The organism is Acrocarpospora corrugata, from assembly GCF_009687845.1.
Taxonomy (GTDB): domain Bacteria; phylum Actinomycetota; class Actinomycetes; order Streptosporangiales; family Streptosporangiaceae; genus Acrocarpospora; species Acrocarpospora corrugata.
In genome coordinates, this window is record NZ_BLAD01000039.1 from 1 (window position 1) to 55706 (window position 55706).

The following is a 55706-nucleotide window of genomic DNA, read 5'->3' on the forward strand; positions in this document are numbered from 1 at the left end:
GAGGGAGAGCGCGAGCACCGGAGCGGGAATAGGGCCAGGTGTTCTGCTCGCCGGGTTCCTGCACAACGTGATGTCGTAATTCGTACCTCCGGCGGGGCACTCCGACCCCGGGGTGATCATCAAGGGCCTCCACACCGTGGACGGCCATAGCGGGCGGAGGCAGGGGTTTGATCACCCCTCCCTGCATCGACCCGGGACAAGCCGAGCAGACCAAAGGCCGCCGGGTCTGCTTCCCTATCGGGCGGGTCGACGGCAGCCGGGGTGATCAAGCAGGCGAGGCATGCGTGCTGCGCGGAAAGAACCAGGTCACAGGCTGGTCGTCGTGCCATTAGCCAGGGGGACGAGAGGGCGACACGGTCACTCATGCCCGGCCCCACGCCCGGGTCAGCGCCCCTATGAGCCGTGTCCGTGCGATTGAGCTGTGCTAGCCCCGTTTTCCGCACGTGGCTGATCTTCAGCGGAGGTCTCGGGGATCTACGTCGAGTAGATCGAGAAGGCGGAGCTGAAGATCGGTCGGTTGAGGAATGATCGGTGGTGACTGGCCGGTACCAGAGATGATCCGGATACCGGCCAGTGCGTCGAAGATGAGCCGTCCGGTGGGGACGGCGGCCCGCCCCGCGTACAGGCCCTCGACCTTGGTGGCCTCGCGTACGGCCAGTCCTGCCGTACCTGGCGTTCGACCAGGCAGAAGATGAGCAAGGCCAGGCAGATGACGGTGATCAGCTCGGCGACGCGGCGGTTGTTCTTCAGGTACAGGGTGGTCACGGCCAGCGGGCCCTTGAACGCGGAGTAGCGGCGTTCGACGGCCTCTTGGCCTTTGTAGAGCCGAAGGATCTGCTCGGCGTCGGCATGGCCGGGATCGAGGTTGGACAGCAGGGCGTACCAGCCGTCGGCGGCTGCCTCGGCGTCGATCGCGTTCTGGTCGAAGTGCCAGGCCAGGGTGGGTTTCCCGGTATCGGGGGCGATGCCGGCCTCGGCGTGGAGATAGCCGGCCACCCGCCGATCACGGGCGATGACGGCGATCCGGTCGGCGACCTTGCCGGGGGTGGGATAGTGGCGGCTGCCCAGCCCGCGTTCCAATCGCTGCAGGTCATCGCGGGCGCGGTCGAGTTTCTTGGCCCGGGCGGTGGCGGCGGCCCGAGCCCGGGCCGAGGAGTGCACGAACACCCGCCGCAGCTTCACGACCGGGTCCTTCTTACGGGGGCCGGGCAGCGTCATGCCGTCTTCGAGCACGTGCCAGAGGCCCCGCCGCTCGGCGGGTTTGCCCGCGCCCCGCCGGGCGAGGTAGTCGACCGGAGTCGCCGCGGCCAGATCCAGGCCGCGCAGCACCTGGACGCCGACATAGGTCTTGGACGCCGGGGCGATGAAGCCGACCTGCTCGGCTGCCATCGCCGCCAGGTTCGCATACGAGATCAGTTTGGAGTCGCCGACCATCAGCAGTTGCTGCCGGGAGGCCAGGGCCTGCAGTGCCTTCATCACGCCGACGACCTGCCCGACCTCCCCGGCGCCGCCGTCGAAGGCGCGGTGGAAGAGCGGGAGTGCGCCATCACCCGACACCGCGATCCCGGCCTGGATCTGCTTCAGATCCGGGCGGCGGTCCTTGGGATGACCGAACTTCGGCGCGGCGAAGTTCTCTTCGGCCTGCTCGTAGACACCGTGCAGGGAGATCGATGTCATGTCCCAGTGCATCCGGGAGGCGTCGACGCCGAAACGCTCGATCGCGCTCAGTCCTGCGGACCCGGCGAGGTGATCGAGGTGGGGGGCGATCGCGTCCAGTGCCCGGCCGATCCTGTCATCGTTGAGCAGGTCCGGATCGACGCCGAATGTCTCGGCCACCGCCCATGTCCTGGCCCACTCTTGCACGTGGACCAGCGGGGCGGGCGAGGTCAGCCGGTTGGCGACCAGCACCTCGATGACCTGTCCGTGGGTGAGCTCAGCCAGGTCACGTACCGGGCACGCCTCATCGACCAGCTCCCGGATCCGCAGCCGGGAACAGAACTCGGCCACCACCGGCAGCGCCCCGAGCATCTTCTCGATGCTTGGGGGTGCCCCACTGTGCTTGTTGTCTCACGGGCCCAGGGCATACTCCCAGCGACAGGGCTGATCAACACGCCACGCCGGAGATATCCCAATCACCCCGACGTGCGGAAAACGGGGCTAGCGCACTACGCTCTGCGTTTTGCTGACGATCTCAGGCAGAGGTTCGGCCGCGCCGGCCGACGTCGGCGCACGGATCGGCAGCGGCGAGGAGGGCATCGTGATCGAGCAACCGCCGAGGACGAGAAGGACCGGCAACCACAGCCAGCGCATCATGCCCTCCCTTTCTTTCTGGGACACCCCCTGAAAGACCCCGCTGTCCTGGCAAGGCCACATGCTCTCCGGGACATCGCATCCGATCAAGCTACCGACGTCTGATGACGGTCATGTCACTCCTCGGCCGATCGCCCGTGGGCGGCAGATCGTGAAAGTGGAACCCGCTGAGCTTGGCTCGCGTGAGAGCTTGGCTCCATGCGCAGCAGACGCCTCCACTCTCGACCAGAGTGGTACTATATCTGGTACCAGATTGGGTGGAGGTTTCTGATGTCGATCACTGCGAGCGAAGCCCGGCGCCGGCTGTTCCCTCTCATCGACGAGGTGAACGAGGACAGCCTGGCCGTGGAGATCGTCTCCAAACACAACCGCGCCTATCTCGTACCCGCCGCCGAGTACGAGGCGCTGAAGGAGACGGCGCACCTCCTGCGCTCACCGGCCAACATGCGCAGGCTGATCGCCTCCTACCAGCACGCCCTGGAAGGCCGTCACGAAATCCGCGAACTCATCGACGGCGACGACCAGGCGTGAAGCTCTCCTTCACCCCTGAAGCCTGGGAGGACTACACCTCCTGGCTCACCACCGACCGCCAAGTCCTGAAACGCATAAACAAGCTCATCGAAGACACCCTGCGCGACCCGTACGCAGGCATCGGCAAACCAGAACCGCTCAAACACGCCCTCCAGGGAGCCTGGTCCCGAAGAATCACCGAAGAACACCGGCTCGTCTACCTCCCACGCGACGACGAACTGATCATCCTTCAGGCCCGCTACCACTACTGAGCATGCCGTCGGCGGGCGATGCCTCCGGGTCGCCATGTATTAGCCCCGGCCCGGCAGAACGAATTCCCGGCGAGGACCCGGGCTTTCTCACGCTCTGGATCAGTTGTCGGCGTCCGGCTATGTCTGGCTTTCAGGTGTTCTTCACGGTGCGGTGCAGACGCAGGGCGGAGATGAGGAAGAAGACGCCGCCGACGGTCGCGTATCCGGCGAGGCTTGTCAGCGATGCCGTCGGCGTACCGGCCTGGAGGATGAACACCGTCCCGGCGATCGTGGAGATCGCCCCGCTGAGAATCATCGCCCATTGGCCGCCGAGCCTGCGGCGGCTGACGGCCACGATGAGCTGCACGATTCCAGCTGTGATCGCCCAAGCGCCCCAGACGCGCAGCACTGCGGGCACGCCCGAGTTGGCTGTGGCGGCCAGGCCGATGGCGGCGAGCAGGCTGAGGGCCAGGTTGACGTACAGGGCGGCGGGGCGCGCGGGTTTCGAGGAGCGCAGATCGGTGATGGCCGCGGCGACGTCGAACAGCGGGTAGATCACTAGCAGTGCCACGCTCATTGGACCAGAAGCCGACCCGATCAGGAACAGCAGGACCGCCCAGATGAGGGCGAATCCGAATCGCACCACGTAGAGGTTCCGCAACGCCACGGCAGTGCGACGGGCGTTCATATCAGTGACGGTGGTCATTCGCTATCTCTTTCGGCAGGAGGTTGGGTAGAATGACTAGTAACTCTACCTCGCTGAGGCTAGCCCGGCGGTGAGGTTCGGCGCAAGGGGCGAAGAGGAGAGACGCGTATGATCACGGGCATGGACAGCCCCATGCGTGAGCGCCTCCTTGAGGCGGCGATCGAGCTGTTCTACGCGTACGGACTCCGCGCGGTGAGCGTCGACAAGGTCATCGACCGCGCCAGTACGACGAAGGTGACCTTCTACCGACATTTCAAGAGCAAAGACGACCTCGTCGTCGCTTACCTCGAACGCCGCGCCGCATTCGAGCGGGACGGCATCGGTGAGGCGATCAAGCAGGGCAACGGCAACGTCGATGCCACCCTGCGGGTGATCTCCGAGGCGATCGGGATCATTGCCTGCGCGCCCGGCTTCCGTGGCTGTCCCTTCATCAACGCCGCCGCCGAATACCCTGACCCGGACAGCCCTATCCGCAAGGCCGTTGACGCGCATCGCCGCTGGAACAAGTCGACGTTCGAACAGCTCATCGTCCCGCTCGGTATCACGAATTCCGGAGAGGTCGCCACCGACCTGATGCTGATCCGCGATGGCGCCATGGTCGCCGGATACCTCGACCAGCCGGCGAACGTCGCCGCCTCGTTCCTCCGCGGTAGCCAGGCCGTCATCGGCACCGGCAACTCGACCCGGAGATGAGCCCGCCGCCCACTCGACCAGCTCTGACCTGCACCCCGTTTCCCAGCTCAGGGCAGCAAGGCCAGCAGATGGTTCCCAAGCTGACAGCGCGGGTTCGATTCCCGTCACCCGCTCCACGTACTGAGGCCCAGGTCAGGGATGGATTCCCGACCCGGGCCTAGATTGTTTTCTAGGGCTGTTGATCTTTCTGTGCCATCAGCTCACCGGGGCCATCGCAGCGGCCAGGCCGTCGTCTCCCTCGTCGTCTCGCTTCTTGATCTGGCGGTTAATGGCGTCGGTGATCATCTGGTTCTGCGCCGCGCACGGCGTGCTGATAGATCAGGATGCTCGATCCGAACCACGCCGGTCTCCATATCCCAACGGAGTCGACGCGGTCGTCAACTTGCGGGGCGACGGGTGAGGACGTCCCCGGGTCGAGTTGACCCGGGTCCGGCTGGGCGGTGCGTCGCACTGATGGGTTCGCGGCCAGTTGCTGCGTCGGTGCCCATGGCCTCCAGCCAGGCCCGGGCGGCGAGCAGTCGGCGGTTGCGGCCGTCGTCGGTCTCGAGCCCGAGTTTGGTGAAGATACGCCGCAGATGTGTCTCGACGGTGCGGTGTGAAAGGTGCAGGTGCTCGGCGATGGCCGCGTCGCGGGCGCCCGTGGCGACGAGGGCGAGAACCTCGCGCTCACGAGGGCTGAGCACTTCGAGCCCTGGGGGTGACTCCGTGCCCGGCCGCGGTGGCGCCGGTGGTACGTCTGAAGGCGCCGGTGGCTCGGCGGGCTGAGGACCGAGGGGTACGGCGAACCCCGTCAGCGCGGCGGACGCCCGCCACCAGGCGACCCCGATGACGGCCGTGACAGCGGCCACGGCGAGACCGGAGATCAACGGGCCTTCGGGGCGGAGCACAGCCCCGGTCCAGGTCACCGCGAGCGTCACGCCGATCGCGGCGTACCCACCGAGCACCCCAGACAGCAGCCAGCGCACCACCGGGGGACGGGCTCCGGTGGTGGACACGATGAGCGCCCACGCGCCGGCGAAGCAACCCGCGGCCAGTGAGACGAGGTATGCGACGCTGCCGTCCGGCGGCGCGATGTCGCCGGGACCGCTGGCTACGGCCGTGCCCATGCATACGACGATCAACAGGGGTCCCACAGCCGCGGCGGCCGCGCCCAGCGTGGCGCTCGCGCGTTCGTCCGCCGGGACGCGGCGCACGCGATTTGCCAGGAACAGCACGGCGGCGAGCATCACGACGCTGATGAGGATGGTGGAGGCAGCTGCGACAGCGGGTGTCCGCCAACCCTCCGCAGCTGCCGGCGGGTGGCCGGCGAACGGTTTCACCGGCTCCAGTGCCAGCGCCATGCGGACGGCGGCGCCGGCAACGACGACGCCGAACCCGATCGACCACCAGCGGGCGCGAGGCACGGCGCGCAGCGCCGCGAGCTGCAGCACGGCGAGCGGTACGGGCCACCATCCACCCCAGGCGCCGACGAGGAGAGGCGCCATGCCGGAATCAGCGGTGACCGCGACGACGGCGAGTGCACCGAGCACGAGGTAGATGAGGACGGCGGCTGCCAGCGCGAGGAGCCAACCGCCGCCGGTACGGTCGCCCCGGTCGGTCAGCCGTCGGGACAGCAATGCGATCCCGGTCGCGCCGCCCGTGAGGGCGAGCGTCGAGATCGGGTGGGTCGCGTAACCGCCGGTACCGCCGGCACGCGCGAAGGCGAGTATGACCACCGAGCCCAGCCCGAGTCCCGCGATGAACAGGACGGGCACGAGACTCCGCCACCGCCCCAGAACGCCGGGCCACATGCTTGCGTCGTGCAATCGGCCCTCCCCTATCCGGAAGCGAGTTTATCCGGACAAGGCATGCCAGGCCCAGATTCAGGGCTACCCCGTACACCGCAGGGGCCATGTCAGGGCTGCTCCGGATACCGGCTCTGACCTCAGCACGCCAGATTGCTCGGTAGTACCCCACACATACTCGATCAGAGAGGTATCCCGTGGTCGCTGCTTCTCCCGCACGTCCTGGTCCGATCCTGCCCGTCCTCGTCGCGGCCGCGCTGCTGCTGGTCGCGACGGTCACCTTCGTGGTCATCGATCCGCTGCTCGCCTGGGACGATGCCAACCCGTTCCTCGGTCGCGGCCGACTGTTCCTGTACTTCACGACCCAATCGAACCTGCTGGCCGTGACTGCCTGCGTGGTGTTCGGGGTCGCGCTGGTGCGTGGCCGGCATCCGGGCCAGGCGGCCGAGTACTTGCGCGGGCTCGCCGTGGTGGACATGGCCATCACCGGGATCGTCGCCAACGTCCTGCTCGCCGAACCGGGGGCGCCATGGAGCTTCTCCGACTTCGTGCTCCACCAGGCGGTGCCGGTCCTCATGGTCGCGTGGTGGATCGTCGTGCCGCCCGCCCGGCCGCTGCCCGTCACCGCGGCGGCGCTGTGGCTTGTCCACCCGGCCATCTGGACGGCCACGGCCCTCACCTACGCGGCCGAGTCGAGCGACCATTGGTACCCGTACTTCTTTCTCGATCCCGTTGAGGCAGGCGGATGGGGCGGTGTCGCCGTGTTCGTAGCCTTGATCCACCTCGTGATTGCCGTACTCGGTCTTGGTGCCGTGCTTGCCAGCAGGGCACGGTGGTCAGGCGGCGTGTGGCGAACGTTGTGGCGCGAAGAGCACCCGGAAGGGGTCGACCACGGTCACTCACGACGGTGAGAACAGGTGGATGGCTCGGCGAAGCCTAGACTTGCGCCATGCCGATCCACCTGAGCCTGCTCGACGGTGTGCAGTGGCGGGGGCGGCCGGTGGTCGGCGAAAGGGCTCAGGCGCTGCTCGCAGCCCTCGCGCTCGCCTGCCGAACCGTGAACGCTGACCGGCTCATCGCGGAGGTGTGGGGGGACAGCGAACCGGCCAATCCGGCGAAGGCGCTGCAGGTCCTGGTGTCCAGGACCAGGTCGGTCGTGGGGTCGGAGTCGCTGATCACGGAAGGGGGCGGCTACCGGCTCGCGGTTCCGCCCGACCGGGTCGACGCCGGTCGGCTGCACGGTCTGGCGGGCCGGGCGTGGGCGCTGCTCGTCGAGAATCCGGCCTCGGCGGCCGCGGCGGCGAAGGAGGCGCTCGCGCTGGGCCTCGGGGCGCTGTCGCCCGCGGGCGGTGGCCCGCTGGCCGAGGTGCGCCGACGCGCGGAACGCGACCTGGCATCCGCGCGGGTCGTGCTCGCCCGGGCCCGGAGCCGCAGCGGCGACCATGGCCCCGCCCTGCCCGAGCTCGAGGAGGCAGTGCGCGTCCACCCCGAGGACGAGGGGCTGCTCGCCGACCTCCTGCACAGCGAGGCGGCGGTGCGCGGAACGGGCGCCGCGCTGGACCGCTTCGAGCGCTACCGGTCGGACCTGCGCGACCGGATCGGCGCCGACGTCGGCCCGGAGCTGCGGCGGGTCCATCGTGAGCTTCTGGCGCTCGACAGTCCCGTGCGCGCCGGCGTGCGCTTCGACACGACCACGCTGCTCGGCCGCGACGACGATCTCCGACGGGTGCGGGCACTGCTCTCCGCCTCCCGGGTGGTCTCGATCCTCGGTCCGGGCGGCCTCGGCAAGACCCGGCTCGCCCACGCCGTCGCCCGCGAGGCCCCGCAGCCGGTGGTGCACTTCGTCGAACTGGTCGGCGTGACCGCGCCCGAGGACCTGGTCGGCGAAGTCGGGTCTGCGCTCGGCGTCCGCGACTCGGTGACCGGACGCCGCACCCTTACCCCGCAGCAGCGCGCCGACGTCCGGGCCCGGATCGCCCAGCAGCTCGGTCTGGCCCCGACGCTGCTGGTGCTCGACAACTGCGAGCATCTGGTGTACGCGGTCGCCGACTTGGTCGCGTATCTGACCGCGACCACACGGGAGCTGCGCGTTCTCACCACAACCCGCTCGCCCCTGGCGATCGCCGCCGAACGCGTCTATCCGCTGCCCCAGCTGGGAACCGGTGACGCCGTCGAACTGTTCCGCGACCGCGCGACCGCGGCCAGGCCCGGTGTGCACCTCGACGAGGATGACGTGCGCGCCGTCGTGGCCCGCTTGGACGGCCTGCCGCTCGCGATCGAACTGGCCGCCGCGAAGGTGCGGGTGATGTCACCGGTCGAGATCGCCCGCCGGCTGGAGGACAGGTTCTCGCTGCTACGCGGCGGCGACCGGAGCGCCCCCTCCCGTCACCAGACGCTGCTATCGGTGATCGACTGGTCCTGGAACCTCCTCGGCGAGCGGGAGCGCCGCGCCCTCCGCCGCCTCTCGGCTTTCCCGGACGGCTTCGCCCTCGACGCGGCGGAGGAGGTGCTCGGCGACGACGCTCTCGGCGACGTCGAAGAGCTCGTGGAGCAGTCCCTGCTCACCGTCGTGGAGACAGCCGAGGGCGTTCGGTACCGCATGCTCGAGACGGTGCGCGAGTTCGGCCGGATGCGGCTGGACCGGGCCGGCGAGACCACCGACGCGCGGGCCGCCATACGCGAGTGGGCCGTCGGTTACGGCCGCCGGCACGGTGCCCGGCTGTACTCGCCGGAGCAGGTCGACGCGATGGACCGGCTGCGTTCTGAGGAGACGAACCTCGCCGACATCCTGCGCGAGGCCCTCGCCGACCCCGACCCGGAAGCGGTCGTGGTGCTGTTCTCCGCTCTGGGTGGCTACTGGACGGTCTGCGGGGATCACCCGCGCAGCATCGTCATGGCCCCGGCCGTCGCCGCCGCCCTGAGCGGCTGGGCGCCTCCACCCCGGCTCCTCGACCGGACCCGGCTGGCCCTGAGCATCGCGCTGTTCAACACCATGATCGTCCCTCTCGAAGAGTCAGGGACGCTGGCGCGACTGCTGTCTGGGCTGGGCGCCGACTCGGCGAACCCGGCCGTCCGGGCGCTGGTGACCGCCCTGCTCACCACGGTGTCGGATCCCGAGGGCGGCTTGGACGTACTGGCCGCCGATACCGACCCTCTGATCCGCCGGATCGCGCTGCACTGGCTGAGCCACGGCCGGGAGAGCGCCGGCGACCCGGTCGGCGCGATCGAAGCGGCCCGAGCCGCCCTCGAACTCGTCGGCGATGACGACGGTCCCTGGCACCGGGCGGTGCTGCACACCCAGCTGGCCGGCCTGTACGCGCACCTCGGTGACTCCGCGTCGGCCGCCAGGCATGCCACCGAGGCGCTCCCGGTGCTCGAACGCCTCGGGGCGATGGACGACGCCATCCAGATCCGCACCACCCTCGCCATGGCGGCGCTGGCTGAGGGGCGCCGCGACGAGGCCGCACGGATGATCGACGACCTGGAGGCGCTCGCTTCCCAGGGCACCTACAGCGAGGTCCTGTCCGTCGCCACCGGCCGAGCCCAACTGGCCCTCGCCGACGGCGACATCGCCGAGGGACTGCGGCGGCACCGCGAGACCGCCGAGGTGCTCAGGAACCTGCGCGTCCCGGACGCCTTCACACCGTGGGCCGACCTGAGCGAGGTCATCGCGCTCTCGGCGTTCGCGCAGTACAGCGAGGGCGACGACGGCGCGGACCTCTTCGAGTCTGTGCGGGCCAAAGTCCTGATGGTGTTCGACCCTGACCGCGCCTCGAGGGATTACCCGGTGACGGGGATGGTGCTCGCCGGGCTGGGCATCTGGGGCCTGCGAAAGGGGGCGCTGCCCGCCGAGGAGGCGGTCCGGCTGCTCGTGCTCGCCGACCGGTTCGCCTACAACCAGTTCACCCCGACGATGCAGTGGTCGGTGCTGTCCGCGCACGCCGAACGGATCGCCCCCGGCGTCATATCCCGGATCGAGGCCGAATACGGCGACCGACGCGGCCCCGACCTGCTGGCCGAGGCCCGTACCGTCCTGGAGCGGGTGGTCTGACACCGTCTACATCTTGCGGGAGTAAGAGCGGACCGCCAGTGGAGCGAAGATCAAGACGACGATCACGCAGCCGATGACCGCCCAGCCGACCTCGGCCGTCACGGCCCCGTCGTTGAACAGGTCCCGCACCGCGGAGACGACGTGCGACACCGGGTTGACCTTCACGAACGCCTCCAGCCAGCCGGGCAGCGTCTCGGCGGGGACGAAGGCGTTGGACAGGAAGGTGAGCGGGAACATGATCATCATCGAGATGCCCTGGACACTCTGCGCCGAACGCGCCATCGTGCCCAGCCAGGCGAAGATCCACGCCAGCGACCAGCCTGCGATCACGGTCAGTGCGACGCCGCCGACGCAGCCGAGCACCCCGCCGCCGGGGCGGTAACCGATGAGCAGGCCGGTGACGAGCGTCAGCACCGACGCGATGCCGTAACGGATCAGGTCGGCGATCATCGGGCCGGCCAGCGGAGCGATTCTTGCGATCGGCAGGGACTTGAAGCGGTCGAAGACCCCCTTGTCCATGTCCTCACGCAGCTGCACGCCTGTTGCCATGCAGACGGTCAGGGCCGTCTGGGCGAGGATGCCGGGGATCAGTACCGGGAGGTAGTTCGACACGCTGCCGGAGATCGCGCCGCCGAAGATGAACGCGAACATCGCCGTGAACAGCAAGGGCTGGATGAGGACGTCGAAGAACTGCTCGGGCTTGCGGCGCATCTTCTTCAGGGCTCGCCATGCCATCGCCAGGATCTGAACCCAGGTTTCCTGAAGCGAACTGCGGGGCGTGGTACGGGCGACCACGGTGGACGAGTCGACGCGCTGGGGGTTGAGGGTGGCCGGGGTCATGGTTCTCGTGGTCATCGGGCCGCCTCCATCTGAGACTTGGCGGCGCCGTGGCCGGTCAGCGCCAGGAAGACTTCGTCCAGCGTCGGCTTGGCGACGCTTACCGAGGAGATGCCGAGGCCTGCTTCTCGCAGGCCGATCAGGACGTCCGCGGCTCGGTCGGCGTCGGGGAGGGGGATCTTCATGCGTCCTGATTCCGGGGTCAGGACCGGGTCCTCACCCAGCAGCAGGCGGACGACGTTCGCGGCCATGGCGACGTCGACGCCGTCCGCGAGGCTGAGCTGCAGGGTTGAGTCGCCGACCTGGGTCTTCAGTGCGTCGGGGGTGTCTTCTGCGACCTTCCGGCCTCGGTCGATCACGGCTACGCGGTCGGCCAGCTGGTCGGCCTCGTCCAGGTATTGGGTGGTGAGGAGGATCGTGGAACCATCGGTGGCCAGCTCGCGGATGGTGTCCCACATCTGGCCTCGGGTTCTTGGGTCCAGGCCGGTTGTGGGCTCGTCCAGGAAGATCAATGGTGGGCGGGTGATCAGGCTTGACGCCAGATCCAGGCGGCGGCGCATGCCGCCGCTGAACTGGGACAGGGGACGGTCGGCCGCCTCCTGGAGGTCGAAACGTTGGAGCAGGTCATCGGCGATTGTCTTGGCTCGGGCGCTGGTCAGGCCCTGTAGGCGGGCGAACAGCCAGAGGTTCTCCCGGGCGGTCAGGTCCTCGTCCACCGAGGCGTACTGGCCGGTGACGCCTACCAGCTGGCGGATGCGGTGGGGTTCCCGCCGGACGTCGACGCCGAAGATCTCCGCATGGCCGCCGTCGATCGGGAGCAGGGTGGCGAGCATCCGGAGCATGGTGGTCTTACCTGCTCCGTTGGGGCCCAGGACTCCGAAGATCTCGCCTTGCCGTACGTGAAGGTCGATTCCGTCCACGGCGCGGAAGTCTCCGAAGTTCTTGACCAGACTGTCGGCCCGGACGGCACTGAGGTCCGCCATGACGCGTCTCCTCTCTCCGCCGGGTACCTCCCGGCGTCAGAAGAGAGCTTCTGCGTTGTCGGCTTCATCGTGGCTTCAGGCAGGTTTCACCTCTGACCAGGCGGTTTCACCGGCTCCGGTGTCCTGGCCTTGACGAGAGGGGTACAGAGCCAAGGCGCGCTGGCCATGTGACGCGGCCCTGCGCGCGCACGCGTGCAGGGCCGCATTTGCCCGGGTTACCTCAGCCGAACGTACCTATGCCGTTCTCGATCTGGACCACGTTCGCCGGGAGTACCGACTTCGTCGGCGTGGTGTAATTCGTACCGATCTTGCCCTTGCCGATCTGACCGTGCGTGTGGTTGCCCCAGCCGAAGAGCTCGCCGGTCAGCCCGCCCGGCGGCGCGTCCGGCGAGCCGCTGTCGCAGTCGTCGACGCCGTTGCCGAGGAACTCGATCTGGCCGGGGTGGATCGCCGCGTCGGTGTCGTCGCAGTCCGTGGTGGCCGTCCAGTTGTCACCGTCCGCATCGGGCCGGTGGACCAGCACGTCCCAGGCCTTGGTGGCCTGGTGCCCGTCGGCGTCGGTCGCGGTCGCGACGACCTGGTGCGCGCCCGGGGTGTTCGGAGCAGTCCAGGACAGCGACCCACCTTGCCGGCCGAGTCCCCGTCGACGCTCCAGCTCACGGCGGGGGCGCCGCCCTCATCGGTCGCGGTGACCGCGAAGACCGCGGTCGCGCCGGTCCGCACCACCGGTTGCACGTTGTCCGGCGACGCACCCGACAGTTGCGGTTCCGCGCCCTTGCGGGTCACGGTCGCGCCGCTCCACGCGTACGCGATGCGGCCGACGCTGTCGGTCACCCGCAGCCCGACCACCGGCGTGCCCGGTTCGCCGAAGGTGACCGTCGGCGTCGCCCCGTCGGCGTCGTCGAAGTCGCGGTCACCGTCCAGGTCCCAGGCATACGACGCGAGCGTCGCCCCGCCGCGTGCGGCCGAGGCGGTCCCGTCCAGCTTGACCGGCTCACCCTCGGTCGCGGTGTACGGGCCGCCGGCGTGCGCCGTCGGGTGCGGGTCGGGCACGAGCGGGTCCCCCGCCAACGCGTCCACGATGGCGCCCCAGGCGGTGAGCCCTTGTATGCCTCCACACTACGCAGCAGCGCCTCGGCCAGCGCGCCCTCACCCGCGATGGCGTCCGTCGGCGCGTCCACGGACTTGGGCACCACCGGCTGGTCGAAGTCCGGGTTCGGCGGGTCCTCGTAAATGCCCAGGTAGTGCTGGCCCTGGTTGAGCAGCAACCCGTCGAACTGCTACTGGATCGGGCTGAAGTAGTTGCCGTACTTCAGGTTGCCGGCCTTGCACCCGTTCTTCAGCGCCTTCTGGACGAACTTCCACACCCGGTTCATGACCTGCCGGGTGGTCTTCCACGACTCGTATTCCTCGTACGCCGACTGTTTGAGCGAGGTCAGCGCGGCGTCGGGCGGTGGCAGCTCGCCCGGGGTCTCGGCCTTGATCACGCGGGCGAACACCGCGTCGTCCTCAGCCTGGAAGACCCCGTCCTGGCAGGTGTCGAACACCACGTCCTACTCGCCCGCACCGAGGGCGCCGGCCGGCGTGGTGATGCCGATGACCTCGTCGTCGAACGGTGGGAAACCACGGTCGTTCACGGGGACGCACCGGCACTCGACCGCCTGACCTGCTGACGCCCGCACGCTGGGATCCCCCAGTCGGTGCACGTCGCAAGCGCGGCAATGGGGGGTCGGCGGACTTCTTCTTGGCGGCTGAAGTAGCCCGCTTACCACATCGGGGTCGGGGTCGATGACAGCACGTCGGTCCGCCCCAGATCGGCCACGATCACAGCCAGCGCGCCGACTGTTCGCGCAGTGTAGGTCCGCTCGACGCGCTCGGTCAGTTCGTCCATAGTGATACGGCCGTCACTGGCTGCGACACGCAGCATTTCGGCCACCTTGTCCCGGTCCTGGTCGCTGGCTCGTACGTCATGAGGGTCGATCACGGCCTTCTCCATCGCCGCTTCAAGGAGATCGTCGCTCCAGCCTTGACCGGCTTGCAGGTCAAGGACCGAGAGGCCGGACTGAGCGACGATGGCCTGGAGGGCGACCACGTGGTCCTGGTATGCCATGCGGCCGGCGGGCGTCAGACTGAACCATGTTCTCGGACGTTTGCCCACATGCCCCTTGCGGATCTTCACGTACCTGGCCGCCTCCAGAGCGCTGGCGTGCTTGGACAGCACCGAGTCGCTGACGTCCAGGCTGTCGCGCACGAAGGCGAACTCGGCCTCCTCGGCGGCGGCGAGCAGGGAGACGATCTGCAGCCGGGTCGGGGCGTGGATGACCGGATCGAGCTGCGGGGTCATCAGTTCGTCCTCTCCGCCCGGCGAACGGTCCGCATGGACATCCATCGGGTCAGGATAGGCGTGGTGATGACCGCGATCACGGTCATTGTGATGCCCATCACGGTCCCTGGGTAAGCGAAGCCGAGCGCCTTCAACCCCACCGCCAGCCCCACGCTTCCGAGTGTCGTGAGGATGATCCAGACCGCGAAGCCACCCCATGCCCATGGATCCACCACGGAGGGATGGGGGCGCACGGACTGGTTCCGAATCTCTTTGACGAACTTAAGCACGGCGACCACGAGCCCGATCGAGAGGACAGGGAGGGCGATCCAGAGCACCCACAGGGGAGTGACCTCGGTGAAGAACTGTATGCCCGTGATGAAGACCCAGACCGCCACGACGTACCAGGACGGGAACATCGGGGGTGCGGATCGAAGCGCCCTGTGCTGCGTCTCGCGGATCTGGGCCAGCGACCGCGCTGCCTCTTCGGGGGTGATGTACATGATGCCTCCTCTTGACTTTCCTAGTTGGAAAGTACTTTTCACTTTCCATTTCGTCAAGTACTTGTCGGAGGCGAAATTTGGCGGATGGCGTACCTGATCCGGGAAACTTCGCCGGGTTCACTCGCCCGAGCGATGGCGGCTCGGCGACACCCCGCGGACGCGTCTGAAGGCCACGCTCAACGCGAAGGGGTTGGCGTAGCCGACGTGCCGGGCGACCGCGTCGATCGTGGCGTCGGAGGAACGCAGCAGATCGGCGGCGAGCGCCATGCGCCAGCCGGTGAGGTAGGTCATGGGCGGCTCCCCCACGAGCGTGGCGAACCGGCGGGCGAACGCCGCGCGCGAGGCGCCCACCTTGCCGGCCAGCAGGGCCACCGTCCAGGGATGGGCAGGGTCGCCGTGGATCAGCTGCAGCGCCGGGCCGATCAGCGGATCGCTCTGCGCCTGGTACCAGCCGGGCGCGTGGGCCTCGGGGCGGGCGAACCAGGCGCGCAAGGTCGCGATCAGCGCCAGGTCCAGGAGCCGGTTGAGGACGACTTGCTGGCCGGGCCCTTCACCGTTGACCTCCTGTGCCAGCAGTTCCATGATCGGGGACTGCACGCTCGACCGGGGCACGAGTACGATCTCCGGCAGGGCGTTCAGGAGCCGCTCGCTCACCTCCCCGATGACCTGGTAGGTGCCGCTGGCCACGATCGCCGACCCGTCGGGACTGTATCCGCTCGTGCGCGGCCCGAGCCGCAGCTGGTCGGTGACGTCGACGTCGTCCATGGTGGTCAGGCGGTTACCCGGGCTTGACGATCACCTCTGGCGGAGTGGCCGGGTCGTCGCCGATCGTGTACGGCTTCGGCCCTTTGATGATGGTCACGTCCCCGGTGCGCATCAGCACCGGCTCACCCACGTCGGGCACGATCCAGGCGTGCCCGCGTAGGGCGGTGGCCAGAGCGAGCGTGGCCTCGTCGGCGATCCGCAGTGACCACGGTGGTTCGAGGATGGCCTGGCAGAACGCCGCGCTGCGGGCACGGACACCGTCGAGGAGGTCGGCGAGCGGGTCCACGCCGCCAGTGTAGACGGACAGAAATGCAAACGAGCGTACGGAATATGGATCGTCTTTCTGCGGGCGCGTTCACTGGATGGTGACGCACCTCGACGACTCACCGGAGGTATCCGATGTACGCGATCACTGGAGTGACAGGCCACGTCGGCGGCGCGGCGGCCCGGGAACTCCTGGCCAAGGGAGAAGCGGTGCGGGCCGTGGTCCGCGACAAGGCCAAGGCCGGAGCCTGGTCGCAGGCGGGCGCGGAGATCACCGTCGCCGACTTCGGCGACAGGGCGGCGCTGGCGAATGCCTTCCGTGGTTGCCGCGCGGCGTTCGTCATGCTGCCGACGGACCCGGCCCTGACCGATGCCGACGCCGATCATCGACGGCTGGCCGGCTCGATCGCCGGAGCGGTCCTCGACAGCGGGGTCACGCACGTGGTGATGCTCTCGTCGATCGGGGCGGAGCTGGCCGAGGGCACTGGCCCGATCCGCTGGCTCCACCACATGGAGGACCGGCTGCGGAAGACGGGCGTGACCCTGACCGCGATCCGCCCGCCGCACTTCCAGGAGAAGGTCGAGACCGTGCTCGGCGCCGCTCGCGAGCTCGGCGTCTATCCGGTCTTCGCCGACTCGGCCGACGTGCCCACTCCGATGGTCGCGACGCGTGACGTCGGCGTGGTGGTCGCCGAGGCGCTCTCGGCGCCTTCCCCGGCTGAGGAGGTCATCGGCCTGGACTGCCATCACTACACCGAGCGGCAGGTGGCCGAGGAACTGGGGGCCGTTCTCGGCCGGCCGCTGGAGGTGGTCACCGTCCCGCAGCCGGGATGGGCCGGCCTGATGGTGCAGGCGGGTGTCCCGCCCCAGCTCGCCGAGGAGCTCGCCGGCCTGTACGACGCCGAGCAGCGCGGCATCCTCCAGCCCAGCGGCGACAGGCACATCAGCTGCACGACGGAGCTGGGCGAGACGCTCCACCATCTGGTGAAGACCGAGGTCGCGTCGTGAGAGGCCATTGCGCAAGGCCAGGCCTGACGCCTCGGCAGGTCGGAGCAGTGCCGATCGCTTGTCCGTCTTACGAACATCGCTGTCCGCTGTGAGCCTGTCGCGGCGAGAACCGGCTTCCTAGTGTCGGGGTCGACCACTACTAGGAGGACACGATGACCGTGACCACGATCGATCTGCGAACCCTCGCCGGCCACTACGCCGAGCATGGGTACGTTCTGGTGAAGGGCCTGCTGACCAGGGATGAGGCGGCGGCGTACCGCCGGGTCGCCCATGACCTGCTCGGGCAGCCGGACCGAGACGAGGACCCGACCTGGGGTTCGGCCGCTGGGCTCGCGGCCGGTGCGCCGACGCGACTGCGGCACCTGCATGACGCGCAGTTCTACGCGGCGGCGTTCTCCCGGTTACTGGTGGATGAGCGGTTCACCTCCGTCGCAGCGGCCGTGCTGGGGGTGCCGAACGTACAGCTGCACCACACCAAACTGTTCGTGAAACCGCCGGAGAACGGCTCACCGTTCCCGCTGCACCAGGACCACTCGTTCTTCCCCCACACCCATCATCGGGTCGGCGCCGCGATATTCCACCTGGACGACGCGCCGGAGCACAAGGGCTGCGTCCGCGTTGTGCCGGGCAGCCACCTCCAGGGTCCGCGGGAGCACGACCCCGAGGGTGGCCATCACCTCACCGACGTACCGTTCGAGGCTGCGGTGCCGCTGCCCGCGGAGGCGGGGGACGTGCTGTTCTTCACCTACCTGACCGTTCACGGCTCGGGTGTGAACGTCAGCGACGAGGCCAGGACCACCTGGCTGGTACAGTTCCGCGACCCGGCCGACCCGCCGTCGATCCAGACGCACGACTCCTCACTGGGGCAGGGCATGATGCTGTCGGGAGTGGACCCGACAGGCAGGAGACCGGCTTGAGCTTGGCGGACGTGGCCGGTGCCGGTCGGCTGCCCGACCTGACCGGCCTGCTGGACACCTGCCACGTCGGAGGGTTCAGGGCTGACTTCGTCAGCTGGGGGTTCTACACCAAGCCCGCCTGGCGCAACTACTGGCACCGGCACTCCTTCCACGAGGTTTGCCTGGTCTACACCGGTGCGGGCCGGTTCAGCGTCGGCGGGGAACACCATGACGTCGGCACCGGTGAGGTGTTCCTGGCCAGGCCGGGTGATGTGCACGAGATCGAGTCGAGCCGGGAGGACCCGCTCGGCATCGCCTTCTGGGGCTTCACCCTGCGGGGCGGCCGGGAGGCTCCGGGTCCGGACGAGCGTGGCTGGTGGTCCGGCCTCACCGACCCCGCCGGTCCCGTGGTGTCGCGCCGTACCGGCTCGCTGGCCGAGGTCGTCACCGCACTCGCCGGGTACGCCGACCCGGTGCGGTCCGGGTACGACGCCGGCCTGGCCGGTCTCGGCGCCGCGCTGGTGGTGGACACCGCCAGGGCGTTCGCGAACGAGGACGACCTGGCGGTCGAGCCGCCTCCCAGGGACCGGCCGTCCCAGGTGGTGGCGGCGATGCGGCGGCACCTCGCCGACAACCTGTGCCGGCCGGTCAGGGTCAGGGATGTGGCCGCCACCGCTCACCTGTCCGAACGGCACGCCGAGCGGCTGTTTCGCGAGCAGACAGGCGCGTCCCTGATGGCGACCCTGCGCAGGATGCGGCTCGAACTGGCCGCCGCCCTGCTGCTGGACACGGGTCCCACGGTGACGGAAATGGCCAGGGCCTGCGGCTACCCCGACGTCCGCGCCTTCAGCACGGCTTTCCGCCGTTTGCACGGACACTCACCGCTTGAACACCGCGCCCGCAGCGGAACCCTGCACCTGTAGCGACAACCTTATGGGCCGGGTGGGGGCGTGAATATCGAATGAGTTCCGATCCGCCGCCACACCACGTGGGGCTCACCAGGGATCTGTTCCTCTCCGTAGCTGAAGGTGGCCCGCCCGTCACCGTCCCAAGTCATCTCAAAAACGCCGGGATGAGCGGTGACGCCCTTCACCCGCAGCCCTGGGCGGAAGGGCCGCTCGGGTGCGGCCAGATCAGGTACGAACGACTCCATCACGACCTTGCGGAACAGCGCCTGTCGCGACTCAGGGAGCTTCTTCCAGTCACGCTCGAATCGCGGCGTGGTCTCGAAGGTCGGCATCAGTCGTCCGCCGACCCCAGCTTGTCCAGGTGAGCGAACATGTCCTCCGCGGACTCGTGCTTGGTCCCTCGCTCAAGCCTGATGTCCTCGTCCGCCTCCCGCTCTCCCGCCAGCCACTCCGGAGCGAAGAACCAGGCCTGATCGGTGGGAATGGAGATGTAACCCCGCACAGTGATCGTGCCATCGTCCGCGACCGCGAACTCCACCTCGTCTCCCTCACCGATATGGAGTGCCTGACGAACCTCCTCTGGCAGGGTGAGCTGCGACTTCGCGCGAACCTTTGCGCGCGCTCTCAACCGCGGCTCCGGCTGTACCTTGCCTGAGAGCGTTGCCACGATCCACCTCCATCACACATTCGGATTCTCCGATAATCCGACTCTACCCGCTCATGCAGTCATCTACGCATCCGCTCATAGCCTCCGTGACCTTCAGGTACGGTGCCGTCCCCAGCCTGCTGGATACGGCCTGTTTGTTGGACGCACCGCCTGATTGGGCACAGCTAGCCGAGGACGACCACCCGTGCCCATTCGGGCGGCGCGTCCGGCACGTAGTCGGGATCGTCCTCGCCCCCCGATCCGGGTGCCCTGCTCCGAGGGAACAGTCCCACCACCGTCCGGCACGGTGGCCGCGCATCCGGCCAGGGGGTTTGACCGTCGGTCAGGATCACGATGACGTCAGGCCGCGGCCTTGCACGCAGCGCCTTGGCGAAGCCCGTACGTAGATCCGTCCCGCCACCGCCCACCAGCGGGATTCCCTCGGCGCGGCACAGCGGGTGCACGACCTGGGCCGCCGCATCGCACGACAGTACGCTGACCAGGTCGCGCCGACCGCCCACGACGCGGACGATCGCGGCGACCTCAAGAAGTGCGCTACCCAGTTCGGCGTCGCTGACTGACCCGGACGTGTCGATGATCACGGAGACCCGAGGCGGCCTGCGGCGCAGGCTCGGCAGGACGACACCGGGCAGGCCGGCGGACCGCCGCGACGGCCGGCCGTAGGTGTAGTCCTCACCCGCGCCGGGGCCGGAGGCCGCCGAGCGAACCGCCGCGCCGAGCAGTTCCCGCCACGGCTGCGGCGGGTGAAACGCCTCCTCCGCCCACCGCCGCCACCCCTTCGGGAGGTTCCCGGGGCGGCCGATGATGCCTTCCGCCACCCGGAACCGAACCGCGTCTCGTTCCTGTGGGCTGAGCCCGTTCGCGCCGTCCGGTCCGAGGTCCCACTCCCGTTCCATTCCGTCGGCGCCACTGCCACAGTCCAGCCAGACCAGATTCTGCGTGTACGGCCCGAGCCGGAACTGCCGCAGATAGTCCTCCATGAGTTCCCCCTCAGGCAGGCCGAGGACCCCCGGGTCGACGGCGCCCTCGGGCCGGACCAACCCGTCCCCGAAGACATCGTCGTTGATCTCGCAGTCCGCGGCGATGTTCATCCGCAGCCGGTCCCCCGGTCCGGTCAGTCCCCGCTCCAACGCGACCCGGTCGCTCCGCCCGTGATGGTCGCGCAGCAGGTGGGAGACCTCGTGTACCCACACCCCTGCCAGCTCCTCCACGGGGGTCCGATCAACGAACGCCGGCGAAACGTAGCATCGCCAGTTTCGGTCCACGGCCATCGTCGGCACGAGTCGCGACTCCACCGTGCGCAGCGCGAACAGCGCCGTCGCCAGGTAGGGCCGAGCCCGGACGGCGAGCAGCCGCGCGGCGAAGAGCTTCTCGAGGTCCAGAGTCCCCACTACGCCGGGCGTCATCGGCTCGGCCCCGCGACGGCGGCGACCCGCGCCGCGGCCTTGTCCGCCTGCCTGCTCAAGGACACCACCCCGGCGAGCTTCTCCATGGACGCCGGGACGTCCCAATCCGCGCGGCGCAGCGTGGCGAGTGTGGTCGCGGGGATGACCACCAGGTCCGGGGCTCCGGTCTCCAGCGCTCGGACCAGCAGTGCCCACGCCGCGTCCCAGCGAGACTTGTCCGGCCGCTTCCTGACAGCCTGGACCACGCCATCGAGTACGGCTTGGCGCAGGTCGCCCCGTTCCGGCAGGTCGGCAGCCGCCGGATCAGCCAGCAGCACCTCCGGGTCCGGGAGGTCCATCCGGTCCATGCTGGCCAGCAGTTCCAGCCCCGGACCGTCCCCTACCGCGCCCCGGACGAGCATGGACAGCACATCCCTGGACGTGTTCGCCGCGGTGGCGAAGGCGATCAGAACCAGTGCCATCTCCCAGCTGCGGGGTGAGGGCCATGCCCCGCCCCGGCGGGCTTCGTTACTCGGCAGCCGATGCACGAGGGCAGGGCGGGCGGCGAGGAGCCCGCACACCGCACGTCGGGCGAACGTCACGGCCGCTGACAACCGATCCGGGTCGAGCCGTGGCAGCGACGCATGCGGCCAGGTCCCGCCCAGGCCGCGCACCACGACGTCGTGGTCATGAACCCACTGCAGATGAACGAACCGGTTGGCCAGGGGCGCGCTCAGTTCCCAGCCGTCGGCTGCGGAGGATCGCGGATTGGCGGCCGCCACGATCCGTACTCCGGGGGGAAGACGCAAGGCGCCGACCCGCCGCTCCAGCACGAGGCGGAGTAGAGCGGCCTGGACGGCCGGCGGTGCGGTGGACAGCTCGTCCAGGAAGAGCAGCCCCCGGCCCGCCTGGGCCAGGCGCACGGCCCAGTCCGGCGGGGCCATCGGGATGCCCTGTACTGCGGGGTCGTCACCGACCACGGGCAGGCCGGAGAAGTCAGACGGTTCGTGCACGCTGGCGATCACTGTGGTCAGCGACAGGTCAAGGGCTGCGGCGAGCTGCTTCAGGGCCGCGTGTTGCCGATCCCGGCTCTCCCCACAGCAGCACCGGCAGGTCGGCTGCCACGGCCAGGGTCAGCGCCTCCAGCTGGGTATCGATGCGCGGCTCTGTGGCCGTGTCCTGGAGCAGGGCGAGCAGATCGGCGGCGCGTCCAGCCGGGAGAGATGGGCCGGACCAGAGAATACGGTGGTGGTGGCGGACGGAGATGCGGGCATTAGAGATCACCTCTGAGGTCAGGTTGAGCCGGTACGGGAACGCGGTGAGACAGTGCGAGGAGGACGAGGACCGCAAATCAGCGGGACATCGCGTGGCGCGGATGTGCGCGGTTGCCACCGGGACTGAGGCCCGGACGGTCAGCCGGGCCCTGTCCGAGCTCGGCCAGTCCGGCCCGGAAGAGCCCATGGGCGATTCGCCGCAGCGCAGCCGTCTCCAGCTCGTCCCGAAGGGCGCCCCTGGGCAGCTGCGCGTCGCCGTCCATGCCTCCACCCTCGCGTCTCCCCTTACGGGAGACTCAAGCCCATCCTCCAGGAACGAGATCAGAGGTGGGCGTCGCGGGCTCGGGCGACGGCCTCCGCGCGGCCGGAGACGCCGAGTTTGGCGAAGATGTTCGACACGTGGTTGCGGATCGTCTTCTCACTGAGGAACAGGCGCTGGGCGATGGCGTGGTTGGTGAGGCCGGCGCCGACCAGGTCGGGCACGCGACGGTATGGCACCCGCCCAAGCGCTCACCGACACCTTCGAGGCATTGGCCCGACGCCGGGCCCTGCGGCTTCCACTGACCGGCCTCACCCTCCACGAGCTGGCCCAACTGGCTCCCGCCGGCACACCGGAGGACAATCTGCGGTCCCCGCACGATCGCACCGGCGGCAACCCCTTCTTCGCCACGGAACTCATCGGCCACCGGGCCGCCGGCGCGGTCCCGCCCGGGGTGCGCGACGTGGTACTCGGCCGGATCAGCCGCCTGCCCCGGCCCACCGCCGACCTGCTGCGCCTCGCCGCGACGACCGGCGGCGAGTTCGACCTGGCGCTGGTCGCCCGGGTCGCCGGGCTGTCCCTCGGTGCGGCACTCGACCGGCTGGAGCCCGCCATGGCCGCCGCCCTCATCACCGAACGATCCCCCGGGTGCTTCGGCTTCGCCCACGCCGTGGTTCGGGAAACCCTGACGGAGGGCATGTCGTCCCTGCGCCGGGCTCACCTGAACGCCGAGATCGCCCCGCGGAAGAACACCTTGGCGGGCCCCCGGCCGTGCCCACCATGAACACCACGCGTCGCGATCCGCCGGCCCGCTCCGGTATCACGACACCACTGCCGGCGCCCCGGAGGGCTGGGCTGACCGTTGCCTTATGGTTCACCGGTCGCGAGCCGCGATGGCCAAGGCGATGAAATCACGAAACCGTGCGAACTCCTCCTGGTTCATCTTCAGGCTCACTCCGCCTATGACCTGGTCATCGCCCCGCCTGGCACCGAGCCGGACCTTGAACCCATCACCGTGCGGCTTGACGTCCGCTCCTAGAAACGCCACGTGGTAGCGGCTGCTCTCGGACAGACCCCGGTGAAAGATTTCAAGGGTCCTACCGTCCTGCACCAGGATGTAATCGCCGAGCTGAAACTCCGCCGCCATGACTCCCGCTTCGAACCGTGTGGATAACAGCGCCCAACTGTCCCATACGATCCAGGTCGGCCTAGCGATTGAGAATCGGCGCCATCCGTACGACCGAATCCGGGCTGTCTGCTCTTACGCTGCCGCCCTGGTCGACCGCCTGCGCGACCAGGAGTCCGGCGAAGGCCGTCACCGCCATCACGGTGCGCACCGCGTGCAGCGTCCACCAGCTCTCGCGGGCATCGGTCCAGTCAGCCGGCAGCTGGTCGGCGTTCCAGGAGTTCGCGAGCAGATTGAGCGGCTCCAGCTGGGTCACGGTGAGCACGATCGTGGCCGCGATCAGCAGCAGGGCGGCGACGCTGAGCCCGAAGACGAGCCAGCCGCGCCGGTACGAAAGTACGCACGTCGCCAGGAGCAGCGCGAGGCAGGTGAGCAGGAGCACCGGCATGGCGCGGCCGTAATCGATGTTGAGCGCCTGCCAGTACCGCACGTAGGCGGGTCCGGGCAGCAGGCGCAGCGACGGAGCGAGCACGGTGAAGAAGACACCGCCGGCGAACAGACCGAGCAGCAGCAACGCGCATCCTGCGCGCCGCCGCGGCCGCCGATGCGCAATTGACCGACCTGCTGGCGAGCACGGAGCAGCAGCGACTGATCGGCAGCCGGGACCCGGCCGAGCACCTGGCCGCGATCGGCGTGCTGCGCACCGGGCTGGCCGTCGAGCGGGCCGCCGATCAGATCTACGCCCTGACCTCCTTCGAGCTGACCGAGCGGTTCACCGAGGTCTGCGGCTGGAGCGTGCAGGACTGCCAGAACTGGCTGGCCCGGATACTGGCCGAGACCCTGCTCGAACCGGTCGGCCGTGAACGTGGCTGAGCCCGACGAGGGCGCGGTGGCGTCCGTCCGGCAGGTGCTCGGTGACGGTCCGTTCGCGGAGGTCGGCGAGGCGTGTGTGGTCCTGACCGATCCCACCGGTGAGCACATCGCCGTCGGCGGCTCGCCGGGTTACCTCCAGTGGACCGGGCGCGACGTCGGCAGGACCACTGGCACGAGGGCCTGGCATCGCGTCGGCGTCTACGCGGCCCGCACGCTCCGGTGCAGGTGGTTGCTGCGGCTGCGCTGGGACGTCAACGCCCTGGCCTTCCATCCCGAACGCCCGATCCTGGCCATCGGTTCTGGCTCCTACGACGGCGGCCACATGTTCGAGGGCGAGCTGATCATCCTCGACCTCGACTCCGGTCGTGGCGTCTCACTCCTCGACAGGTCCCGGGAGGTCACCCAGCTGCGCTGGCGGGACGGGCAGACGCTGGAACTGACCATGTCGGTACGCGACGACGATGAGCTGGAGGAGCTCGGCACCTCCGCGGTGGCCACCACGATCACGCTGGACGACTGGACGGCCGTCCGCGCGCGTTCGGTACGCGTCGCCGACCTGCCGGCCACGCCGGTCGAAGGGGTTGACGGCACCAACCGGGCCACCGCCGAGGCCGCCCTGCGCGCCATCGCCGCCGAGGCCGGGCTACGGCGGGTGCTGCGTAGCCACGTGTGGGCTGTCGCGGCGCTCGCCGACGGGCGGGTCGTGGCCGGTCTCGACCGGGTGGCCGCCGAATGCTGGACCGGGGCGGGCGAGCCGTTGTGGTCGCTGCCCGCCGACGGCACGGGCTGCCAGATCCTCGTCGACCCCGGCGGCGCGACCGCGACCGTCAACAGCTCAAGGGGACGGCGCTGGGACGACTCGCGCGCCACCATCGAACGCGTCGGCCTCGCCGACGGCTCCCGCGAACCGCTCCACGTCCTCGGCCATTCCGCCGTGATCACTACCGACGACGGCGGCCGTCTCGCCGTACGCGACACCTCCCACGGCGCACACCGGCCGACGCTGGTCTTCGATCCATCCGGCGCGCTGGTCGCCGAGGTCCAGCTGGGCGGCTACGACCTGTTCAACCATTTCCTCGACATTCGCCGGGCTCCCACTCTGCTGTTCCTCAAAGGCATGGGACAGCAGTCGTACGAGGACAAATGGGTGGTGGCTTTGGACCCGGCGGGACAGGTCATCGAGCGCCTGTTCCCGCTGGAGTGGGATGCCGACCGTGGCGGGCACATCCGCGACAGTCCCGGAGTGTTCATCAGCGACGCCGAAGGCGATGCGGTGATCCATGCCAGCATCGTCCACAACGGACTGCCCTCGCTGCCCGCCAACGTCCAGGTGGTACGCCGGTCCTACCCTGACGGTCGCGCCCAGTGGACTCACGCCGCCATCCACCAGGTCACCGCGGTGGACGCCCTCGATGGCATCGTCTATGTGTCCCTCAACTCGGGTGAACTACTCGCGCTCCGCGCCACCGACGGACACGTCCTCGGCCAACAGAAGCTCATGGTCAACGGTCATCCCGTCGTCCCGCTGTCCCTGGGCACGCACCCGCCCGACACTGTCGTCATCGGCACCCTGGACGGGCGCATCCTCGTCTGCCAGACCGGCTGACACAAGACCAGATACGTGAGTTTCCCGGCCAGAAGTGGACCTGGGCGGGCCGCGTGAGCCCTCGTTACCTTCACTGAGTTAGTCGTGGAAATGAGGGGGAAATGGCCAAAAACTGGCTGAAAATGATGGCGGCCGTGTCGCTCACGGTTGCCGCGCTCGTGCCGGGGGGTCCCGCGTCGGCGGGTCCGCAGGTCGTCGGGCAGGCCCTGAGCTGGGGCAACAACACCTTCGGGCAGTTGGGGCCGAATGTGCCGCCGTCCAACAGTCAGCGGGTGCCGGTGAACATCCCCGGCGACTTCGTCGCCGTTGCCGGAGGCACGTACCACAGTCTCGGTCTTGCCGCCGATGGCACGGTCTGGGCCTGGGGCGGGAACTCCTTCGGTGAGCTGGGCGACGGGACCGACACCTCGCACACCACCCCCGCGCCGGTGCCGGGCCTGACCGGCATCGTCGACGTGGCGGCCGGATTCGGCACCAGCTACGCGCTCGGCTCCGACGGCCAGGTCCGGTCCTGGGGGAACAACCAGCAAGGCCAGCTCGGGCTCGGTGCGTTCGGGGGGACGCACCGCACACCGGCGCTCGTCAGCGGGCTGCCCGAAATCGACGACGTCGAGTCCGGGGACCAGCATGTCCTGGCCAGAACCCCCGACGGCTTCGTCTACAGCTGGGGCTGCGCTCTATAGGCCGTCCGTCCCAACCGGTCACGAACCTGTGTACAACCGCTCCAGTCCTACCAACTGCACCCGCCCGTCGCTGCGGGCCGCTGCCTCCTGCAACGCCGGCATGAACCCCACCCCGCTGAACAGCAGCAGCCGCCCCGGCGCCTCGCCCCTGGCCGCGAGTAGCGCCGCCACCCGCTCCAGCCGCTCCAAGTGCCCGAGCCCCACAATGTCCCCCCACTTGGCCTCCCCAATGGCGAGCAGCACGCTGTCGGGGCCACGGACTGCCACGTCCACCTCGTGGCCCGTACGGGTGGCGACGTCGTGAACAACCCCGGACTGGACGCTTCCGGCCATGTCACCCAGCGTCTCCTCAGACGCGAAATCCTCACACCACACCCGGCACATCCGCTCGTACACCGGCCCCGCCACGTTGCTGCGGAAGCGGGGCTGGGCGGTGTGCCAGATCCGCTCGGTACGCCCCTGCCGCACCCGTTCCAACTGCGCCCAGTAGGGCCGCATGATCGAGTGGTAGAAGCGGACCAACGGCTCGGTGATCCGGTACTCAGAGCGGTTCCGGCGGAAGGCGTCAGGGTCGGCCACCAGGAGGCCGGCGTCCTCCAGCACGGTCAGGTGGTGGGAGATGTCGACGGCCTTGCGCTCGATTCTGCCCGCGATGCCGCTGCGGGTCGCGTTGCCCTCGGCGACCGCGGCCAGGACCGTGTGATAGAGGCCGGTGTCGCGTAGCGCCGGATCCTCGGCGAGCAGGAAACGCACCTCGCGGAAAAGGGGACTGGCCGGGTTGAGCACGTATTCGACGACCCAGCGGTCGAAGTCGGCCAAGCCCGCCGGGGCGATCCCGGCCAGATACTCGGTGCGGTAGGCGGGGGTGCCGCCGACGACGAAGTAGACCAGGGCCGCCAGGCGAGGCTCGGCCGCCAGCCCCCAGAACTCGGCGGCCTGCCGGAAGTTGAAGGTGGGCACCACCAGTTCCAGCCCGGCCCGCCCGCGCAGCGGCGCCTGACCGGAGAGCAGGCCGCCCATGAAGGAGATCGACGATCCGCACAGCAGCAGACGTGACCTGGACATCCCCCGCTGCTCGCGGCGTGGCGACAGTGCTTTCTGGATGACCGACGGCAAGTCCTTGGCGTCGCGTACCAAATAGGGGAACTCGTCCAGGACGACGGGGACGGTCCGCTCGGCGCCCAGGAAGAGCAGGCCGTCGATCGCCTCCTCCCAGTTTTCGAACCTGACCCGTCCCGGCGTCCCGGCGAAGGCGGAGACGGCCTCGCCGAGTTGGCGCAGTGCCTCCGCCCTGGGCACGGCCTCGGTGGCGGCGTAGTAGAAGCCGCCTGTCTCCTCGCAGACGGCTTCCAGCAGGAACGTCTTGCCCTGTCGGCGCCGTCCGGAGACCACGCCGAGGGTGGCGCCCCGGGACTCGTTGGCGACGAACCGCGAGAGCTGTTCCCACTCCCACTCGCGGTCGAACATGTCCGATGGCCGCGGCAACGACATCATGACCTTCAATTTTTAGGAGTACAGTACTTAAAAGTGTACTCCTAAATCCGCACCGGGGGTGTGGCTAGATCGGGAAGCGGCCGCGGCGCCACTGCCAGTGGCGGCCGGCCTTCAGGTGGTCGACGATCGCGCGCTGGAGCACGGTGCGGCGGGGCAGCTGGTCGAGTGGCGTGGTCAGGGAGCGGAACACGAACCGCAGCACCTCGACGTCGGCGTTCAGCCCTTCCGGCTCCTCGTAGGGTTCCAGCTCGAACCTCCGCTGGAACCGGGCGATATTGGAGTCCGCGGGCAGGTACTCCAGCAGCTGCGGGTCGAGCAGCCACGAGCCGCAGCCGAACGCCGTGTAGCGCTCGTCGGGAAAGTGGCGCGGGAAGAACGCGCGGGCCTCGTCGAGCGACGCCGCGACCGCCTCCGGAGTCATCGGCCCCGACTCGAAGATGTGCACGTCGAGGGTGGCGCCGCCGCGGTGGTACTGCAGCCGGCCCAGCTCGTAGACGCTGCCGCGCGCGTGCAGCGTCAGCCAGCTCTGCATGACCGGCCAGCCCTCGCGGTTCATCCGCCGGTCGATCGCGAGGTTGCGGCCCAGGTCCGCGAGGGTCAGCCACGACACGGCATCGGCGATGCCGTGGTCGCGGTGGTACTCCATGACGACGTCGACCAGGGCCAGGTATGCGTACACATAGAGATGCCGCCAGGCGGGGCCCCGTTCGCGCGGCAGCTCCGGACCGGGCGCCAGCCAGCCGTGGCCGCCGAGATCGGCGCGGACCAGGGCGATCGAGCGGTCGAGCAGCCAGCGCAGCTCCGGAGTCCACAGCGGGGAGCCGGGGTCGGGCCAGCCCGCCATGATCTCGGCGACGTCGTCCGGCCGCACCGCGAGCCGAGCGAGGATCGCGGGCGCGTCGGCCTTGGCCGGCAGCGGAGCCGACGGCCGATCACCGGCGAGCTGGTGTACGCGGTCGACGTCCTCGACGGATACCCCGAGCCGGGCGGCGGTGTCGTCCAGATCCACGCGGCCGATCCTACCGGGGGTCCACCGGCCCAGCCATTGGGCAATTGTTTTTCGCGTGCGATTTAGCAATATGAAAGAACCGAATTACTCGGTGTCAGTCCGCGAGCGTGGCATGGTCTTGAGGTGTCAGGCGAATATGGCTCGCCCCCATGTTCTCCTCCAGGTGGTCAAGGGAACCGGTGCCGGGAATGGCGAGGAGCGCGGGTGATTTCGCCAGTAGCCAAGCGAGTGCCACCTGGGCGGAGGTTGCCTGGTGGCGGGCCATGACCTGTGCTATCCGGGTCGGGTCGATCGGACGATAGCCGCCACCGAGCGGGAAGAATGACACGAACGCGATCCCGGCCTTCTCGCACTCTGCCAGAAGCTTGGCGTCGCCCTGATCCTGCACGTGAAAACTGTTCTGCACGGCCGCTACCGGGGCGATCTCCCGCGCCTCCGCCAACTGGGCGGCTTTGACGTTGCTGACGCCCAGATGGCGGATCAGCCCCTCCTCGCGCAGCTGGGCGAGGGCCGCGAACCGGGTGGCGATCGACTCCCCACCGGGGGCGGTCATGCCGCCCACCCGCAGGTAGACGAGGTCGAGCCGGTCCACGCCAAGGGTGCGCAGGTTGTCCTCGACCAGGCCCCGGAGCTGCTCCGGCCCGGCCTGGTCGGTCGGAAGTCCGTCACTGCCGAACAATGGCCCGACTTTCGCCGCGATCACCAGGTCTTCTTTGTACGGCGCGAGCGCCGTCCGGATGAGTTCGTTGGCCACCACCCCGCCCCTGCGATAGAACCAAGCCGTATCGATGTGATCGACGCCCAGTTCGACCGCACGGCGAAGCACCGCGATGCCGGTCTCCGGGTCACGTACGGCCCCCTGAAAAGTGCCGGCCGGGAGCCGCATCGCTCCGAAGCCGAGCCGGTGTACGGGAAGCTCTCCACCGAGAAGGAAATTTCCCGAGAGGGCCGCAGGGCTGGCTGAATCTGAATACGCGTTGTCCGTCGTCATGCCGGTCAGCCTCCCCCGGGTTTGTACAGTGGCCCAACGCGATGGCAGCAAACTGCCATCGCCCGCACCATGACGGGGATGATGAACAAGTGACTGCCGATCAGGTCCTCACGGTCCGCGGTGACGCGGAACTCATCGCCCGCGCCGGTCATCTGTTCACCGGAGCCAAGCACGAGTTCGTGTGCGCGGCGCGTGACCTCAACACGTGGTCCCTGCCCTCGGCGCGACAGTCGATCAGCAGCAAAATGCTGGCGGCCAGCGAAGTCGGCTTCGCCGTGAACAAACTCCTCAGCCCGGTCGCGCTGACCGACGAAGCGGCCCGGCTACACCTCCGCCAGGTCATGTCAAAGGGCGCCCGAGTGCGGATCAGCTCGACCCAGCTCCCCTACGAGACGATCATCATCGACCGGCGGGTGATGATCCTCGCCGGCCGTGACGCACCGGTCCAACGCGAGTTCACGGTGACCACCTCACCGACGCTGGTCGGTGGCGTGTACGCCCTCTTCCAAGCTGCCTGGGCGACCGCCACCGACCTCGCCGCCTATTTCCACGGAGACGTGCCACACCTCGACGCGGACAGCCTGACGGTCCTCCGCGCCCTCGGTGCGGGACACACCGACGAGACCGCGGCCAGACAACTCGGCCTCTCCCTGCGCACTTACCGGAGACGCGTCGCGGAATTGATGGCGAAACTGGAGGCCGACTCTCGATTCCAGGCCGGTCTGCGTGTGGGCGAACTCCGACTCAACGAGTAATCGAACGCGTGATAACAGCCTTAGCTTTCTTCTGGCCGGCCGAGCCTGCGCATCACCGCGGGATAGCTCACCTGCCAGTACGCCACCGCGAGCAGCCCCACCACGATCCACCACGCCGCCAGCCCGCCCCCGAAGACCGCAAGCAGCACGGGCACCAGCACGGCCGGCAGGGCCCAGCCGAGCAGCCAGCGCAGGGGGGACCGGGCGGCGGCGCCCAGGACGGCGGAGGTCAGGAAGTAGGCGGTCATTCCGCCGCAGAGGGTCCAGCGGACGGCGGTGGCGAGGTGGCCGTCGGCGTGTTCGGCGAGGGCGCCCAGGCCGGCGGCGGTGGCCGCGACTCCGGCGGTCATCGCGAAGTGGGCGGGTAGCGTGATCCGGGCCTGTAGGCCGCCGAACCCGGGCACGGCGGCGGCGCCGTACTCCAGGGTGAGCCACCACAGGCAGACCAGCAGGCCGAAACCGGCCAGGGCGGCGGCGCTGAAGGCGGGAGTCCAGCCGATCTCCCCCGCCGCCACGACGACCTGCATGACGGCCTCGCCGAGCACGATGATCACGAAAAGGCCCAGGCGTTCGCCCAGGTGCGGGGTGTTGAGCCGGGCCACGGCCGGGAGGGCGATCCGCCGGGGCGTCCGGCCGCGCAGCTGGGAGCGCGCCTGCTGGCGCTGAGCCTCGTCGCGGAGCACGGACAGTCTCTGCTCGGGGTGACGGCTCTGCAGGTAGGAGATGACGATGTCGGCCGCCACGCCGAAGCCCCAGAGCCAGTACCGGCCGGGCGCGTGCACCCAGATCGAGATGATCCAGGGGATGAGGCCCGCGCCGTACTGGGCGGCGGGCCAGGCGCCGAGGAAGGTGCCGGTCCTGATCCAGGTGCGGGTGGCGAGCACCCGGCAGGCCACGTACGCGATGGCGAACACGCGCGCCCGATCCCCCGCGGCTTCCGGGATGGCGGCGGCCATCACCGCGATGCCGAACATGGCGATCAGCATGGACTGGCGGCGGGTGCGTTCGCCGGCCACGTTGGCGTAGAGGGTGAAGCTGGTCCAGACGCTCCACACCGCGTAGTAGAGCACGATGAACAGGCCCGCGTCGGCGAGCCCGACCGGGTGGCCGGGGCTGGGGTGGAGCACGTGCGCCAGCTGAGCGACCGCGACCACGATGATCAGATCGAAGAACAGCTCAAGCCAGCTGGCATGCCGCTCCGGAACTTCGTGCTCAGCCATGAGCTGCAAGGTACTGGCATGGGCGGTTCGCGCCAATTCGTCTTGCCTGGCCGGGCGGGCGATCCCCCACTTTGTCCCGCCCTGCCCTGGAGATCCAGGAGCCCGATCCGCAACCTCGTCAGCTCGTCCGCCGGGAGCTCAAGGTGAGGCCGGCGCGCATGATGCTCCGGCAAACCCCCGACGGCCCTGTCGAGTTCCCGATGCGGTACGCGCCGATCCTCCAGAATCTGGGGGAAAGCACGACCTCGTCGTCTGAGGAAGAGCCACTGACCCTGAAGCCGGGGCCGACACTTACGCCGTCGAGGAAACAGCCGGTCCAGCCGCCGAGCAAATCGCTCACTCCCACGCTGTCGACGCAGTTTCCGAGCACCTCGGACGCAAGCCGCTCGAATCCTCCCAGCGCAAGCTGCGGCGGGAGAAGGTTCAACATTTCGAGGAGTCCGACGCCAGCGGGCCGAGAAGGCTGGTGACCCGTGCTGAGGGTGGCCCGTCGCAGCGGACGAGGTCCCCCACCGGGAGATCGCAGACGCTGGCCTTGACGAAGAGGCGCGGGAACCGGCTGGCGGACATGGACCGGCAGGACATGACTCGCTACCGCCTGAACGCGGCCCGCGACATGGAATTCGTCCAGGCTCTGTACAACGACCTGTACATCGAGGGCGTACTCGCCGTCGACACGGAGACACTGCGGCAAAGAATCTACGCGAGGCTGGGCTTCAGCGCGCTCGGCTATCTGGGCAAGGCGATCACGGAAGCGGAGATCTTCCAGCTCATCGCGGGCGCCGGGCCCGGGACGTACAACGTCGTCAACCAGCTCATGGCGATGGGCGGCACCGATATACGGGACGCGCTGAAAACGGGGACTATTTCTCCTTCTCATATGCGCGGTATCCGGGCTTCCGCCCTACCCAGGAGCAACGGCAACGGCAACGGCGTCTCATCGTGAACGTCGCCAATCAGCAGGCGGGCATCAAGATCTTGCGAGGGCTCCTGCCGCTGTTCAACGACAAGGGCGTGGAGAAGTACTTCAAGGAAGTCAAGGTGTTTTCTCGCCACCGTGGCCCTGCCGCTGGAGGATGTGAAGAACGACAAAGCTGATCCAGATGGCTTTCCTGGTGCACGGCATTCACCCGGCCATGCCGCACCGCCACCAGCCCTCGACCACCTCGTGACGTTCCGCCCCGCGTGTCCGGGGCCGCGTTGCCGCGGGCGGCGGGAAATGCTGGCGGGATGTTGGATGCCGTTCTGCGCGCACTGGCCGTCGCGGGGGCCATGACCTGGGAGATCACCTGGGCGTTGGTGCTCGGATTCGCGTTGTCCGCCGTGGTGCAGGCGGTGGTGGCGAAGTCGACTGTGGTCGCGTTGCTGGGGGATTGTCGTCCGCGTACGCTCGCGGTGGCCGCGGGGCTGGGGGTCGCCTCCTCGTCCTGCTCGTACGCGGCGGTGGCGCTGGCGCGGTCGTTGTTCCGTAAGGGGGCCGATTTCACGGCGGCGATGGCGTTCGAGATCGCGTCCACCAATCTGGTGGTCGAACTCGGGGTGATTCTGGCGCTGCTGATGGGCTGGCAGTTCACGCTCGCCGAATTCGCCGGCGGGTTCGTCATGATCGTCGTGGTGGCGGTGCTTTTCCGGGTGTGGCTGCGGCCCGGTCTGGTACGGCAGGCTCGTACACAGGCCGAGCGCGGGCTGGCGGGGTCGATGGAAGGCCACGCGGCGATGGACATGTCCGTAGGGGGGCGGAGGCTTTTCTCCGGGGAGGGATTCACCGCCACCGCGCATGTCTTCGTCATGGAGTGGGCGGCCATTCTGCGCGACCTGGTGGCGGGACTGCTGATCGCGGGCGCCATCGCGGCCTGGGTGCCGGACTCCTTCTGGCAGGTGTTCTTCTTCTCCGACGATCCACTGGCCGCGAAACTGTGGGGCCCGGTCATCGGCCCGCTGGTGGCCGTCATGTCGTTCGTGTGCTCGATCGGGAATGTGCCGCTGGCGGTGGTGCTGTGGAAGAGCGGAATCAGCTTCGGCGGCGTCATCGCGTTCATCTTCGCCGACCTGCTGATCCTGCCGATTCTGCACATCTACCGGAAGTACTACGGCCTGAGAATGACGCTGTTCCTGCTGGGGACTTTCTATCTCGCCGCCGTCGTCGCCGGGTACGCCGTGGAATTCCTCTTCGGCGCTCTCGGTCTCATCCCCGACCAGGCGCACGCGCGACTTCCGGCCGAAGGCATCACGTGGAACTACACGACGTGGCTGAACATCGTCTTCCTCGTTCTAGCGGGGATGCTGCTCGTCCGGTTCTTCCGCACGGGCGGCTTGGGCATGCTCCGGGCGATGGACTAGTGGTATTAGGTACAGCGCACGTACGCAACCTGGAGGACCTGCGCGGACGGATCGCGCTGCTGGCGGCGGACGAGAAGACCATTCGCGTCGCGGAGGCCACCGCCGGGCGAGCCGGCAAGGACGCGCTGGTGGCGTACGCGAACGCCTGGCGGAAGTACGCCCACGACCACCCGGGCCGGTACACGGCGACGCAGATCCCGATAGCGGTCGACCCCGAATTCCTGGCCCGTGCGTCCGGGCCGCGACGCGCGGTCGAACTCACCTACAGCATGCTGCGCGCCTACAAACTGAACGAACCCGACCTAACCGACGCGGTCGGCTGATGCGCAGCATGCTCCACGGCTTCAGCAACCTTGAGGCCGCAGGCGGTTTCGCGCACGCACGCCCAGCGGACGCCTCCTGGACCCGCTGCCTCGACGCCCTGCACCCCCTCCTCGAGCGCTGGCCCGCATCTCAGTGACACGCCTGAGTCGGGAGGTAGGTGCCCAGTTTCTCGTGGAACCTGAGCTTGCGCCGCTGGGCCCCGGGGCGCGCGTCCGGTGACGTGACGGCTGGCGAAAGGAGAGGCTGGCACGGACGGGTTAATCGTGAACAAAGACCTTCGTCGCTGATCCCCAGCAGCAGAGCCCGAGCCTGCCAACCAGGGTGAGACCACGAGATCCGCCAGGTACGCCATAGAGCGCGGAGCAGGGCGGCAAAGGTTCGGAAATACACAATTCATACCGTGGCGTAATGGCGAGCGCGGTGATCGAATGCCCATCGGTCCTTCGATCGAGAAATGTCGATTTCCATCCAAAGGGGATTTGATGGGACGGTTCGCTAGAAGTACGGGTGTTGCCATTGTCGCGGGGGCGGCGCTCATTTCGACGTCGTCGCCTTCAGCGGCGGCGTCCCTCCCCCGGCCACGCGTCGTGTCGGTGCCGTGCAGTGCCATGGCACTGTCCAACGCGATCACCGCGGCCAACGCGACACCGTCGATCCTCCGGCTGGCGCCTGCCTGCGTGTACGACCTCACCGCCGAGCTACCGCAGATCACCGGGAGGGTTTCACTCATCGGAAAAGCCACCACGATCAGGCGCGATGCGGCCACGCCGAATATCCGCATCCTGGACGTGGGCGTCACCGGCAGGCTGGAGGTCGAGGGACTTTTCATCCTCAACGGAAATCTCTCCACGGGGAACGGCGCGGGGATCCGGAACGCGGGCACCCTGATCGTGCGTCTCAGCCTGGTATCCGGAAACACCGCGAACTCCGGCGACGGCGCCGGAATCTACAACTCCGGCGGCGCACTGATCAGAAATTCCACAATCGAGACAAATTTTGCCCCAAACGGCAATGGCGCCGGAATCTACAATAACGGCGATATGACCGTTTACTACGCCAGGCTCATCGGAAACGTCACCAACAACCTGGGTGGCGGACTCTACACCGCCGCGGCCCACACGACGCGTGTCAGCAAGACCGTCATCAACGCCAACACCTCCGCGCTCGGGTCCGGTGCCGGATTCGCCAGCGCGGGCACCACCTCACTCTTCCGCTCGCGAGTCGAATACAACAGGGGCACGTCAGGCGCCGGTATCGCCGTCGTGGCCCCTGGCACCGTCACACTCAAATACTCGGTCGTACGCCGTAACAACAACGGCAACTGCGTACCGGTGAGCACCATCACCGGCTGCGTGGGCTGACAGAAGCGCCCGGGGGCAGAACAGTCTCCGCCCCCGGGCGCTCCCGCCATTCGGCGCGCCCCGGCGAAGGCGCCGATGACGATCTCCTTCTGTGCGTCGAGATAGGTCGGAGGGGAACGTCAGCGCAGGTCCAGCGCGGTTTTGCCGTCTCTCCCAGCGCATCTCAGTCGCCCCTTCAAGGCCAACCTGACAGTATTGGGCATGAGGGGAGACACCATGAACTTCGATCGGATCGCTGTCGAGCCCGACAAGCTTGAAGGCAAGCCCACAATCCGGGGTCTGCGCATCACTGTCGAGACCGTCGTCCGGCTCGTCGCCGCCGGATGGACCTTCGAGGACATCCTCTTCGACTACCCGGACCTGAAGCGTGCGGACATCAGGCAAGCCCTTGAGTACGCGGCGGCCTCGACCAACGTCCACTTCTACCGCCTTCGCGAGCCTGCGTGAACTTCTGATCGACGAAAACCTCTCTCCCCCCGCGTTGCCGAGCTGTTGACCAAGGCCGGTCACGACTCAGTTCACGTCCGGGATCTTCAAGCCACGAGTGCGCCCGATACAAGGATCATGGCCCTCGCAGTAGCCGACAGCCGCGTCATCATCTCCGCGGATGGTGCGAGAACTGCTTGAGTTCCGACCACAGGACTTGGTCAACATCATCCTCAACCATCTCGATGTTCTCGAACCGCATCTCCGGACGCGTGCCATCGCTGCGTTTACCACCTCTGGCATCCGAGTCCGGACACTCCCGCTCCGCTAGAGAGTTTCAAGAGATGACGTTATGTAGTTCTATCGTCACGGTTGAATGGCGGGCTGACCGCGCAGGTGTGCGTGCGATACCGAAGCAGGTCAGCGTAGGTCCAGCGCGAGTTTCCAGGCGCAGGTACGCGTCGACCCAGGCGGGAGCGGCCAACTGGTCTCGGTCGCGGGTCAGACAGCCAGCCGTACTGACAAATCCTTTGGCTCGTGGGTAAAAAGCAGATGCCTACGGGGGAAGTGGCCGATTAGCCTCCGGGGGTGGAGTTTCGAGAAGAGCGGCCGGGTGACGCGGACGCGGTGCGTCAGGTTTGTCTGCGAGCGTTCGGTGATGAGGGTGTGGCCGATCTGGTCGAGACCCTGCGTGAGGGGATGGGCTCCGGTGGGGGGTTCGCCCTGGTGGCCGAGGATGCGGGGCAGGTCGTCGGGCATATCGCGTTCACCCGGAGTCTGCTCGATGCCCCGCGGCGGCTGGTCGATGTGCTGGTGCTCAGTCCGCTGGGGGTGCTGCCCGAACGGCAGCGGCAGGGCATCGGGTCGGCCCTGGTCCGCGCCGGGCTGGAGGCTCTCGGCCAAGGGGAGAGCCCGCTCCTGTTCCTGGAAGGTGATCCGGGCTATTACTCCCGCTTCGGGTTCGTCTCGGGGGCCGAGTTCGGCTTCCGCAAGCCGTCCCTGCGCATCCCCGACGCCGCATTCCAGGTGATCAGACTTCCGGCGTACGAGCCGTGGATGACAGGGACGCTGGTCTACTCCGAGCCGTTCTGGCGTCACGACGCCGTCGGACTCCGCGACCCCGACGCCTGACGGCCTCACGGCCGGAGATCGTCTCCTTCGCCCGAACTGTTCAGCGCGTCGCCGCCGATCGCGGTGGCGCTCAGCTGCTCAGGAAGGTTGCCCCGTAGGCATTGGCGGGGAGGCGTGCGGCCGTGGCCGTGTTGGCGAGGAGCATCGCGATCGTCATCGGGCCGACGCCGCCGGGGACGGGGGTGATGGCGCCGGCCACCGTGCGGACGGCGGTGAAGTCGACGTCGCCGCGCAGGCCGTCCGGGGTGCGGTGGATGCCGACGTCGATCACGGTCGCGCCGGGTTTCACCGCGTCGGCGGTGATCAGGCCGGGCAGGCCGGCCGCGACGATGAGGATGTCCGCGCGACGGCAGGCCGCCGCGAGGTCGCGGGTGCGTGAATGGCACACGGTCACCGTCGCGTCGCGGCGCAGCAGCAGTTGCGCCATGGGTTTGCCGACCAGGTTGGAGCGCCCGACGACGACGGCTTCGGCTCCGGACAGGGCGATTCCGTGGGCGTCCAGGAGTTCGAGGACCCCGAGGGGGGTGCAGGGGCGCAGCCCTGGGCGGCCGAGCGCGAGACGCCCGGCGCTGGTCTCGGTCAGGCCGTCCACGTCCTTCTCCGGCGGGATCAGCGACACCAGCGCGGCGGCGTCCAGGTGCGGCGGCAGCGGCAGCTGGAGCAGGATGCCGGTGACGCCGGGATCGTCGCCGAGCGCGTGGATGGCGGCGGCGAGCTCGTCCTGGGTGACGTCCGCGCCGAACTTGCGATGCAGGTCGCGGATGCCCGCCGCCACGCAGCGCCGCCGCTTGTTCCGCACGTAGATGGCGGAGGCGGGGTCGTCTCCGACGAGGACCGTGGCGAGCCCGGGCACGCGGTCGGACGCGGCGATCTCGCCGGCCGCGCGGGCCACGACCTGCTCGGCGACGAGCCGGCCGTCCAGGATCTTCGCGGTCATCCGAACACCGTCCGCAGGTGGGGACCGATCGCCGCCGCGGCAGCCGGGCCGTACGCGGCGGAGAGTCGTTCGGTTCCGTCTCGCGCGGTGAGCGTCCATTCCTGGCTGCCGACGCTCTCCAGCACGGCGGTCGCGATCAGCGAGGCCAGCTGGGCCGCGTGTTCGACGGGGAGCCCGCTGTCGACGCCGGCCAGGAATCCGGCCCGGAAGGCGTCGCCCACCCCGGTCGGGTCGAGGATCTCCCTGGCCGGTACGGCGTCCACCTGGAGGTCTATGCCGCCGCCGACCAAACGGGCGCCCTTGTCGCCGAGGGTGGTGACGCGGAGTCCCACCCGTTCGGTGATCTCGCGTTCCGCCCAGCCGGTGCGGCGGACGAGCAGTTCCCATTCGTACTCGTTCGTGAACAGGTATCCGGCTCCGTCGACCAGGGCCCGGCAGTCGTCGCGGTCCAGGCGGGGAAGCTGCTGCGACGGGTCCGCGGCGACGGCCACGCCGAGCCGGTGGGCCTGGACGGTGTGGGCCAGCATGGCTTCCGGGTCGCCGGCCCCGACGAGCACCAGGGCGACCCGGCGGGACGCGAGGACCGGCGCCAGGTCGATCGAGCTGGAGGAGGCCATCGCGCCCGGGTAGAAGGACGCGATCTGGCACTGGTCGTCGTCGGTCATGCAGCTGAACCTCGGGGTGTGCGCGCCGTCGACGGTCAGTACGCCGCCGCAGTCGACGCCGTGCCGTTCCAGCCAGGAGCGGTAGTCGGCGAAGTCGGCGCCCACGGCCCCCACCAGCACCGGGTTCTTGCCGAGGACGCCCAGCGAGAAGGCGATGTTGGCGGCGACGCCGCCGCGCCGGATCTCCAGGTCGTCGACGAGGAAGCTCAGCGAGACCCGGTCGAGCTGTTCGGCGATGAGGTGCTCGCCGAACCTGCCGGGGAAGTGCATGAGGTGGTCGGTCGCGATCGAACCGGTGATCGCGATGGGGCCGATGGCCATGGGTGTGCCTCCTGGGCGGTCAGAAGACGACGGTGGTGGAGCCGTCGACGAAGACGCGGTCGGCGCAGTGCCAGTCGACCGCCCGGGCCAGCACGGCCCGCTCGATGTCGGCACCCTTGCGGACCAGGTCGGGCACGCCGGTCCGGTGCGACACGCGGACGACGTCCTGCTCGATGATCGGGCCCTCGTCGAGGTCCTCGGTGGCGTAGTGCGCGGTCGCGCCGATGAGCTTGACCCCGCGCGCCTTGGCCCGCTCGTACGGCCCGGCCCCGGCGAACGCCGGCAGGAACGAGTGGTGGATGTTGATCACCGGTACGCCGACGTCGTCGAGAAAGTCCCCGGACAGGACCTGCATGTACCGGGCCAGCACCACCAGATCGACCTGGCCCGCGATCGCGTCCAGCTGGGCCGACTCGGCCTCCGCCTTCGTCGCCGGGGTGACCGGGATGTGGACGAAGGGCGCGCCGAACCCGGCCACGTCCCGCTCCAGGTCGGCATGGTTGGAGATCACCGTGACGACCTCGACCGGCAGTTCGCCGCGGCGCGCCCGCCACAGCAGGTCGAGCAGGCAGTGGTCGTGCCGGGAGACGAAGATCGCGACCCGGGTGGGCGTCGCCGCCGGCCGTACCCGGAAGGTGGCACGCAGGCGCCGCGCCACCTCGAACTCGAACTGCCGCTCAAGCAGCTCCAGCCGCTCCCGTACGCGCCCCAGCTGGAACTCGGTGCGCAGCATGAACCGCCCGCCGCGGGAACCGGTGGAGAACTGGTCGGACTGGAGGATGTTGGCGCCCTGCCGGTAGAGGAAGGAGCTGATGAGGGCCACGATGCCGGGACCGTCCGGGCATGAGACGACCAGGCGTGCGATGTCGTCGGGACCGGCTGGTCCGGCCGGGGCGAGCGCGACGGGCTGGGCCGAAACGGCGATCGACACGGTGCCCCCTCTCAGACCATCGACGGCGTGGCGTCGGCGCTCAGACCGGCGGCCGCCCGCAGTTCGTCGGCGCGGTCGGTGCGCTCCCAGGGCAGGTCCACGTCGGTACGGCCGAAGTGGCCGTAGGACGAGGTCGCCTGGTAGATGGGCCGGTGCAGGTCGAGGTAGCCGCGGAACGCCGCGGGCCGCAGGTCGAAGGAGTCCGTGACGAGTTCCTCGATCACGGCCGGATCGACGCGCTCGGTGCCGAAGGTGTCGATCAGCAGGGAGACCGGCCTGGCCACCCCGATCGCGTACGCCACCTGCACCTCGGCCCGCCGCGCCAGACCGGCGGCGACGACGTTCTTGGCGACGTACCGGGCGGCGTACGCCGCGGAGCGATCGACCTTGGACGGGTCCTTGCCGGAGAACGCGCCCCCGCCGTGGCGGGCGAAACCGCCGTACGTGTCGATGATGATCTTGCGGCCGGTGAGGCCGGCGTCGCCCACCGGGCCGCCGATGACGAAGCGCCCGGTCGGGTTGATCAGGAGGGTGCGGTGCAGCTCGCCGGGGTCGTACAGGTCGGCGGGCAGGACGGGGGTGACGACGGTGTTCCACATGTCCTCGCGGATCTGGTCGGCCGTCGCCTCCTCGGCGTGCTGGGTGGAGATGAGCACGCGTTCGATCCCGGCCGGGACGCCGTCGCGGTAGCGGATCGTCACCTGCGTCTTGCCGTCCGGCCGGAGGTAGCCGACCGCCCCGGTCCTGCGCACCTGGGCCAGCCGGCGGGACAGGCGGTGGGCGAGCGTGATCGGCATCGGCATGAGCTCGGGTGTGTCGTCGCAGGCGTAGCCGAACATCATGCCCTGGTCGCCCGCGCCGACCCGGTCGAACGCGTCGTCGGACCGGCCCTCGCGGTGCTCGTGGGCCCGGTCGACGCCCTGGGCGATGTCCGGGGACTGCTTGTCCAGCGCGACCAGGACGGCGCAGTGGTTGCCGTCGAACCCGTACGCGCCGTCGTCGTAGCCGATGCGGTTGACCGTGTCGCGGACGATCCGGGTGTAGTCGAGCTGCGTGGGCGTGGTGATCTCGCCGGCCAGCACGACCATGCCGGTGGTGATCATTGTCTCGCAGGCCACCCGGGCCAGCGGGTCGGTGGTCAGCGCGGCGTCCAGCACCGCGTCGGAGATCGCGTCAGCGATCTTGTCCGGGTGGCCCTCGGTCACCGACTCGGAGGTGAAGAGGAAGTCGTTTTTCCTCATGGCGTCGCTCCCTGTGTGGTTTCTGTGGGGGTGGCCAGCTCGGCCCGGACGATCCGGGTCCCGCGGACCATGGCGGCCAGCTTCGCCCGCGCGGTCGCGCCGGTGAGGTTGCGCAGGCCGCAGTCGGGGTTGATCATCAGCCGGTCGGCCGGGAGGTGCCGCAGGGCTCGGCGGATGCGGGTCGCGACGAGTTCGGGCGACTCGACGTCCGGGCTCTTCACGTCCACGACGCCGAGCCCCAGCTCGCCCGGCCAGCCGAACTTCTCGATGATGGCGAGGTCGTCGTCGCCCTTGCGGGCGAACTCCAGGACCAGCTGGTCGAGGTCGGCGCGCAGGACCTCCGGGAAGAGGAAGTCGTAGTGCCCCTCCCAGGACGGGCGGGCGTAGCGGTTGCCGTAGCAGACGTGCAGCGCCCAGGTGACGTCCACGCCGGCGGTGACCACGTTGATCGCGTCGACGGCCAGCGCGGTCTGGTCGGTGTGGCCGGCCAGGAACGGCTCGTCGATCTGGAGCAGCTCCGCGCCAAGCTCGGCCAGCGCGCGCGCCTCGGCGTTGAGTACGCCGGCCATCGCCATGACCAGGTCCCGCCGGCTGACCTGACCGCGCTCGCGCACCCGGCAGGAGAGCGAGAACGGGCCGGTGAAGGAGAACTTGATCGGCGCGCTGGTCTGGGCGGAGGTGAACGCGTAGTCCGCGGCCAGGCCCAGCGGCGGCGCGGGAACCGCCGGCAGCGCGGCCACCCTCGCCTCGTGGTAGTCGAAGTAGTAGTCCTTGACCGGCTCCGGGATCTCGATGCCGGGCATCCGGGCCAGCGTGTAGTCGATGTCGTTGTCCCGGCGCAGCTCGCCGTCGGAGACGATGTCGATCCCGGCCAGATCCTGGTCGAGCAGGGCGGCCTTGATCGCCATGTCGTGGACGTCCTGCAGCTGGCTGTAGCTCATCCGGCCCCGGGAGTGGTCGGTCTTGAGCCGCTCCATCCAGGCCGGCACGGGGTAGGAGCCGACGACCGTCGTGGGCAGCGCCGGCACGCGGGCGCGAACCTTTCCTCTCGTCATGTCAGTCCCTCGCCTGGGCGGTCATCGTGACGATGTGGCCGGCCGACTGGTGCCGGAAGGGCTCGTAGTGCACGTCGAAGCCGCTGCGCCGGCCGACGTGCGCGATCAGCGGGCCGTTGACCCAGTTCACGACCGAGCCGTCGTACTTGCCCGGGCCGCGGAACTGGCTGCGGTAGCCCTCGACGCCGGTGACGAAGAGGTCGTGGCAGATCAGCCGGCCGTACGGGTGGAGCAGCAGGAGGCTGTCGGCGAAGCTGGCGACCGCGCCGTTGCTCACGTGCATGCGGACGTCCGCGCCGGATTCCAGCAACGGGCGCAGAGCCTCGCCGTCGCACTGGGCGGTGACCGCGTACTGGTCGAGACCGGCCAGGGGGACGTAGCGCTCCTCCAGGCGCAGCATCGACCACGCGCGCCGCCAGAACTCGACCGCGCTGTCCACGTCGGGGAAGTGCGCGGGGGCGGCGTCGGTCAGGAGGCGCGGGCCCAGCCGGAGGAGTTTGTGGACCAGGCCGGGGAGCTGGCCAGGGGTGCCGGAGATCGAGTCGGCCAGTTCCGCCGCGGCGGGCGAGGGCAGGTAGGCGCGGGTTTCGACGGCGTAGGTGCGGCCGTTGAGCTGGGCCACCTCGTCGGTGGGCAGGTTGTCGTACATGTTGGAGACGTAGACGAGGAAGACCTTGTGCTTGAGGAAGGCCAGCGAGGTCAGCGGGCGGGTCGCGTCGAGGGTGACGGAGCTGACCCGGCCGGCGTGTGCCGCCACGGTCTCACCGGCGAGGTCGAGGACGTGCTGCGAGTAGTCGCACATGAGGTAGTGCAGGCGCCGGTAGTAGTCGCTCCCCCGGGCCTGGTCGGCGCGGCGGAACTCGTCGAGGAACACCTTGGCCTGGTGCCCGTTGCCGACGCCGAGCTCGACGACGACCAGCTCCGCCGGGATGGCCGCCGACCGCGCCAGCGAGTCCCAGACCTCGAAGAGTTCGTGGATCAGCTCGCGGGCGGCGTCCCGGTTGCGGCCGTCGCTCTCGCCGCCCGGCAACGCCTGCTCGTAGCCGCGGCCGGACGCCTTCTCCCACAGTTCGAGCGCGGACCAGTAGAGGGCGTTGAAGGACCAGACGCAGCCGGCCGAGCCGAGAGCCCAGTCCTCCAGGTAGACCCGGCCCGACCCGCCGCTCAGGCAGGCGGCGGCCAGGCTGCCCAGCGCGGCCTCGCCGCCACGCCGTACGTCGACGGCCACCTCCAGGTCCGGCCGGCAGCCGGGAGCGGACATGATGGGCCTGGCGTCCACGACGTCGCGGAAGTTCTCCCGGTACTGGACCCAGTCGCAGACCACCCGGACCCGGGAGAGGTCCCAGGCGGAGTCGGCCAGGGCCGCGACGACCGGGGCGACCGAGGCCATGAGGTCCACCGGCTGGTCCGCCCGCAATCTCGCGTGCGGCCGGAAATCAATCAACATCGCTGTCGCCCTTCCTGGAGATTCCGGCTCGCCGCACGATGTCGGGAACCTCGTCGTCGTGGCCGAAGACCATCAGGTGCACCCCGCGTACGCCGGGGATCTCGACCAGGGTTTGAATCGTCTCGACGCAGGCGGCCAGGCCCTCTGCCTCGACCCGGTGCGCCGGGACCCCGCGGAGGCGGCGCTCCAGCTCCGGGGGCACGTGGACGCCGGGAACCTCGCCGGTCAGGAATGACAGCATGCGCAGGGACCGGATGGGCCCGACGCCGGCGATCACCGCGCAGCGTTCGGTGACGCCCTCCTCGCGCAGCCGTCGGACCCACTGGGCGAAGGCGTCGACGTCGAACACGTACTGGGTCTGCACGAACTCGGCGCCCGCGGCGACCTTCTTCGCGAGCCGCCTGGCGCGTAACGCCGCCGGCGGGGCGAACGGGTTCTCGACGGAGCCGATCAGCCACGAGGGCCGGGTCGCCAGCGCCTTGCCGGACAGCAGTTTCCCCTCGTCGCGCAGCGTGCGCGCGGTCCACACGAGCTGGACGCCGTCGAGGTCGAAGACCGGTTTGGCGTCCGGGTGGTCGCCGAGCGCGGGGTGGTCGCCGGTCAGCAGCAGCACGTTGCGCACGCCGAGGGCGGCGGCCCCGATCAGGTCGGACTGCAACGCGATGCGGTTGCGGTCCCGGCAGGTCAGCTGCATGACCGCGTCCACCCCGGCCCGCCGCACCAGGACGCTGCCGGCCAGGCTCGACATGCGGACGTTGGCGCCCTGGTTGTCGGTCACGTTCGCGGCGTCCACCCACCCGCGCAGCGCGGCGGCCTTCCGGGTGATCACCTCCGGGTCGGCGTCGCGCGGCGGCCCGATCTCGGCCGTCACCACGACCCGATCCGAGGCCAGCGCGGCCCGCAGCCCTCCCTCGCCGCTCATCGGACTCTCATGGGCGGGTACGGATCGGCGTCGCTGAACGTGATCGCGAGGCCCTCGTCCCGGCCCTGCCAGTAGTTCAGCCACGAACTCCGGGTCCACTGCCGGTGGTCGACCGGCCGCTGGAGCAGGTCGAGGTCGGCGCCGCGGGACGCGCTCTCCGCGCGGTCCCAGGCGGTGAGCCACACGCATCGCAGCGTGCGGTCGACCTCGCAGGAGCCGTCCGCGGATACGCCGCCGCACGGACCGTTGCGCAGTTGCTTGGGGCAGGTCATCGGGCAGGCGTAGCCGGTCGCCGGCAGTGCGCACTGGCCGCACATCCGGCAGCCGAAGAGCCGCTCCTTGGTGATCCGTTCGCCGGCCGTGAACCAGCGGTAGAGCCGTGGCTGGCGCTCGACGAACGCGGCCAGCCACCGGTAGACCCGGTTGGTGGCGAGAACCGCGTGCAGCGGGTACGCGAGGCGGGCCGGGATCCGGGGCCGGTAGGGCTTCGGCGTGGGTTCGATGGCCACTCTCGGCTCCTCCTTTCGTCCGTCGGTGCCAAGGTCGCAGCGCGGCGGTAGTCGCGTCTTCGGGCCGTGCCGCAACATTTGGGCTGTCCGGTTTGTGTCCCGATACAAAGAGCGCACCGATCTGTCCGCCCGGCTGTGGTGATCGGGCGGACGCGTACTCTTGTGGCGGCGCACAAGTGCGCCTGAGGCACGAGGGGGTTGCGGGATGCGGACTCTCGGATATGTCGGCGCGCAGTCAGCGTCGGCGGCGGACTGGCTGGACTTCGGGCCGAGGGTCTTCGGGTTCGAGGCGCGTCAGTCGCCGGACGGCACGGTCCTGGTGCGCTGGTGCGATCGCGCGTACCGGCTGGCGATCCATCCCGGCGGGCCTGACCGGCTGCTCTATCTCGGCTGGGACCTGGGCGACGAGGCCGCCCTGGCGGAGGCCGCGGCCCGGGCGGCGAGCGCGGGGTTCGCGGTGGAGCGGGGCGGCGCGCGGCTGGCCGCCGAGCGTTCGGTGCGCCGGATCGTCTGGTTCACCGACACCTTCGGCCTGCGGCACGAGCTGTTCGTCGGCCAGGAGGAGGAGCCGGGCTCCTACCGGGGCCAGCGGCCCAGCTCGCGGGCGGTCACCGGTGACCTCGGGCTGGGATTCGTGGCGCTGCGGGTGCCCGACCTGCAGCGCGGGCTGGACTTCTACCGCGACGTGATGGGGATGCGGGTCTCCGACGCGATCAACCTGGGCGCGCCGTTCGGGGAGATGTGGTTCCTGCGCTGCAACCGGCGCCATCACAGCGTCGCGTTACTCGAAGGGGGCGACGCGCTCCGGCTGGAGCACCTGATGATCGAGGCGGCCACCCTGGAGGAGGTCGAGATCGCCTGGGACCTGGCGCGGCGGGAGATGGACGCCTTCGTCAGCCCGGGGCGCCGGCTGTCGGACAACATGTTCCTGTTCCGGGTGAGCACCCCGACGGGGTTCCGCGTCTGCTACGGCTGGGGGGCCAGCCAGGTCGACGACGAGGAGAACTGGATTCCGCGCTACATCGACTCCTCCCGGGCGGGCGGGATCGTCTACTCGGCGGCGGCCGTGGTGGCCGCGCCACACTGAACGCCGGTCACACCTCGGCCTCGCCGAGCGTCTCCAGGATCTCCAGAGCGACCTGGACGGCCAGCCGGTCCCGGTAGTTCTCCAGGTCCAGGCCGGTGATCTCCTCCACCCGGCGAACCCGGTAGGTGATCGTGTTCGGGTGCACGTGCAGCCGTTCCGCGGCCCGCCGCAGGCTGTTGTTCTCCTGGAAGTAGCACTTGAGCGTGGCGACGTACTTGGACTGATGCTCCTGTTCGTGCCGGAGCACCTCGCCGAGGATGTCGTTGGCGAACTCGCGCAGCGCCTCCGGGTCGGGCACCTGGAGCAGCAGGTGGCTGATGCCGAGGCTGTCGAAGGCGACCACCGCGCCGCGCCGTCCCAGCCGCCGGATCGCCTCGTTGGTACGGCGTGCCTCCTCATACGATCGGGCGATGTGCGCGGGCTCACGGAACCCGCCGCCGATGCCGATGGAGACGCCGACGTCGGGAAAGAGCGCGCCGAGCCGCTGCACGCACAGCGCGCCGAGCTGCTCGGCCCGGATGCCGGTGCCCGGCGTGGCCGGCTCGCTCAGCACGACGATCACCTCGCGGGCCCGGACGGCGGTGATCGCGTCCGGCGACTGGGCGACGAACAGGCGCGCGGTGGCGGCGGCCGCGTGCTCGGCGACCAGTTTGCTCCGTTCGCTGCCGCCCGGCGGCGCCTCGATCAGGACGGACAGCACGCGGTGGTTCCGCTCGCTGTCGAAGCCGAGGTGGTGGGCCCAGCGCACCACCTCGTCATGGTCCCGGCCGGAGCCGGAGAGCAGGCCCTCGATGAGGTCGTCGCGCACCTGGCTGCCGGCCGAGGTGATAACCCGCTCCCGGGCCAGGATGACGCCGCAGATGGTCGCGGCGTGTTCGGCGATCAGCAGGTGGGTGTCCTCGCTCTGTTCCGGCACGTCCTCGACGGGCGGGACGAAGAGCGAGACGAGGTAGGCCGGGACGGTGTCGCCGATCAGGATGGGCGCGACGATCATGGCCGCGTTCCTGGCCGGGTCGGGGAGGCGCAGGGCGCGCCGGGTCTTGCCGGCCATCGCCAGCAGGTGCGCGAGGCGTGGGTGGATCAGGTGGTCGTGCACGTACTGGACGGAGTGCTCGTAGCTTTCGCCGGGTGAGGCCGCGGCCAGGATGCCCATCTTCTGGCTGATGACCGCGACGGTCACCGCGGTCCTGCGGGCGATGAGCTCGGCCACGGTGCCGATGTCGGCGTCCTGGAGCGCCAGGCCGGAGAGGTGCCGGTAGATCTCCACCAGGTCGCGGAGCGTGCGGTTCTCCTGATTGATCTCAGTGACGCCGCTGGTGGCCGAGGGTTCCGCCATACGGGCATCCTAGGGACAGCTGACCGAGTTTCCATGTGCCGGGAACCAGAGAACAGCGGATCTTCCTGTGCCGGAGCCCAAAGTGCGCGCTCCCGCTCGTGGGCTATACCACCAGGACCTGTAACAGTCCCGACTCCAAGGATTTACGCGGCGGTATCCCCTTGACGCGAAGTTACCCGCAGTGCAGCATGGCGTAACAAATATCAAACGTTTTGTCCAATTATCGGACAAGCTCGGGTCGGTGGCGGCCCGACACCGAACGGAGGTGACGATGAGCACTCGCATGATCATCCGTCGGCTCGGTGGCGGCCTGCTGGTCCTGTGGCTGGTGTCCATCCTCACGTTCCTGCTGGTCCACCTCATTCCCGGCGACCCCGCCGAGGTCATCGCGGGCGAGAACGCCACCGTCGCCGACGTGACGCGCATCCGCGCCGAGCTGGGGCTGGACCGGCCCGTGCTCACGCAGTACGTCACCTGGCTGTCCGGCGTGCTCCGCGGCGACCTCGGCAACTCCCTGTTCACCGACAAGTCGGTGGTCACCTCGATCGCGGAGGTGGCTCCGCCGACCCTGGTCATCACCGTCCTGGCGATCGTCGTCGCGGTGCTGGTCGGGGTGTCGGCCGGCACCGTCGCCGGCCTCACCCAGGGCAGCCGGGTGGACCGGCTGGTCTCCACCCTGGCCACCCTGGGCATCGCGATGCCGAGCTTCTGGCTGGCGATGGTGCTGGTCTCCGTCTTCGCGCTCACCAACACCTGGCTGCCGGCCACCGGATACGCGAGCCTGGCGGAGGGCTTCGGCACCTGGCTGTCCCACCTCGTGCTCCCCGCGACCGCGCTCGGGCTGGCCACCGCGGCGGAACTGGCCCGGCACACCCGCGGCTGCGTGGCCGACGTGCTGACCCGTCCGTACGTGCGGACCGCGCGGGCCAGGGGCGCGTCCGGCGCCTGGCTGGTCCGGCGGCACATCCTGCGCAACGCCGCCATCCCGGTCGTGACCGTGCTGGGCCTCCAGGCCGGGCGGCTGCTCGGCGGCGCGATCGTCATCGAGGCCGTGTTCGGCATCTCCGGCCTCGGCACCCTGGCCGTCAACGCGGTGCTCCAGCGGAACTACCCGGTGATCCAGGGATACGTCCTGCTCTGCGCCGTCGTCGTCGTCCTGCTGAACCTCATCGTCGATCTGGCCTACGGCTGGATCAATCCGAAAGTGCGCACGGCATGACCCTCGCCACCAAGCGCTCAAGCGCCCCGACCAATCCGAGCGTCCCCAGAACCTCCCCGGCCGGCCGGATCGTCAGGTCCGTGCTGCGCCGCCCGTCCGGCGCGACCGCCGCCGGTTTCCTGATCGTCCTGGTGATCCTGGCGGTCGCCGGTCCGCTCATCTACCCGCACGACCCGGACGCGCAGGACCTGGCCAACCGGTTCGCCGGGCTGAGCTGGCCGCACCCGCTGGGCACCGACGAGTTCGGCCGGGACGTGGCCAGCCGGATCATCCAGGCGGCCAGGATCGCGCTGGCCGCGCCGCTCATCTCGGTGGGCGTCGCTCTGCTCATCGGCCTGCCGTTCGGCCTCTGGGCGGGGCTGCGCCGGGGGATCGTGGACGCCGTCGCCGGGCGGCTGGCCGACACCATCCTCAGCCTGCCCGCCATGGTCGGCGCGCTCGCCATCCTGGCCGTGCTCGGCCCCGGCCTGGTCAACGCCATGGTGGCGATCGGCATCATCTTCGCGCCCGGCCTGTTCCGGGTGGTGCGCGGCGCCACCCTGGCGGTGGCGGAGGAGACCTTCGTGCACTCCGCGGTGGCGATCGGCTCGCCCACCAGGCGGACCCTGTGGGTGCACATCCTGCCCAACATCGCGGCCCCGCTGCTGGTCCAGGTGACCATCCTGATGGGCGTGGCGCTGCTGGCCGAGGCCAGCCTGAGCTTCATCGGGCTCGGCGTGCAGCCACCCGACGCCAGCTGGGGCTCGATGCTGAAGGCCGCCTACACCAACCAGTTCGACGCGCCCTACTCGGTGGTGCCGCCCGGGATCGCGATGGTCCTGACGGTGCTGGCCTTCAACACCATCGGCGACGCGATCCGCGACGCGGTCGGACTGAGGAGAGGCAGATGACCCCGTTGTTGTCGGTCGAAGGGCTCACCATCGACCTGCCAGGCCGTCAGCCCGGCCTGGTCGAGGACGTCACCTTCCAGGTGCGCGAAGGCCACTGCACGGCGCTGATCGGCGAGTCCGGCTGCGGCAAGACGCTGACCTCGATGGCCATCCTCGGCCTGCTGCCCGCCGCCGTGCGGGTCTCGGCCGGCGCGGTGTGGTTCGACGGAGTCGATCTGCTCGCCTGTACGCCCCGGCAGTTGCGCCGGATCCGCGGCGGGCCGGTCGGCATGGTCTTCCAGGAGCCGATGAGCAGCCTCAACCCGACCATGACGGTCGGCGACCAGATCGCCGAGGCGCGGCGGTTGCACCTGGGCGAGCGGCGCAAGACGGCCCTGGCACGGGCGCGCGAACTGCTGGAGCGGGTCGGCATCCCGAACGCCGCCCGGCGGATCGGCTCCTACCCGCACGAGATGAGCGGCGGCATGCAGCAGCGCGTCATGATCGCGGCGGCCATCGCCTGCGAGCCCAAACTGATCATCGCCGACGAGCCGACCACGGCGCTGGACGTCACCATCCAGGCCGAGATCCTGGCCCTGCTGCGGGACCTGCAACGCGACCTGGACCTGGCCGTCCTGCTGGTCACCCACGACCTCGGCGTGGTGGCCGACTTCTGCGACGACGTGGTCGTCATGTACGCCGGTCACATCGCCGAACGGACCACCGTGGACGGGCTGTTCTACCAGCCGGGGCATCCGTACTCCAGCGCGCTGCTGGCCGCCGTGCCGCAGGTCGGCCAGGCCAGGTCCCGGCTGACGGTGATCCCGGGGCGGGTGCCGTCCGCCGGCGGGTTCCCGGCCGGGTGCCGGTTCGAGCCGCGCTGCGCGCACGCGGAGCCCCCCTGCCGGGAGCCACAGCCCGACGCGCCCTTGGGCGACGGGCTCACGCGGTGCGGTCGCGTCGCCTCCGGCGAGCTGACACTTCAGGGAGCCCTGCGTGGCTGAGGATCGGGTGGTCCTGCGGGTCCGGGGCCTGAGCAAGTCGTTCCCGGTGCGCCGCGGCGCGTTCGGCCGGGCGCTGGAGAGCGTACGCGCCGTGGACGGGGTGGATCTGGAGGTGCGGGCCGGGACCACCGTCGGCATCGTCGGCGAGTCGGGTTCCGGCAAGACCACGGTGGGCCGGCTGATGGCCCGGCTGCTCACCCCCGACCAGGGCACCGTCGAAGTGGAGGGCAAGGACGTCAGCCGGGCCAGGGGCCGCGAGCTGAAGGAGGTGCGCGCCCGCCTCCAGGTCATCTTCCAGGACCCGTACGGCGCGCTGGACCCGACCAAGACCGTCGCCCACGCCGTCGCGGAACCGCTGCTGGTGCACGGCCGGATCCGGCGGGGGGAGATGCGCGACCGGGCGGCCGCCCTGCTGGTCCGGGTGGCGCTCGACCCGGCGTTCGTGGACCGCTACCCGGACGAGCTGTCCGGCGGGCAGCGGCAGCGGGTCTGCATCGCCCGCGCGCTGGCGCTCTCCCCCAGCGTGCTGGTGGCCGACGAGCCGACCTCCGCGCTCGACCTGTCCACCCGGTCGGAGATCCTCAACCTGCTGCTGTCCATCCAGGAGGACACCGGCCAGGCGCTGGTGCTGGTCTCGCATGACTTCGCCACCGTACGGCACCTGGCGCACCGGATCGCGGTCATGTACCTGGGGCGGATCGTCGAGGAGGGACCGGCCGCGCAGATCGCCGACGATCCCCGGCACCCCTACACGAAGGCGCTGCTGTCGGCGGTGCCGTTGCCCGACCCGCACGCGCAGCGCGCCCGCCGCAGGACCGTGCTCCAGGGAGAGCTGCCCGATCCCGCCCGTCCGCCCTCGGGCTGCCGGTTCCACACGCGCTGTCCGGTGGCGCTGCCCGAGTGCGCGCGGCAGGATCCGCCGCTACTCCAGATCGCCGCCGGGCACCGGGTGGCCTGTGAGCCCGCGGTCAAGGCGGCTCGTCAGCCCGATTCCCAGGAGAGCATGCGATGACCGGCACCTCACCCGGGGCGCTGGCCGGCGTCAGGGTCGTCGACTTCGGCCACTATCTGACCGGTCCGCTGGCCGCGCTGATGCTGGCCGACCAGGGCGCCGACGTGATTCACGTGGACCGTCCGGGGGCCGGGCCAGGCGACGCCGACGCGTTTCTCAACCGGAACAAACGCCGCATCGCCCTTGATCTGAAGGCTCCCGCGGAGGTGGGCGTCGCCCGGGAGCTGATCCGGCGGGCCGACGTGCTGATCGAGAACTTCCGGCCTGGGGTGATGGACCGGCTCGGGCTCGGCTGGGCGGAGCTGCGCGAGGTCAACCCCCGGCTGGTGTACTGCTCGCTGCCCGGCTTCGCGGCCGCCGATCCCCGGGCCGGGGTGCCCGGCTGGGAGGGCGTCATCGCGGCTGCCACCGGTAACTGCCGCATCAGGGCCGGGTACGTGCCCGCGGGCTGGGATCCCGCCCGCCCGACGTACAGCTCGATCCCGGTGGCGTCCAATTTCGCGGCGTTCTGCGGGGCTTTCGCGATCGTGGCCGGGCTCACCTCGCGGCACCGCACCGGGCGGGGGGATCGGATCGAGGTGCCGCTGTACAACGCGATGTTCGAGGCGATCGGGGGCAGCGGGGCGTATCCGACGGCGCGGGGGTTGCAACCGGAACGTGCCATCCGGGCCAACGGGAGCGGCACCTATCGCTGCGCGGACGGCCGCTATGTGCAGTTCAATCCGATCGGCGCGACCACCCGCTTTCTGACCTGGTTTCTCGACGCGGCCGGGGTGGGCGAGTGGGCCAGGGACGGGCTGACCGACCGGCCCAGGATGGACCGCGAGCCGCACCTGCGTGACCTGCTGGAAAAGCGGCTGACCGCGCTCTTCCTGAGCCGCCCCGCGCTGGAGTGGGAGGAGCTCGCCGGCGCGGCCGGGGTGCCGCTGGCGATGGTGCGCACCACCAGGGAGTGGCTGGACTCCGAGCACGCGCGCGCCACCGGCGAGGTGGTGGTGGTCGATGACCCGGTGCTAGGCCCGACGGCCATGCCCGGCTCCCCGGTTTGGTTGTCACGGACGCCCGCCGTGCCCGCTCGTACGCGCAGCCTGCCCGACGGGGATCGCGCGGAGATTCTGGCCGAGCTCGCCTTACCCGTGGTACGGCCACCGGAGGGCGAGAGCGGGCTGCCGTACCAGGGGCGGAAGGTTCTGGATCTGACCCAGATTCTGGCCGGTCCGAGCGCGGGACGCATTCTCGCCGAGTTCGGGGCCGACGTGGTCAAGGTCAACGTGCCGCAGCGGTGGGTCGGCGCGCACGGCTTCGTGAACAGGGGCAAACGCACCGTGCTGCTGGACGTCAAGTCGAGCCAGGGCCAGCAGGTCCTGTGGCGGCTGATCGACGAGGCGGATATGCTCACGCACAACTTCCCCGGCAGGACCGCGGACACCTACGGCCTGGGTTACCAGCACGTGCGGGCGCGCCGCCCGGACATCGTCTACGTGTCGGTCGGCTGCTACGCGCGTGGCGGGCCCTGGTCGGATCGGCGGGGCTACGAGACCCAGGGCCAGGCGGCGACCGGGATCATGGCCCGAACCGGCGGGGATGGGCCGCCGGCCGTGTTCGGGCCGTACAACGTGCTGGATTACGGGACCGGCACGATGGCGGCGTTCGCCGCCGCGCTCGGCCTCTACCACCTGGAGACCACGGGGGTGGGGCAGCACGTGCACACCTCGCTCACCCAGACCGGCCTCTACCAGCAGGGCTGGCTCATGCCGCACCCGGCGTCCGGCCCAGGCCCGGAGGCGCTCGGGCCGAGCCCGTGGCAGCGCTACTACCAGGCGGCCGACGGCTGGTTCTACATGGGCGCGACGGAGGAGCAGTCGCGTCAGGTGCCGGACCTGGCCGACGCCTTCCGCGAGGCCGACGTGTCCGACTGGGTGGAGCGGCTCGCCGCGGCGGGCGTTGCCGCCCACCCGGTCACTTCGCTCGCTGACCTGATGACCGACCCCCGCGCCAGAGCCCTCGGATTGAGCGTCGACCAGGTCTCCGAGGAGGTCGGCCCGGTGGTGATGCCCGGACTCGCCATCTCAGTCGAGGGCAACCCGCCACGGCTGGGCGAAGCCGTCCGCCGCCCGGGCGCGGACGGGCGCGACGTGCTGGCCGAGATCGGCCTGGGCGAGGCGGCCGACACGCTGGCCCGGACCTGGGCCATCCAGCTGGACGCGCTGCCTCCGGGCTGGAACCACTTCTGACCTGATAGGAGATCCGATGGAATACGACCTGCTGATCAGGGGTGGCCGGGTCCTGGACCCGGGACAGGACATCGACCATGTCCTGGACGTGGCGATCACCGGCGGGCGCGTCACCGCGCTCGGCCAGAACCTCCCCGCCGACCAGGCCCGCCGCGTGATCGACGTGAGCGGCCCGGGCCGGTACGTGGTGCCCGGCCTGATCGACCTGCACACCCACATCGCGCACGGCGCCATCACCCCCGGCGTCGGCATGGAGGGCTGCGACCCGGACGTGATCGGCATCGGCTCCGGGGTGACCACGCTGGTGGACGCCGGCTCCGTCGGCGTGGCCGCCATCGGGGTCTTCTCCGCCTACATCCAGCCCAGGGCCAGAACCAGGATCGTCCCCTACCTGAACATCGGCAGCTACGCCCACACCATGCCCACGATGGTGGACGTCAACAGCATGGAGGAGATCGACCCGGCGGCGATCGCGTTGTGCGTGGCGGCCAATCCCGGGCTGGTCCAGGGCATCAAGCTGCGCCTGGTCGGCCCGCTGATCGCCGACCACGGCAAGGAGATCTTCGCCGCCGCCAAGTCGGTCGCCCGCGAGCACGGCGTGCCGCTGATGGTGCACATCGGCGACCTGTCCGCGCACCGGCGCCCCAGCCCCGAGCGGCTCACCCCGATCACCCGGTTCGCCGTCGACCAGCTGGACCCCGGCGACATCCTCACCCACCTGTGCACGCCCAACCCCGGCGGCGCGGCGGACCTGACCACCGCCCTGGCCGAGGCCAGGGAGCGCGGCGTGATCCTGGACGCCGCGCTCGGCCGGGGCAACTTCGGCCACCGGGTGGCCCGCGAGCAACGCCGCTCGGGTCTCGCCCCCGACACCATCAGCAGCGACCTGACGGCGTTCGGCCAGAGCTTCCACTCGCTGCTCGAATGCATGGCCAAGTTCATGGCCGTCGGCTACAGCCTGACCGACGTGGTGCGCATGACCACGGTGAACGCCGCCCGCGCCCTCGGCCGGGAACACGAGCTGGGCGCGATCGCCGTCGGGCGGGAGGCCGATCTCACCGTGCTCGACCTGGTCGAGGGCGACTTCGCGTTCGTCGACACCGCGCAGGAGACCTTCCACGGCGAGCACGGCCTGGTGCCCGTGCAGACCGTACGGGCGGGGGAACTGGTGCCACCGGTCTGGGGCACCCATCCGTGGGGC

The 55706-nt window shown here is 69.6% G+C and carries 57 protein-coding genes and 4 pseudogenes (1 of these 61 running past the window's edge); 28 read left to right on the forward strand and 33 right to left on the reverse strand.

Annotated elements, in window-relative coordinates:
* Positions 1 to 474: 474 nt before the first annotated feature.
* Both Acor_RS06005 and Acor_RS06010 read right to left on the reverse strand, forming a co-directional pair.
* Positions 475 to 2028: an IS1634 family transposase gene (locus Acor_RS06005; RefSeq protein WP_218034149.1), complete on the reverse strand. Its 1554-nt coding sequence runs from the start codon at positions 2026 to 2028 to the stop codon at positions 475 to 477.
* A gap of 129 nt (positions 2029 to 2157) precedes the next feature.
* Positions 2158 to 2313, reverse strand: a complete 156-nt coding sequence (locus tag Acor_RS06010; RefSeq protein ID WP_155335545.1) for a hypothetical protein — start codon at positions 2311 to 2313, stop codon at positions 2158 to 2160.
* Positions 2314 to 2580: 267 nt separating this feature from the next.
* Between Acor_RS06010 and Acor_RS06015 the strand changes: the two genes are divergently transcribed.
* Positions 2581 to 2841: a type II toxin-antitoxin system Phd/YefM family antitoxin gene (locus tag Acor_RS06015; protein WP_155335546.1), complete on the forward strand. Its 261-nt coding sequence runs from the start codon at positions 2581 to 2583 to the stop codon at positions 2839 to 2841.
* Positions 2838 to 3092: a Txe/YoeB family addiction module toxin gene (locus Acor_RS06020; RefSeq protein WP_155335547.1), complete on the forward strand. Its 255-nt coding sequence runs from the start codon at positions 2838 to 2840 to the stop codon at positions 3090 to 3092. The genes Acor_RS06015 and Acor_RS06020 overlap by 4 nt, the downstream gene beginning before the upstream one ends.
* Before the next feature lie 130 nt (positions 3093 to 3222).
* On the opposite strand, the gene Acor_RS06025 is transcribed toward Acor_RS06020, so the two are convergent.
* Complete coding sequence (locus Acor_RS06025; protein ID WP_246238456.1) at positions 3223 to 3759, reverse strand: DUF308 domain-containing protein; 537 nt, start codon at positions 3757 to 3759, stop codon at positions 3223 to 3225.
* Between the two features lie 126 nt (positions 3760 to 3885).
* On the opposite strand from Acor_RS06025, the gene Acor_RS06030 reads away from it, so the two are divergent.
* Entirely contained in the window at positions 3886 to 4470 is a 585-nt protein-coding gene (locus Acor_RS06030) for a TetR/AcrR family transcriptional regulator (protein ID WP_155335549.1), read from the forward strand.
* A 377-nt stretch (positions 4471 to 4847) separates the two neighbouring features.
* Here the strand turns inward: Acor_RS06030 and Acor_RS44045 are convergent, their stop codons facing one another.
* Positions 4848 to 6275, reverse strand: a complete 1428-nt coding sequence (locus Acor_RS44045; protein ID WP_246238457.1) for a helix-turn-helix domain-containing protein — start codon at positions 6273 to 6275, stop codon at positions 4848 to 4850.
* Positions 6276 to 6538: 263 nt separating this feature from the next.
* Between Acor_RS44045 and Acor_RS06040 the strand changes: the two genes are divergently transcribed.
* Positions 6539 to 7165 carry a Pr6Pr family membrane protein gene (locus Acor_RS06040; RefSeq protein WP_170316805.1) on the forward strand — a complete coding sequence of 209 codons (627 nt, stop codon included), beginning with the start codon at positions 6539 to 6541 and terminating at the stop codon, positions 7163 to 7165.
* A gap of 38 nt (positions 7166 to 7203) precedes the next feature.
* Entirely contained in the window at positions 7204 to 10305 is a 3102-nt protein-coding gene (locus Acor_RS06045; protein ID WP_155335551.1) for an ATP-binding protein, read from the forward strand.
* Positions 10306 to 10311: 6 nt separating this feature from the next.
* On the opposite strand, the gene Acor_RS06050 is transcribed toward Acor_RS06045, so the two are convergent.
* From Acor_RS06050 to Acor_RS06080, 9 genes and pseudogenes are all read right to left on the reverse strand, one after another.
* Positions 10312 to 11160 carry an ABC transporter permease gene (locus Acor_RS06050; protein ID WP_155335552.1) on the reverse strand — a complete coding sequence of 283 codons (849 nt, stop codon included), beginning with the start codon at positions 11158 to 11160 and terminating at the stop codon, positions 10312 to 10314.
* Positions 11157 to 12125, reverse strand: coding sequence for an ATP-binding cassette domain-containing protein (locus tag Acor_RS06055; RefSeq protein ID WP_155335553.1), 969 nt, complete (start codon positions 12123 to 12125; stop codon positions 11157 to 11159). Before Acor_RS06055 ends, Acor_RS06050 begins: the two co-directional genes overlap by 4 nt.
* A 220-nt stretch (positions 12126 to 12345) precedes the next feature.
* Positions 12346 to 12648 (reverse strand): MopE-related protein, encoded by a 303-nt coding sequence (locus Acor_RS43065; RefSeq protein ID WP_155335554.1) that lies wholly within the window; start codon positions 12646 to 12648, stop codon positions 12346 to 12348.
* A 302-nt stretch (positions 12649 to 12950) separates the two neighbouring features.
* A pseudogene (locus Acor_RS46135) lies at positions 12951 to 13205 on the reverse strand (PKD domain-containing protein); the annotation flags it as partial.
* A 200-nt stretch (positions 13206 to 13405) separates the two neighbouring features.
* Entirely contained in the window at positions 13406 to 13675 is a 270-nt protein-coding gene (locus tag Acor_RS06065) for a hypothetical protein (protein ID WP_155335555.1), read from the reverse strand.
* 3 nt (positions 13676 to 13678) lie between these two features.
* Complete coding sequence (locus Acor_RS45350) at positions 13679 to 13807, reverse strand: hypothetical protein (protein ID WP_281353158.1); 129 nt, start codon at positions 13805 to 13807, stop codon at positions 13679 to 13681.
* 83 nt (positions 13808 to 13890) lie between these two features.
* On the reverse strand, positions 13891 to 14514 hold the full coding sequence (locus Acor_RS45850) for a transcriptional regulator (protein WP_308805627.1): 624 nt from the start codon (positions 14512 to 14514) through the stop codon (positions 13891 to 13893).
* Entirely contained in the window at positions 14469 to 14951 is a 483-nt protein-coding gene (locus Acor_RS06075) for a hypothetical protein (protein ID WP_155335557.1), read from the reverse strand. The genes Acor_RS45850 and Acor_RS06075 overlap by 46 nt, the downstream gene beginning before the upstream one ends.
* 117 nt (positions 14952 to 15068) lie before the next feature.
* Positions 15069 to 16002 (reverse strand): annotated as a pseudogene (locus Acor_RS06080) (AraC family transcriptional regulator).
* Positions 16003 to 16115: 113 nt separating this feature from the next.
* On the opposite strand from Acor_RS06080, the gene Acor_RS06085 reads away from it, so the two are divergent.
* The 3 genes from Acor_RS06085 to Acor_RS06095 all read left to right on the forward strand — a co-directional run bounded on the left by Acor_RS06085 (position 16116) and on the right by Acor_RS06095 (position 18807).
* Positions 16116 to 16988: an NAD(P)H-binding protein gene (locus tag Acor_RS06085; protein ID WP_155335558.1), complete on the forward strand. Its 873-nt coding sequence runs from the start codon at positions 16116 to 16118 to the stop codon at positions 16986 to 16988.
* A gap of 152 nt (positions 16989 to 17140) precedes the next feature.
* Positions 17141 to 17905, forward strand: a complete 765-nt coding sequence (locus Acor_RS06090; RefSeq protein WP_155335559.1) for a phytanoyl-CoA dioxygenase family protein — start codon at positions 17141 to 17143, stop codon at positions 17903 to 17905.
* Positions 17902 to 18807 carry an AraC family transcriptional regulator gene (locus Acor_RS06095; protein ID WP_155335560.1) on the forward strand — a complete coding sequence of 302 codons (906 nt, stop codon included), beginning with the start codon at positions 17902 to 17904 and terminating at the stop codon, positions 18805 to 18807. The genes Acor_RS06090 and Acor_RS06095 overlap by 4 nt, the downstream gene beginning before the upstream one ends.
* An 8-nt stretch (positions 18808 to 18815) precedes the next feature.
* Here the strand turns inward: Acor_RS06095 and Acor_RS06100 are convergent, their stop codons facing one another.
* The 5 genes from Acor_RS06100 to Acor_RS06120 form a co-directional block, all read right to left on the reverse strand.
* A complete protein-coding gene (locus Acor_RS06100) occupies positions 18816 to 19124 on the reverse strand; it encodes a hypothetical protein (RefSeq protein ID WP_174876110.1) in 309 nt (102 codons plus the stop codon).
* Entirely contained in the window at positions 19124 to 19459 is a 336-nt protein-coding gene (locus Acor_RS45355) for an AbrB/MazE/SpoVT family DNA-binding domain-containing protein (protein ID WP_281353159.1), read from the reverse strand. Before Acor_RS45355 ends, Acor_RS06100 begins: the two co-directional genes overlap by 1 nt.
* Before the next feature lie 164 nt (positions 19460 to 19623).
* Positions 19624 to 20850, reverse strand: a complete 1227-nt coding sequence (locus tag Acor_RS06110) for a vWA domain-containing protein (RefSeq protein ID WP_246238458.1) — start codon at positions 20848 to 20850, stop codon at positions 19624 to 19626.
* An 11-nt stretch (positions 20851 to 20861) separates the two neighbouring features.
* On the reverse strand, positions 20862 to 21857 hold the full coding sequence (locus tag Acor_RS06115; protein WP_246238459.1) for a sigma 54-interacting transcriptional regulator: 996 nt from the start codon (positions 21855 to 21857) through the stop codon (positions 20862 to 20864).
* A gap of 582 nt (positions 21858 to 22439) precedes the next feature.
* Positions 22440 to 22601, reverse strand: a complete 162-nt coding sequence (locus Acor_RS06120; RefSeq protein WP_281353160.1) for a LuxR C-terminal-related transcriptional regulator — start codon at positions 22599 to 22601, stop codon at positions 22440 to 22442.
* 8 nt (positions 22602 to 22609) lie between these two features.
* Between Acor_RS06120 and Acor_RS06125 the strand changes: the two genes are divergently transcribed.
* Positions 22610 to 23161 (forward strand): hypothetical protein, encoded by a 552-nt coding sequence (locus tag Acor_RS06125; RefSeq protein ID WP_155335563.1) that lies wholly within the window; start codon positions 22610 to 22612, stop codon positions 23159 to 23161.
* 90 nt (positions 23162 to 23251) lie between these two features.
* Here Acor_RS06125 and Acor_RS06130 read toward each other — a convergent pair whose 3' ends face one another.
* Both Acor_RS06130 and Acor_RS06135 read right to left on the reverse strand, forming a co-directional pair.
* Positions 23252 to 23524 (reverse strand): hypothetical protein, encoded by a 273-nt coding sequence (locus Acor_RS06130; RefSeq protein ID WP_155335564.1) that lies wholly within the window; start codon positions 23522 to 23524, stop codon positions 23252 to 23254.
* A 61-nt stretch (positions 23525 to 23585) separates the two neighbouring features.
* Entirely contained in the window at positions 23586 to 24077 is a 492-nt protein-coding gene (locus Acor_RS06135) for an anthrone oxygenase family protein (protein ID WP_246238460.1), read from the reverse strand.
* Between the two features lie 38 nt (positions 24078 to 24115).
* On the opposite strand from Acor_RS06135, the gene Acor_RS06140 reads away from it, so the two are divergent.
* The 3 genes from Acor_RS06140 to Acor_RS06150 all read left to right on the forward strand — a co-directional run bounded on the left by Acor_RS06140 (position 24116) and on the right by Acor_RS06150 (position 26665).
* Positions 24116 to 24376 (forward strand): hypothetical protein, encoded by a 261-nt coding sequence (locus Acor_RS06140; protein WP_174876111.1) that lies wholly within the window; start codon positions 24116 to 24118, stop codon positions 24374 to 24376.
* The gene (locus Acor_RS06145) at positions 24363 to 25982 is read left to right on the forward strand and encodes a PQQ-binding-like beta-propeller repeat protein (RefSeq protein WP_155335566.1); all 1620 of its coding nucleotides are present in this window, start codon (positions 24363 to 24365) and stop codon (positions 25980 to 25982) included. The genes Acor_RS06140 and Acor_RS06145 overlap by 14 nt, the downstream gene beginning before the upstream one ends.
* A 101-nt stretch (positions 25983 to 26083) precedes the next feature.
* Positions 26084 to 26665 carry an RCC1 domain-containing protein gene (locus tag Acor_RS06150; protein WP_155335567.1) on the forward strand — a complete coding sequence of 194 codons (582 nt, stop codon included), beginning with the start codon at positions 26084 to 26086 and terminating at the stop codon, positions 26663 to 26665.
* A gap of 18 nt (positions 26666 to 26683) precedes the next feature.
* On the opposite strand, the gene Acor_RS06155 is transcribed toward Acor_RS06150, so the two are convergent.
* The 3 genes from Acor_RS06155 to Acor_RS06165 all read right to left on the reverse strand — a co-directional run bounded on the left by Acor_RS06155 (position 26684) and on the right by Acor_RS06165 (position 30159).
* Entirely contained in the window at positions 26684 to 28159 is a 1476-nt protein-coding gene (locus Acor_RS06155) for an AAA family ATPase (RefSeq protein WP_246238461.1), read from the reverse strand.
* Between the two features lie 64 nt (positions 28160 to 28223).
* Complete coding sequence (locus tag Acor_RS06160; RefSeq protein WP_155335568.1) at positions 28224 to 29168, reverse strand: acyltransferase domain-containing protein; 945 nt, start codon at positions 29166 to 29168, stop codon at positions 28224 to 28226.
* Between the two features lie 94 nt (positions 29169 to 29262).
* Complete coding sequence (locus Acor_RS06165) at positions 29263 to 30159, reverse strand: oxidoreductase (protein ID WP_155335569.1); 897 nt, start codon at positions 30157 to 30159, stop codon at positions 29263 to 29265.
* A gap of 89 nt (positions 30160 to 30248) precedes the next feature.
* Here Acor_RS06165 and Acor_RS06170 point away from each other — a divergent pair, with 89 nt between their 5' ends.
* Complete coding sequence (locus tag Acor_RS06170; RefSeq protein ID WP_155335570.1) at positions 30249 to 30914, forward strand: helix-turn-helix transcriptional regulator; 666 nt, start codon at positions 30249 to 30251, stop codon at positions 30912 to 30914.
* A gap of 20 nt (positions 30915 to 30934) precedes the next feature.
* Here Acor_RS06170 and Acor_RS06175 read toward each other — a convergent pair whose 3' ends face one another.
* Positions 30935 to 32134 carry a low temperature requirement protein A gene (locus Acor_RS06175; RefSeq protein ID WP_155335571.1) on the reverse strand — a complete coding sequence of 400 codons (1200 nt, stop codon included), beginning with the start codon at positions 32132 to 32134 and terminating at the stop codon, positions 30935 to 30937.
* Positions 32135 to 32669: 535 nt separating this feature from the next.
* On the opposite strand from Acor_RS06175, the gene Acor_RS06180 reads away from it, so the two are divergent.
* The 8 genes and pseudogenes from Acor_RS06180 (at position 32670) to Acor_RS06210 (ending at position 37716) form a co-directional block, all read left to right on the forward strand.
* Entirely contained in the window at positions 32670 to 33080 is a 411-nt protein-coding gene (locus tag Acor_RS06180) for a hypothetical protein (protein ID WP_155335572.1), read from the forward strand.
* Positions 33077 to 33232, forward strand: coding sequence for a hypothetical protein (locus Acor_RS06185; RefSeq protein WP_155335573.1), 156 nt, complete (start codon positions 33077 to 33079; stop codon positions 33230 to 33232). Before Acor_RS06180 ends, Acor_RS06185 begins: the two co-directional genes overlap by 4 nt.
* Positions 33233 to 33364: 132 nt before the next feature.
* Positions 33365 to 34474 carry a permease gene (locus Acor_RS06190; protein WP_218034150.1) on the forward strand — a complete coding sequence of 370 codons (1110 nt, stop codon included), beginning with the start codon at positions 33365 to 33367 and terminating at the stop codon, positions 34472 to 34474.
* A 128-nt stretch (positions 34475 to 34602) separates the two neighbouring features.
* A pseudogene (locus Acor_RS46630) lies at positions 34603 to 34934 on the forward strand (TetR-like C-terminal domain-containing protein).
* A 472-nt stretch (positions 34935 to 35406) separates the two neighbouring features.
* Positions 35407 to 36159, forward strand: coding sequence for a hypothetical protein (locus tag Acor_RS06200; protein ID WP_155335574.1), 753 nt, complete (start codon positions 35407 to 35409; stop codon positions 36157 to 36159).
* Positions 36160 to 36375: 216 nt separating this feature from the next.
* Positions 36376 to 36606, forward strand: a complete 231-nt coding sequence (locus tag Acor_RS06205) for a DUF433 domain-containing protein (RefSeq protein WP_155335575.1) — start codon at positions 36376 to 36378, stop codon at positions 36604 to 36606.
* Between the two features lie 33 nt (positions 36607 to 36639).
* A pseudogene (locus Acor_RS46140) lies at positions 36640 to 36786 on the forward strand (DUF5615 family PIN-like protein); the annotation flags it as partial.
* 387 nt (positions 36787 to 37173) lie between these two features.
* Entirely contained in the window at positions 37174 to 37716 is a 543-nt protein-coding gene (locus tag Acor_RS06210) for a GNAT family N-acetyltransferase (RefSeq protein WP_155335576.1), read from the forward strand.
* 70 nt (positions 37717 to 37786) lie between these two features.
* Here Acor_RS06210 and folD read toward each other — a convergent pair whose 3' ends face one another.
* Genes folD through Acor_RS06250 form a run of 8 tightly spaced genes read right to left on the reverse strand, consistent with a single transcriptional unit; the run spans position 37787 to position 45744 of the window.
* A complete protein-coding gene (gene folD / locus Acor_RS06215; protein WP_155335577.1) occupies positions 37787 to 38653 on the reverse strand; it encodes a bifunctional methylenetetrahydrofolate dehydrogenase/methenyltetrahydrofolate cyclohydrolase FolD in 867 nt (288 codons plus the stop codon).
* Positions 38650 to 39639, reverse strand: a complete 990-nt coding sequence (locus Acor_RS06220; protein ID WP_155335578.1) for a carbohydrate kinase family protein — start codon at positions 39637 to 39639, stop codon at positions 38650 to 38652. The genes folD and Acor_RS06220 overlap by 4 nt, the downstream gene beginning before the upstream one ends.
* Before the next feature lie 19 nt (positions 39640 to 39658).
* The gene (gene purU, locus Acor_RS06225) at positions 39659 to 40570 is read right to left on the reverse strand and encodes a formyltetrahydrofolate deformylase (RefSeq protein ID WP_155335579.1); all 912 of its coding nucleotides are present in this window, start codon (positions 40568 to 40570) and stop codon (positions 39659 to 39661) included.
* Positions 40571 to 40581: 11 nt separating this feature from the next.
* Entirely contained in the window at positions 40582 to 41811 is a 1230-nt protein-coding gene (gene metK / locus Acor_RS06230; RefSeq protein WP_155335580.1) for a methionine adenosyltransferase, read from the reverse strand.
* Positions 41808 to 42866, reverse strand: a complete 1059-nt coding sequence (locus Acor_RS06235; RefSeq protein ID WP_155335581.1) for a uroporphyrinogen decarboxylase/cobalamine-independent methonine synthase family protein — start codon at positions 42864 to 42866, stop codon at positions 41808 to 41810. Before Acor_RS06235 ends, metK begins: the two co-directional genes overlap by 4 nt.
* Position 42867: 1 nt before the next feature.
* The gene (locus Acor_RS06240) at positions 42868 to 44313 is read right to left on the reverse strand and encodes a hypothetical protein (protein WP_155335582.1); all 1446 of its coding nucleotides are present in this window, start codon (positions 44311 to 44313) and stop codon (positions 42868 to 42870) included.
* On the reverse strand, positions 44303 to 45235 hold the full coding sequence (locus Acor_RS06245; protein ID WP_155335583.1) for a methylenetetrahydrofolate reductase: 933 nt from the start codon (positions 45233 to 45235) through the stop codon (positions 44303 to 44305). Before Acor_RS06245 ends, Acor_RS06240 begins: the two co-directional genes overlap by 11 nt.
* Positions 45232 to 45744 carry a methylenetetrahydrofolate reductase C-terminal domain-containing protein gene (locus tag Acor_RS06250; RefSeq protein ID WP_246238463.1) on the reverse strand — a complete coding sequence of 171 codons (513 nt, stop codon included), beginning with the start codon at positions 45742 to 45744 and terminating at the stop codon, positions 45232 to 45234. Before Acor_RS06250 ends, Acor_RS06245 begins: the two co-directional genes overlap by 4 nt.
* 205 nt (positions 45745 to 45949) lie before the next feature.
* On the opposite strand from Acor_RS06250, the gene Acor_RS06255 reads away from it, so the two are divergent.
* Positions 45950 to 46831, forward strand: coding sequence for a VOC family protein (locus Acor_RS06255; RefSeq protein ID WP_155335585.1), 882 nt, complete (start codon positions 45950 to 45952; stop codon positions 46829 to 46831).
* Positions 46832 to 46838: 7 nt separating this feature from the next.
* On the opposite strand, the gene Acor_RS06260 is transcribed toward Acor_RS06255, so the two are convergent.
* Entirely contained in the window at positions 46839 to 48167 is a 1329-nt protein-coding gene (locus Acor_RS06260) for a PucR family transcriptional regulator (RefSeq protein WP_155335586.1), read from the reverse strand.
* A 271-nt stretch (positions 48168 to 48438) separates the two neighbouring features.
* On the opposite strand from Acor_RS06260, the gene Acor_RS06265 reads away from it, so the two are divergent.
* The 6 genes in view from Acor_RS06265 to Acor_RS06290 are tightly spaced (at most 16 nt apart) and all read left to right on the forward strand, a layout consistent with a single transcriptional unit that may run on beyond the window.
* Complete coding sequence (locus tag Acor_RS06265; RefSeq protein ID WP_218034151.1) at positions 48439 to 49386, forward strand: ABC transporter permease; 948 nt, start codon at positions 48439 to 48441, stop codon at positions 49384 to 49386.
* On the forward strand, positions 49383 to 50276 hold the full coding sequence (locus tag Acor_RS06270) for an ABC transporter permease (protein WP_155335587.1): 894 nt from the start codon (positions 49383 to 49385) through the stop codon (positions 50274 to 50276). The genes Acor_RS06265 and Acor_RS06270 overlap by 4 nt, the downstream gene beginning before the upstream one ends.
* Positions 50273 to 51259 (forward strand): ABC transporter ATP-binding protein, encoded by a 987-nt coding sequence (locus Acor_RS06275; protein WP_155335588.1) that lies wholly within the window; start codon positions 50273 to 50275, stop codon positions 51257 to 51259. Before Acor_RS06270 ends, Acor_RS06275 begins: the two co-directional genes overlap by 4 nt.
* Positions 51252 to 52271, forward strand: coding sequence for an ABC transporter ATP-binding protein (locus tag Acor_RS06280; RefSeq protein WP_155335589.1), 1020 nt, complete (start codon positions 51252 to 51254; stop codon positions 52269 to 52271). The genes Acor_RS06275 and Acor_RS06280 overlap by 8 nt, the downstream gene beginning before the upstream one ends.
* The gene (locus Acor_RS06285) at positions 52268 to 54505 is read left to right on the forward strand and encodes a CaiB/BaiF CoA transferase family protein (protein WP_155335590.1); all 2238 of its coding nucleotides are present in this window, start codon (positions 52268 to 52270) and stop codon (positions 54503 to 54505) included. The genes Acor_RS06280 and Acor_RS06285 overlap by 4 nt, the downstream gene beginning before the upstream one ends.
* 16 nt (positions 54506 to 54521) lie before the next feature.
* Positions 54522 to 55706, forward strand: partial view of an amidohydrolase family protein gene (locus Acor_RS06290; RefSeq protein WP_155335591.1) — the 5' portion only. Its footprint extends 30 nt past the window's final position; 1185 of the gene's 1215 nt are visible here — the first part of the coding sequence; the start codon lies at positions 54522 to 54524; its stop codon lies off the right edge, out of view.

What these genes read in the sequence shown, in the direction of transcription:
- Acor_RS06190 (WP_218034150.1), top strand. Translation starts at nt 33,365, where the DNA reads ATGTTGGATGCCGTTCTGCGCGCACTGGCCGTCGCGGGGGCCATGACC.
- Acor_RS06050 (WP_155335552.1), bottom strand. Translation starts at nt 11,160, where the DNA reads ATGACCACGAGAACCATGACCCCGGCCACCCTCAACCCCCAGCGCGTC.
- Acor_RS06265 (WP_218034151.1), top strand. Translation starts at nt 48,439, where the DNA reads ATGAGCACTCGCATGATCATCCGTCGGCTCGGTGGCGGCCTGCTGGTC.
- Acor_RS06255 (WP_155335585.1), top strand. Translation starts at nt 45,950, where the DNA reads ATGCGGACTCTCGGATATGTCGGCGCGCAGTCAGCGTCGGCGGCGGAC.
- Acor_RS06130 (WP_155335564.1), bottom strand. Translation starts at nt 23,524, where the DNA reads ATGGCGGCGGAGTTTCAGCTCGGCGATTACATCCTGGTGCAGGACGGT.
- Acor_RS06045 (WP_155335551.1), top strand. Translation starts at nt 7,204, where the DNA reads ATGCCGATCCACCTGAGCCTGCTCGACGGTGTGCAGTGGCGGGGGCGG.
- metK (WP_155335580.1), bottom strand. Translation starts at nt 41,811, where the DNA reads ATGAGGAAAAACGACTTCCTCTTCACCTCCGAGTCGGTGACCGAGGGC.
- Acor_RS06100 (WP_174876110.1), bottom strand. Translation starts at nt 19,124, where the DNA reads ATGCCGACCTTCGAGACCACGCCGCGATTCGAGCGTGACTGGAAGAAG.
- Acor_RS06075 (WP_155335557.1), bottom strand. Translation starts at nt 14,951, where the DNA reads ATGTACATCACCCCCGAAGAGGCAGCGCGGTCGCTGGCCCAGATCCGC.
- Acor_RS06165 (WP_155335569.1), bottom strand. Translation starts at nt 30,159, where the DNA reads ATGACGACGGACAACGCGTATTCAGATTCAGCCAGCCCTGCGGCCCTC.
- Acor_RS06090 (WP_155335559.1), top strand. Translation starts at nt 17,141, where the DNA reads ATGACCGTGACCACGATCGATCTGCGAACCCTCGCCGGCCACTACGCC.
- Acor_RS06285 (WP_155335590.1), top strand. Translation starts at nt 52,268, where the DNA reads ATGACCGGCACCTCACCCGGGGCGCTGGCCGGCGTCAGGGTCGTCGAC.
- Acor_RS06030 (WP_155335549.1), top strand. Translation starts at nt 3,886, where the DNA reads ATGATCACGGGCATGGACAGCCCCATGCGTGAGCGCCTCCTTGAGGCG.
- Acor_RS06155 (WP_246238461.1), bottom strand. Translation starts at nt 28,159, where the DNA reads ATGATGTCGTTGCCGCGGCCATCGGACATGTTCGACCGCGAGTGGGAG.
- Acor_RS06005 (WP_218034149.1), bottom strand. Translation starts at nt 2,028, where the DNA reads ATGCTCGGGGCGCTGCCGGTGGTGGCCGAGTTCTGTTCCCGGCTGCGG.
- folD (WP_155335577.1), bottom strand. Translation starts at nt 38,653, where the DNA reads ATGACCGCGAAGATCCTGGACGGCCGGCTCGTCGCCGAGCAGGTCGTG.
- Acor_RS45850 (WP_308805627.1), bottom strand. Translation starts at nt 14,514, where the DNA reads ATGGATGTCCATGCGGACCGTTCGCCGGGCGGAGAGGACGAACTGATG.
- Acor_RS06240 (WP_155335582.1), bottom strand. Translation starts at nt 44,313, where the DNA reads ATGTTGATTGATTTCCGGCCGCACGCGAGATTGCGGGCGGACCAGCCG.
- Acor_RS06085 (WP_155335558.1), top strand. Translation starts at nt 16,116, where the DNA reads ATGTACGCGATCACTGGAGTGACAGGCCACGTCGGCGGCGCGGCGGCC.
- Acor_RS06025 (WP_246238456.1), bottom strand. Translation starts at nt 3,759, where the DNA reads ATGAACGCCCGTCGCACTGCCGTGGCGTTGCGGAACCTCTACGTGGTG.
- Acor_RS06275 (WP_155335588.1), top strand. Translation starts at nt 50,273, where the DNA reads ATGACCCCGTTGTTGTCGGTCGAAGGGCTCACCATCGACCTGCCAGGC.
- Acor_RS06235 (WP_155335581.1), bottom strand. Translation starts at nt 42,866, where the DNA reads ATGACGAGAGGAAAGGTTCGCGCCCGCGTGCCGGCGCTGCCCACGACG.
- Acor_RS06260 (WP_155335586.1), bottom strand. Translation starts at nt 48,167, where the DNA reads ATGGCGGAACCCTCGGCCACCAGCGGCGTCACTGAGATCAATCAGGAG.
- Acor_RS06220 (WP_155335578.1), bottom strand. Translation starts at nt 39,639, where the DNA reads ATGGCCATCGGCCCCATCGCGATCACCGGTTCGATCGCGACCGACCAC.
- Acor_RS06055 (WP_155335553.1), bottom strand. Translation starts at nt 12,125, where the DNA reads ATGGCGGACCTCAGTGCCGTCCGGGCCGACAGTCTGGTCAAGAACTTC.
- Acor_RS06175 (WP_155335571.1), bottom strand. Translation starts at nt 32,134, where the DNA reads ATGGCTGAGCACGAAGTTCCGGAGCGGCATGCCAGCTGGCTTGAGCTG.
- Acor_RS06015 (WP_155335546.1), top strand. Translation starts at nt 2,581, where the DNA reads ATGTCGATCACTGCGAGCGAAGCCCGGCGCCGGCTGTTCCCTCTCATC.
- Acor_RS06270 (WP_155335587.1), top strand. Translation starts at nt 49,383, where the DNA reads ATGACCCTCGCCACCAAGCGCTCAAGCGCCCCGACCAATCCGAGCGTC.
- Acor_RS06245 (WP_155335583.1), bottom strand. Translation starts at nt 45,235, where the DNA reads ATGAGCGGCGAGGGAGGGCTGCGGGCCGCGCTGGCCTCGGATCGGGTC.
- Acor_RS06205 (WP_155335575.1), top strand. Translation starts at nt 36,376, where the DNA reads ATGAACTTCGATCGGATCGCTGTCGAGCCCGACAAGCTTGAAGGCAAG.
- Acor_RS06150 (WP_155335567.1), top strand. Translation starts at nt 26,084, where the DNA reads ATGGCCAAAAACTGGCTGAAAATGATGGCGGCCGTGTCGCTCACGGTT.
- Acor_RS06010 (WP_155335545.1), bottom strand. Translation starts at nt 2,313, where the DNA reads ATGATGCGCTGGCTGTGGTTGCCGGTCCTTCTCGTCCTCGGCGGTTGC.
- Acor_RS06125 (WP_155335563.1), top strand. Translation starts at nt 22,610, where the DNA reads ATGGCACCCGCCCAAGCGCTCACCGACACCTTCGAGGCATTGGCCCGA.
- Acor_RS06200 (WP_155335574.1), top strand. Translation starts at nt 35,407, where the DNA reads ATGGCACTGTCCAACGCGATCACCGCGGCCAACGCGACACCGTCGATC.